The sequence below is a fragment of the Limosilactobacillus albertensis genome (genome assembly GCF_014145555.1).
GTDB lineage: Bacteria > Bacillota > Bacilli > Lactobacillales > Lactobacillaceae > Limosilactobacillus > Limosilactobacillus albertensis.
This window is the reverse complement of the sequence record NZ_JACIVD010000053.1, coordinates 1-57,671: the sequence shown is the minus strand read 5'-3', so window position 1 is coordinate 57,671 and position 57,671 is coordinate 1. Positions and strand designations below refer to the sequence as shown.

59 protein-coding genes, 4 tRNA genes and 1 other annotated feature (1 of these 64 running past the window's edge) are annotated in these 57,671 nt (G+C 39.4%); of the genes, 51 read left to right on the top strand and 12 right to left on the bottom strand.

Annotated features, from left to right (window positions below; translation table 11 throughout):
• From tpx to H5S41_RS02935, 21 genes are all read left to right on the top strand, one after another.
• Nucleotides 1–157 carry the 3' end of a thiol peroxidase gene (tpx, locus tag H5S41_RS03035; protein WP_182602285.1) on the top strand. It extends 344 nt beyond the left edge of the window, so 157 of the gene's 501 nt are visible here — the last part of the coding sequence; the start codon falls outside the window, past its left edge; its stop codon occupies nt 155–157.
• Nucleotides 158–355: 198 nt separating this feature from the next.
• Nucleotides 356–428: transfer RNA gene (locus tag H5S41_RS03030), tRNA-Asn, on the top strand.
• A gap of 124 nt (nt 429–552) precedes the next feature.
• Nucleotides 553–981, top strand: coding sequence for a MarR family winged helix-turn-helix transcriptional regulator (locus H5S41_RS03025; RefSeq protein WP_182602284.1), 429 nt, complete (start codon nt 553–555; stop codon nt 979–981).
• Nucleotides 978–1,304: a DMT family transporter gene (locus H5S41_RS03020; RefSeq protein ID WP_182598902.1), complete on the top strand. Its 327-nt coding sequence runs from the start codon at nt 978–980 to the stop codon at nt 1,302–1,304. The genes H5S41_RS03025 and H5S41_RS03020 overlap by 4 nt, the downstream gene beginning before the upstream one ends.
• Nucleotides 1,305–1,456: 152 nt before the next feature.
• Nucleotides 1,457–2,155, top strand: coding sequence for a lipocalin/fatty acid-binding family protein (locus H5S41_RS03015; protein ID WP_182602283.1), 699 nt, complete (start codon nt 1,457–1,459; stop codon nt 2,153–2,155).
• 212 nt (nt 2,156–2,367) lie between these two features.
• Nucleotides 2,368–3,867 carry a peptide MFS transporter gene (locus H5S41_RS03010; RefSeq protein WP_182602282.1) on the top strand — a complete coding sequence of 500 codons (1,500 nt, stop codon included), beginning with the start codon at nt 2,368–2,370 and terminating at the stop codon, nt 3,865–3,867.
• A 64-nt stretch (nt 3,868–3,931) separates the two neighbouring features.
• On the top strand, nt 3,932–4,771 hold the full coding sequence (locus H5S41_RS03005; protein WP_182602281.1) for a metallophosphoesterase: 840 nt from the start codon (nt 3,932–3,934) through the stop codon (nt 4,769–4,771).
• A 91-nt stretch (nt 4,772–4,862) separates the two neighbouring features.
• Nucleotides 4,863–4,945, top strand: a tRNA-Tyr gene (locus H5S41_RS03000).
• Nucleotides 4,946–4,955: 10 nt separating this feature from the next.
• Nucleotides 4,956–5,027: transfer RNA gene (locus H5S41_RS02995), tRNA-Gln, on the top strand.
• A gap of 94 nt (nt 5,028–5,121) precedes the next feature.
• Nucleotides 5,122–5,766: a hypothetical protein gene (locus tag H5S41_RS02990; RefSeq protein ID WP_182602280.1), complete on the top strand. Its 645-nt coding sequence runs from the start codon at nt 5,122–5,124 to the stop codon at nt 5,764–5,766.
• Nucleotides 5,767–5,885: 119 nt separating this feature from the next.
• Complete coding sequence (locus H5S41_RS02985; protein WP_182602279.1) at nt 5,886–7,286, top strand: MFS transporter; 1,401 nt, start codon at nt 5,886–5,888, stop codon at nt 7,284–7,286.
• Nucleotides 7,287–7,375: 89 nt separating this feature from the next.
• On the top strand, nt 7,376–9,025 hold the full coding sequence (locus H5S41_RS02980) for an aspartate-alanine antiporter-like transporter (protein WP_182602278.1): 1,650 nt from the start codon (nt 7,376–7,378) through the stop codon (nt 9,023–9,025).
• 31 nt (nt 9,026–9,056) lie between these two features.
• Nucleotides 9,057–9,767: an aspartate/glutamate racemase family protein gene (locus tag H5S41_RS02975; RefSeq protein ID WP_182602277.1), complete on the top strand. Its 711-nt coding sequence runs from the start codon at nt 9,057–9,059 to the stop codon at nt 9,765–9,767.
• A 173-nt stretch (nt 9,768–9,940) separates the two neighbouring features.
• A complete protein-coding gene (locus tag H5S41_RS02970; protein WP_182598909.1) occupies nt 9,941–10,642 on the top strand; it encodes a GntR family transcriptional regulator in 702 nt (233 codons plus the stop codon).
• 71 nt (nt 10,643–10,713) lie between these two features.
• Nucleotides 10,714–12,180, top strand: a complete 1,467-nt coding sequence (locus H5S41_RS02965; RefSeq protein ID WP_182598910.1) for a nicotinate phosphoribosyltransferase — start codon at nt 10,714–10,716, stop codon at nt 12,178–12,180.
• 12 nt (nt 12,181–12,192) lie between these two features.
• Entirely contained in the window at nt 12,193–13,020 is an 828-nt protein-coding gene (nadE, locus tag H5S41_RS02960; RefSeq protein ID WP_182602276.1) for an NAD(+) synthase, read from the top strand.
• A 66-nt stretch (nt 13,021–13,086) separates the two neighbouring features.
• Nucleotides 13,087–15,264, top strand: a complete 2,178-nt coding sequence (locus H5S41_RS02955) for a Tex family protein (protein WP_153710759.1) — start codon at nt 13,087–13,089, stop codon at nt 15,262–15,264.
• Nucleotides 15,257–15,709, top strand: a complete 453-nt coding sequence (locus H5S41_RS02950) for a SprT family protein (RefSeq protein ID WP_182602275.1) — start codon at nt 15,257–15,259, stop codon at nt 15,707–15,709. The genes H5S41_RS02955 and H5S41_RS02950 overlap by 8 nt, the downstream gene beginning before the upstream one ends.
• A gap of 57 nt (nt 15,710–15,766) precedes the next feature.
• Nucleotides 15,767–15,852, top strand: a tRNA-Leu gene (locus tag H5S41_RS02945).
• Between the two features lie 154 nt (nt 15,853–16,006).
• Entirely contained in the window at nt 16,007–17,893 is a 1,887-nt protein-coding gene (locus H5S41_RS02940) for a glycoside hydrolase family 2 TIM barrel-domain containing protein (protein ID WP_182602274.1), read from the top strand.
• Complete coding sequence (locus tag H5S41_RS02935; protein WP_182602273.1) at nt 17,877–18,836, top strand: beta-galactosidase small subunit; 960 nt, start codon at nt 17,877–17,879, stop codon at nt 18,834–18,836. The genes H5S41_RS02940 and H5S41_RS02935 overlap by 17 nt, the downstream gene beginning before the upstream one ends.
• 50 nt (nt 18,837–18,886) lie before the next feature.
• Here H5S41_RS02935 and H5S41_RS02930 read toward each other — a convergent pair whose 3' ends face one another.
• Nucleotides 18,887–20,656 carry a putative glycosyltransferase family protein gene (locus tag H5S41_RS02930; protein ID WP_182602289.1) on the bottom strand — a complete coding sequence of 590 codons (1,770 nt, stop codon included), beginning with the start codon at nt 20,654–20,656 and terminating at the stop codon, nt 18,887–18,889.
• Between the two features lie 151 nt (nt 20,657–20,807).
• Here H5S41_RS02930 and H5S41_RS02925 point away from each other — a divergent pair, with 151 nt between their 5' ends.
• The 6 genes from H5S41_RS02925 to H5S41_RS02900 all read left to right on the top strand — a co-directional run bounded on the left by H5S41_RS02925 (nt 20,808) and on the right by H5S41_RS02900 (nt 26,087).
• Nucleotides 20,808–21,557, top strand: a complete 750-nt coding sequence (locus H5S41_RS02925) for a 2,3-bisphosphoglycerate-dependent phosphoglycerate mutase (RefSeq protein ID WP_182602272.1) — start codon at nt 20,808–20,810, stop codon at nt 21,555–21,557.
• Entirely contained in the window at nt 21,532–22,398 is an 867-nt protein-coding gene (locus H5S41_RS02920) for an alpha/beta hydrolase (protein ID WP_182602271.1), read from the top strand. Before H5S41_RS02925 ends, H5S41_RS02920 begins: the two co-directional genes overlap by 26 nt.
• Before the next feature lie 256 nt (nt 22,399–22,654).
• Nucleotides 22,655–23,797, top strand: a complete 1,143-nt coding sequence (locus tag H5S41_RS02915) for a trans-sulfuration enzyme family protein (RefSeq protein ID WP_182602270.1) — start codon at nt 22,655–22,657, stop codon at nt 23,795–23,797.
• Nucleotides 23,798–23,823: 26 nt separating this feature from the next.
• Complete coding sequence (locus H5S41_RS02910; protein ID WP_182602269.1) at nt 23,824–24,525, top strand: amino acid ABC transporter permease; 702 nt, start codon at nt 23,824–23,826, stop codon at nt 24,523–24,525.
• A 5-nt stretch (nt 24,526–24,530) separates the two neighbouring features.
• Complete coding sequence (locus H5S41_RS02905; RefSeq protein WP_182602268.1) at nt 24,531–25,280, top strand: amino acid ABC transporter ATP-binding protein; 750 nt, start codon at nt 24,531–24,533, stop codon at nt 25,278–25,280.
• 15 nt (nt 25,281–25,295) lie between these two features.
• Nucleotides 25,296–26,087 (top strand): amino acid ABC transporter substrate-binding protein, encoded by a 792-nt coding sequence (locus tag H5S41_RS02900; protein ID WP_182602288.1) that lies wholly within the window; start codon nt 25,296–25,298, stop codon nt 26,085–26,087.
• 96 nt (nt 26,088–26,183) lie between these two features.
• Here H5S41_RS02900 and H5S41_RS02895 read toward each other — a convergent pair whose 3' ends face one another.
• The 4 genes from H5S41_RS02895 to H5S41_RS02880 all read right to left on the bottom strand — a co-directional run bounded on the left by H5S41_RS02895 (nt 26,184) and on the right by H5S41_RS02880 (nt 29,243).
• Nucleotides 26,184–26,729, bottom strand: coding sequence for a hydrophobic protein (locus H5S41_RS02895; protein WP_220483210.1), 546 nt, complete (start codon nt 26,727–26,729; stop codon nt 26,184–26,186).
• A 137-nt stretch (nt 26,730–26,866) separates the two neighbouring features.
• Nucleotides 26,867–28,207: a C1 family peptidase gene (locus H5S41_RS02890; protein WP_182602267.1), complete on the bottom strand. Its 1,341-nt coding sequence runs from the start codon at nt 28,205–28,207 to the stop codon at nt 26,867–26,869.
• 44 nt (nt 28,208–28,251) lie between these two features.
• On the bottom strand, nt 28,252–28,935 hold the full coding sequence (gene rpiA / locus H5S41_RS02885) for a ribose-5-phosphate isomerase RpiA (RefSeq protein WP_153710748.1): 684 nt from the start codon (nt 28,933–28,935) through the stop codon (nt 28,252–28,254).
• Nucleotides 28,936–28,946: 11 nt separating this feature from the next.
• Nucleotides 28,947–29,243: a GNAT family N-acetyltransferase gene (locus H5S41_RS02880; protein ID WP_182602266.1), complete on the bottom strand. Its 297-nt coding sequence runs from the start codon at nt 29,241–29,243 to the stop codon at nt 28,947–28,949.
• A gap of 140 nt (nt 29,244–29,383) precedes the next feature.
• On the opposite strand from H5S41_RS02880, the gene H5S41_RS02875 reads away from it, so the two are divergent.
• The 18 genes from H5S41_RS02875 (at nt 29,384) to rplL (ending at nt 45,479) form a co-directional block, all read left to right on the top strand.
• A complete protein-coding gene (locus H5S41_RS02875) occupies nt 29,384–29,920 on the top strand; it encodes a dCTP deaminase/dUTPase family protein (protein ID WP_182602265.1) in 537 nt (178 codons plus the stop codon).
• Nucleotides 29,921–29,943: 23 nt separating this feature from the next.
• Complete coding sequence (radA, locus tag H5S41_RS02870; RefSeq protein ID WP_153710745.1) at nt 29,944–31,320, top strand: DNA repair protein RadA; 1,377 nt, start codon at nt 29,944–29,946, stop codon at nt 31,318–31,320.
• Nucleotides 31,321–31,337: 17 nt separating this feature from the next.
• Complete coding sequence (locus tag H5S41_RS02865) at nt 31,338–32,504, top strand: PIN/TRAM domain-containing protein (RefSeq protein WP_182599025.1); 1,167 nt, start codon at nt 31,338–31,340, stop codon at nt 32,502–32,504.
• 479 nt (nt 32,505–32,983) lie between these two features.
• Nucleotides 32,984–34,396, top strand: a complete 1,413-nt coding sequence (cysS, locus tag H5S41_RS02860; RefSeq protein WP_182602264.1) for a cysteine--tRNA ligase — start codon at nt 32,984–32,986, stop codon at nt 34,394–34,396.
• A gap of 12 nt (nt 34,397–34,408) precedes the next feature.
• The gene (locus H5S41_RS02855; protein ID WP_182602263.1) at nt 34,409–34,822 is read left to right on the top strand and encodes a Mini-ribonuclease 3; all 414 of its coding nucleotides are present in this window, start codon (nt 34,409–34,411) and stop codon (nt 34,820–34,822) included.
• Nucleotides 34,812–35,561, top strand: a complete 750-nt coding sequence (gene rlmB, locus H5S41_RS02850) for a 23S rRNA (guanosine(2251)-2'-O)-methyltransferase RlmB (protein ID WP_182602262.1) — start codon at nt 34,812–34,814, stop codon at nt 35,559–35,561. The genes H5S41_RS02855 and rlmB overlap by 11 nt, the downstream gene beginning before the upstream one ends.
• Before the next feature lie 64 nt (nt 35,562–35,625).
• Entirely contained in the window at nt 35,626–35,775 is a 150-nt protein-coding gene (rpmG, locus tag H5S41_RS02845; RefSeq protein WP_153710741.1) for a 50S ribosomal protein L33, read from the top strand.
• Between the two features lie 11 nt (nt 35,776–35,786).
• Nucleotides 35,787–35,963: a preprotein translocase subunit SecE gene (secE, locus tag H5S41_RS02840; protein ID WP_003666294.1), complete on the top strand. Its 177-nt coding sequence runs from the start codon at nt 35,787–35,789 to the stop codon at nt 35,961–35,963.
• Between the two features lie 119 nt (nt 35,964–36,082).
• Nucleotides 36,083–36,625: a transcription termination/antitermination protein NusG gene (nusG, locus tag H5S41_RS02835; protein WP_163705319.1), complete on the top strand. Its 543-nt coding sequence runs from the start codon at nt 36,083–36,085 to the stop codon at nt 36,623–36,625.
• Between the two features lie 135 nt (nt 36,626–36,760).
• Nucleotides 36,761–37,186, top strand: coding sequence for a 50S ribosomal protein L11 (rplK, locus tag H5S41_RS02830; RefSeq protein ID WP_163705318.1), 426 nt, complete (start codon nt 36,761–36,763; stop codon nt 37,184–37,186).
• A gap of 91 nt (nt 37,187–37,277) precedes the next feature.
• Nucleotides 37,278–37,970 (top strand): 50S ribosomal protein L1, encoded by a 693-nt coding sequence (gene rplA / locus H5S41_RS02825; RefSeq protein ID WP_029507891.1) that lies wholly within the window; start codon nt 37,278–37,280, stop codon nt 37,968–37,970.
• 73 nt (nt 37,971–38,043) lie between these two features.
• Complete coding sequence (locus H5S41_RS02820; RefSeq protein WP_182602261.1) at nt 38,044–40,152, top strand: DUF2207 domain-containing protein; 2,109 nt, start codon at nt 38,044–38,046, stop codon at nt 40,150–40,152.
• A gap of 160 nt (nt 40,153–40,312) precedes the next feature.
• Complete coding sequence (locus tag H5S41_RS02815) at nt 40,313–41,506, top strand: aminotransferase-like domain-containing protein (protein WP_153710738.1); 1,194 nt, start codon at nt 40,313–40,315, stop codon at nt 41,504–41,506.
• A 257-nt stretch (nt 41,507–41,763) separates the two neighbouring features.
• Entirely contained in the window at nt 41,764–41,898 is a 135-nt protein-coding gene (locus tag H5S41_RS11910) for a hypothetical protein (RefSeq protein WP_259395043.1), read from the top strand.
• A 6-nt stretch (nt 41,899–41,904) separates the two neighbouring features.
• The gene (locus H5S41_RS02810) at nt 41,905–43,206 is read left to right on the top strand and encodes a glycosyltransferase (RefSeq protein ID WP_182602260.1); all 1,302 of its coding nucleotides are present in this window, start codon (nt 41,905–41,907) and stop codon (nt 43,204–43,206) included.
• Nucleotides 43,207–43,241: 35 nt separating this feature from the next.
• Nucleotides 43,242–44,354, top strand: coding sequence for a non-hydrolyzing UDP-N-acetylglucosamine 2-epimerase (gene wecB / locus H5S41_RS02805; protein ID WP_231793421.1), 1,113 nt, complete (start codon nt 43,242–43,244; stop codon nt 44,352–44,354).
• A 45-nt stretch (nt 44,355–44,399) separates the two neighbouring features.
• Nucleotides 44,400–44,518 (top strand) — a sequence feature (ribosomal protein L10 leader region).
• A 32-nt stretch (nt 44,519–44,550) separates the two neighbouring features.
• Nucleotides 44,551–45,051: a 50S ribosomal protein L10 gene (gene rplJ, locus H5S41_RS02800; protein WP_153710736.1), complete on the top strand. Its 501-nt coding sequence runs from the start codon at nt 44,551–44,553 to the stop codon at nt 45,049–45,051.
• Between the two features lie 62 nt (nt 45,052–45,113).
• Nucleotides 45,114–45,479, top strand: a complete 366-nt coding sequence (gene rplL, locus H5S41_RS02795) for a 50S ribosomal protein L7/L12 (protein ID WP_153710735.1) — start codon at nt 45,114–45,116, stop codon at nt 45,477–45,479.
• 217 nt (nt 45,480–45,696) lie between these two features.
• Here the strand turns inward: rplL and H5S41_RS02790 are convergent, their stop codons facing one another.
• The 3 genes from H5S41_RS02790 to mscL form a co-directional block, all read right to left on the bottom strand.
• Entirely contained in the window at nt 45,697–45,990 is a 294-nt protein-coding gene (locus H5S41_RS02790) for a hypothetical protein (RefSeq protein ID WP_182598944.1), read from the bottom strand.
• 140 nt (nt 45,991–46,130) lie between these two features.
• Nucleotides 46,131–46,352, bottom strand: coding sequence for a hypothetical protein (locus tag H5S41_RS02785; protein ID WP_182598945.1), 222 nt, complete (start codon nt 46,350–46,352; stop codon nt 46,131–46,133).
• A gap of 147 nt (nt 46,353–46,499) precedes the next feature.
• The gene (gene mscL, locus H5S41_RS02780) at nt 46,500–46,871 is read right to left on the bottom strand and encodes a large-conductance mechanosensitive channel protein MscL (RefSeq protein ID WP_182602259.1); all 372 of its coding nucleotides are present in this window, start codon (nt 46,869–46,871) and stop codon (nt 46,500–46,502) included.
• 192 nt (nt 46,872–47,063) lie between these two features.
• Between mscL and H5S41_RS02775 the strand changes: the two genes are divergently transcribed.
• Genes H5S41_RS02775 through H5S41_RS02765 form a run of 3 tightly spaced genes read left to right on the top strand, consistent with a single transcriptional unit; the run spans nt 47,064 to nt 48,756 of the window.
• Complete coding sequence (locus H5S41_RS02775) at nt 47,064–47,396, top strand: PadR family transcriptional regulator (protein WP_153710731.1); 333 nt, start codon at nt 47,064–47,066, stop codon at nt 47,394–47,396.
• Nucleotides 47,389–48,000, top strand: a complete 612-nt coding sequence (locus tag H5S41_RS02770) for a DUF1700 domain-containing protein (RefSeq protein WP_182602258.1) — start codon at nt 47,389–47,391, stop codon at nt 47,998–48,000. Before H5S41_RS02775 ends, H5S41_RS02770 begins: the two co-directional genes overlap by 8 nt.
• Nucleotides 48,001–48,756 carry a DUF4097 family beta strand repeat-containing protein gene (locus tag H5S41_RS02765; RefSeq protein WP_182602254.1) on the top strand — a complete coding sequence of 252 codons (756 nt, stop codon included), beginning with the start codon at nt 48,001–48,003 and terminating at the stop codon, nt 48,754–48,756.
• Nucleotides 48,757–48,869: 113 nt separating this feature from the next.
• Here the strand turns inward: H5S41_RS02765 and adhE are convergent, their stop codons facing one another.
• Nucleotides 48,870–51,506 carry a bifunctional acetaldehyde-CoA/alcohol dehydrogenase gene (gene adhE, locus H5S41_RS02760; RefSeq protein ID WP_153710728.1) on the bottom strand — a complete coding sequence of 879 codons (2,637 nt, stop codon included), beginning with the start codon at nt 51,504–51,506 and terminating at the stop codon, nt 48,870–48,872.
• Nucleotides 51,507–51,957: 451 nt separating this feature from the next.
• Here adhE and H5S41_RS02755 point away from each other — a divergent pair, with 451 nt between their 5' ends.
• Both H5S41_RS02755 and H5S41_RS02750 read left to right on the top strand, forming a co-directional pair.
• Nucleotides 51,958–52,173 carry a helix-turn-helix transcriptional regulator gene (locus H5S41_RS02755; RefSeq protein WP_182602252.1) on the top strand — a complete coding sequence of 72 codons (216 nt, stop codon included), beginning with the start codon at nt 51,958–51,960 and terminating at the stop codon, nt 52,171–52,173.
• Nucleotides 52,148–52,669, top strand: coding sequence for a DUF3278 domain-containing protein (locus H5S41_RS02750; RefSeq protein WP_182602250.1), 522 nt, complete (start codon nt 52,148–52,150; stop codon nt 52,667–52,669). The genes H5S41_RS02755 and H5S41_RS02750 overlap by 26 nt, the downstream gene beginning before the upstream one ends.
• Before the next feature lie 133 nt (nt 52,670–52,802).
• Here the strand turns inward: H5S41_RS02750 and nrdF are convergent, their stop codons facing one another.
• From nrdF to nrdH, 3 genes are all read right to left on the bottom strand, one after another.
• Entirely contained in the window at nt 52,803–53,822 is a 1,020-nt protein-coding gene (nrdF, locus tag H5S41_RS02745; RefSeq protein WP_153710727.1) for a class 1b ribonucleoside-diphosphate reductase subunit beta, read from the bottom strand.
• A 119-nt stretch (nt 53,823–53,941) separates the two neighbouring features.
• Nucleotides 53,942–56,113, bottom strand: a complete 2,172-nt coding sequence (nrdE, locus tag H5S41_RS02740) for a class 1b ribonucleoside-diphosphate reductase subunit alpha (protein ID WP_182602248.1) — start codon at nt 56,111–56,113, stop codon at nt 53,942–53,944.
• Between the two features lie 100 nt (nt 56,114–56,213).
• Nucleotides 56,214–56,435, bottom strand: a complete 222-nt coding sequence (gene nrdH / locus H5S41_RS02735) for a glutaredoxin-like protein NrdH (protein ID WP_153710775.1) — start codon at nt 56,433–56,435, stop codon at nt 56,214–56,216.
• 248 nt (nt 56,436–56,683) lie between these two features.
• Here nrdH and H5S41_RS02730 point away from each other — a divergent pair, with 248 nt between their 5' ends.
• On the top strand, nt 56,684–57,652 hold the full coding sequence (locus H5S41_RS02730) for an IS30 family transposase (RefSeq protein WP_085720378.1): 969 nt from the start codon (nt 56,684–56,686) through the stop codon (nt 57,650–57,652).
• The last annotated feature ends 19 nt before the right edge of the window (nt 57,653–57,671 follow it).

Below are 57,671 nucleotides of genomic sequence, written 5' to 3'. Positions count from 1 at the left end.
AAAATTACTGATTCCAGATGAAGGAATTTTAGCGCGGTCTGTTTGGATTCTTGATAAAGAAGGTAAAGTTGTTTATCGAGAAATTGTTGATGAATTAGTTAATGAGCCGAAATATGACCAGGCAATTGCAGCATTAAAAGGGCTATTAAAAAAGTAAAAGATTAAAAAACTGGACTTCATTACATTAAAGTGTAGCGGGACAGGTTACAAGACAATTATCCGCTTTATTTAGAAGAAAATGGTAATGAGCCTTTTATCTGTTTCCGGGTAATTAATAATTTTGGTAAATAAAATTTAAAATAATTGTTTGCAATGACTTGTCGACATGATATAATATTTTATGTTGATGAGTTATTCCGGCATAGCTCAGTTGGTAGAGCACCTGACTGTTAATCAGGTTGTCGTCAGTTCGAGTCTGACTGCCGGAGTTTATAAAGATGTTAGTTGCTGACTAGCATCTTTTTTATTTTTAAAATAAATTGTCTGAAATAGGACTATATGCTATATTGAAATAGACGACAAATAAAATCATAGAGTACGAGGTGAAATTAAATGGAGAACGCTATTAGGCAGTATGAACGTGACTGGCAGTCATTTAATCGGATTTACCAACAGATGGCAGTGGCTAATGACATAACGTTTGGTGAGTTATCGATGTTGTTAGCATTAGAGAGTCACAAGTTTTATGCGACTAATCGACAACTGGTACTGGATACTGGGCTGTCTAAACAAACAATAAGTTCAATGGTACAAAAATTAACGCAGCAGGAAATGATGGTCTTAAAGACTAATCCCGTTGATAAACGTAGCCGGGTAATTACGTTGACACCTGCAGGACAAAAATGGGCGGGAAAGATTTTACAAGCGGTCCATATGATTGAAGAACGGGCATTAGAACAAGTCGGCATAGAAAAATTTAAACAATTAAATAAGATTAATGCAGAATTGATTGAAAAAATGGAAGAACAGGTGAAAAAATGAGTTACCTTTATTTAGCAATAGCAATTATTGGTGAAGTAGTCGGAACAACCCTCCTAAAAGTATCAGATGGCTTTAGCAGACTAGGGATTGGCGTTTTAAGCCTATTATTTTATGGAGTTTGTTTTATAGCTCTTTCCTTCGCCCTTAAGCAAGGAATGGGCCTTAATGTTGCCTATGCAGTTTGGTCAGGAGCAGGAATTGTCTTAACGTCGCTTATCGGAGTCCTAATTTGGCATGAAGCGATGCAGCCGGTTCATATGCTTGGCTTGGTTTTAATTATTGCTGGTGTAATTGTTGTCAACCTTTTTGGAAGTACCCATTAAAATGCGAGAATCTGTGTGAGAAAATTTCTTATTCTGGTTCTTGTTTTCTCTTATCACCCTCTTGTTATCAAAAAAATTGTATAAAATATGTAATAATAATATACTGAATTATAGTTAGACTGGTATATATTTTGGAGAACGGAGGGTTAATAATGCAATTCAAAAAGGCAATATTATTAGCGACAAGCATATTTACGCTTGGCATTTGTGTTAGTGGTTGTGGTAATGAGTCTAATGCAAACAGCAAGAGTAGCAGTTCCCAAATTTCGTCAGTAAAGAAACAAGAAGCACAGATCGTTGGCTCCTATCGTGACGATGCAGATGGCGCAGCAATTACGCTTAATTCGGATGGTACGGGAACATACGTAATGGCAAATCCTACCAAGGCAGATATTCATGACCAATTAACCTGGAAAAAAGAAAAAAACAATTACATCATTAACTTAAATGATAGTGATTATGATACGCCAATTGATGCGCAATTAAATGAAGATAACTTAAGCCTAGTGGGCAATAATGAATGGCCTAACCAGTCGTTTAAGCGAGTTCATGGTGACTTTGACATTGATAATTTCTTAAAGGAACAGCACACTAAAAATAATGGGTCAGTGACAACTAAGAGTGTCCAGCCTAAGGAGTCGTCAACCCATGCCCGGGCAGTCTTGAAAAAGTGGGCCAGTGACCATCATAAAGATACGAGCAAGATTGACGGCTTGAAAGCAACTACTGACCTGTCCGAGCCGGATGAGGGATGGGCATTTGTTGATGATAATGGAACTGAATATGCGATTGTTCGAAATGGGAAGGTTTATCCGCGTCCCGTAATTGATAATGACACTTCGTCAAATTAATTTTCTTAATTTTAAACTTAAGTAAATAAAGGATAAATCCTCATATATCCGCTTTCCTTCTCATCAAAAACTTATTATTTAATTGACGAGTTTTTGAAACACGTTTATAATAATACTATTCTGAATTTTATTGTTAGATTTTTTTAATGTTTAGAATATGTATTCAATTAACGTTTTGCTAGTTGAAAAGTGTAATTATTTGGAGGAATTTTATGAGTAAACAAAGGAATTTGGATACCTCCTTCTTCGGACAACCACGTGGATTGTCAACATTGTTCTTCACTGAAATGTGGGAACGGTTTAGTTACTACGGAATGCGGGCTATCCTTTTATTCTATATGTACTATGCTGTTACTAAGGGTGGTTTGGGAATGGACCAAGCTACCGCAGCATCAATTATGTCAATTTATGGTTCATTAGTTTACCTAGCCAGTGTTGTTGGGGGATGGCTATCCGATCGAGTATGGGGATCGCGGCGAACGGTTTTCATTGGTGGTGTTCTTATTATGTTTGGACACATTGCCTTGTCATTACCGTTTGGCGTATCAGCACTTTACGTATCAATTGCTTTGATTGTTATTGGTACCGGGTTATTAAAACCAAACGTTTCAGAAATGGTTGGGGGCTTATACAGTCCTGAAGATCGTCGACGTGACTCCGGTTTTAGTATGTTTGTTTTCGGTATTAACTTAGGGGCTGCGGTTGCTCCGTGGGCTGTGCCGTGGGCTGCTAACGGTTTTGGCTTAAACCTCTTCCATGGTGAAATGAACTTCCATGCTGGTTTCTCACTAGCTGCTATCGGTATGTTCTTTGGTTTAGTTCAATACGTTGTCGACGGCCGTAAGTATCTTTCAAAAGATAGTTTATATGCCGAGGACCCAATTGATAAAGAAAGCTTACGGCCAGTAATTATCTGGTCAGTAGTAGGAGTAGTTGCTTTGGTAATTATTCTTGGATTACTTGCTGCAATGGGTCAGTTAAATATCAATAACATTATTACATTGATTACGATTATTGCTATTGCATTGCCAATCTACTACTTTGTAATGATGTTGAATTCTAAGAAAGTTACAAAAGAAGAAAGATCACGGGTTGTTGCTTACATTCCGCTTTTCATCGCTGCTGCAATCTTCTGGGCAATTGAAGAATCTGGGTCTGTTGTTTTAGCTCTTTTCGCGGAACAACGTACGGTCTTACACATTGGCGGCTGGCACTTTGCTGCTGCTAACTTCCAGACTTTAAACCCATTATTCATCATGATCTTAACACCATTCTTCGTTGCACTTTGGGATCACTGGAAAAAGCAACCAAGTGCTCCTGGTAAGTTTGCTGCCGGGTTAGTCATTGCGGGGCTTTCCTATGTTTGGATGGCTCTTCCAGCAATGATTCACGGGACAACTGCTGGCCGGGTTAGCCCATTCTGGTTAGTTGGTTCATGGTTTATCGTTGAAATTGCCGAAATGCTGATTTCACCAATTGGTCTTTCCGTAACCACTAAGCTTGCACCAAACGCGTTTAAGTCGCAAATGATGAGTATGTGGTTCTTAGCAGATGCTGCTGGACAAGCGGTTAATGCACAGATTGTTAAGTACTACTCATCTGCTACCGAAGTTCCATACTTCTTAATCATCGGGGCAGTAAGTATCGTCTTCGGATTGATTCTTTGCTTGTTTGTTAAGAAGATCCATTCTTTAATGGACGGAGTAGAATAAATTTTATATATTTAAGAGGTTGAGAGTGAATCTTAATCTCTTTTTTTAGTAAATGAGGTAAATTATGAAAATTGCAGTGAGCAGCGACCTTCATTTAGATTTGAACCATGCGAATATTGACCGGTTTATTACCCAACAGGCGAGTTATTTAACTGAACAGAAAATTGATTATTACTTTTTTGTCGGGGATGCATTTAATGATTTTAATCAAACGAGGGCATATTTTACAGAGCTACAGTCACGATTGCCATATACTAAGAGCTACTATCTTGCCGGTAATCATGATATGTTAAAAAACATTTCATATGAGCAGTTAGAAAGCTTTCAAGATGATTTGTATTTCCATAATCGTTATGTGGATATTCCGAGAACGAATTGGCGGATTATCGGTAATAACGGTTGGTATGATTATTCATTTTCAACATATGAGGGCCGAGCGGATGAAGTAGCCCGTTGGAAACACGCGTATTGGGTTGATCGAACAATTACACAACCAATGAGTGACCAGCGCCGAATGGAAGGTGTTTTACAGGAAGTCAAAGGGGCATTGACGGAGGCACGGATAGCGCAAAAACGTGTTATCTTTATGACCCATTTTGTACCAATTAAGGCGGCTTTACCGCAGCCGATTATCGAGTCCCCGCATCGGCAGCGTATGTGGGAAATGACAATGGCAATGATGGGAAGTAAACATCTTGGCGACTTGATAGCCGAGTTTCCAGAGGTAAAGGAAGTTTTTTATGGCCATCTTCATTATGCTCAACCCCTGATTACGGTGGGAAATGTCAATTATCGCAACCAAGCAGTGGGTGTTTGGCGAAAAAGTAATGGCCAATGGAAGCGAAAAAGCCTGTTAAATCAATGGATCGAGCGATTATATATTAAGGACTTAGAACTTTTTTGAAAAAATCATAAAAAATGCTTGCAAAAGGATTGGAAATTAGTTATTATAATAAACGTTGATTGATACGAATTATTTAATCAAGCAACTTCTTGGAGGAGTAGCGAAGTCTGGTTAAACGCGACGGTCTGTAAAACCGTTCCTTCGGGTTCGGCGGTTCGAATCCACCCTCCTCCATCTTTATTATTGGGCTATAGCCAAGCGGTAAGGCAACGGTTTTTGGTACCGTCATGCGCTGGTTCGAATCCAGCTAGCCCAACTGTTATTGAAAGGCTAAGAAAAACGTTTGTTTTTCTTAGCCTTTTCTAGTCCAAAGTTTTATTAAGATATGTGGGAAAAGGGAATGATAGTCAATGCCTAAACAGGGTCACTTTGCAAAAAGTACGCAAACCAAACAACTAAATAATTTTAAGATAAAACGTGGGGTAACTGGTGGAACGATTGATGATGGACAATTAACTGATTTCCTTGTTGTTCGTTTTGCTTTAACTGCTAAGAAACGAGTTCAGCCTTCATCACGCGAGACAATTCAACGGTTTTTGATTGAAATTTGTGATGCTTTGCAAGTTAATGACGGTGACCTTAATGAAATTATTCCTAACCTATTAATAAGCCTTAATGCACGGGTCCCCTGGCAATTTTATCCCGTAATTTTAGAAGAATGGGATTTGCTTCAAAGTTTCCTAAAAAAGGAACTACCTGCTGTCCCGTTAAAGAAGCGGTTGCGAATTAGGCGGGAGATTTCAGTTCAGAAGTTAAAAGATTTAATTGCAGAATTGTTAGCAAAAAAGATTACGGCAATTACATTCATTAATCAGCCTGAAATAGCCCAAAATAAAAAGGAACAGGTAATGGCGATGATGCTGACAACGATTTACCATGATCAAACAATCGAATGGGCAAAGGTCCGTCTTTTATTGGCCCCTTTTGATTTTGAAATCGCACCTGAATTAGATAAAGAGACAAAGGAATGGCTAAGGTCATTGAAAGCAAAATAAGAACGTTGACTTTTTTTCTATTTCCTTGGTAGAATTAAATCGTTATTGCGGAGCTGCGGTGGAGTGTTTATCACCATAGCTCTTTTTTTATTTTAATTTGAAGGAGGACGAGGAAAGCAATGGCACAAAAAAATTATTCGCGTATCTACCTAGCAATTGGATCGCTTGCATTGCTGACGTTTATCGGAATTTTGAATGAAACGTCGATGAATGTTACTTATCCAGAATTATCGTCACAGTTTGACGTATCGCTTGATGTTATTCAGTGGATTACGACTGGTTATTTACTAATGGTTACAATTACAATGGGGACGACGGCCTACCTATTGCGTCAGTACCAAGCACGCTGGTTGCACTTATTTGCAGTTTCTTTTTTTATCATTGGTGATTTGATGTGTGCTTTAACTGGCAATTTTCCTATTTTATTAGCAGGAAGATTAATTCAAGCAATTGCGACTGGCTTAGCAACCCCAATCATGTTTCATTTAATTTTTACGGAAATTCCGCGCGAACGAATTGGGATGATGACCGGGATGGCAGCAATGGTGATTTCATTTGCCCCGGCTCTTGGTCCAACATATGGCGGTGTCGTTTCTGAGATGTTATCGTGGCGGATGATTTTTTGGATTTTACTCCCAATTGTCTTGATTAGTCTTATATGCGGTCAGCTGTTTATCCGCAATAAGCCCCTTGGTAATGATAAAACGTTTAGTTATGGGAGTCTAATTACCCTGGCAATTGCCCTTATTGGCATAATTAGTGCGGTGTCGTCAATTGGGAAGCAAGGGTTTGGATACCAGTTTTGGCTCTTATTATTGGTTGCAATCCTTTTCTTTGGCGCTTTTATTTATATTAATAATCATGGTAAATCGGAGTTATTTGACTTAAAGGTGTTTAAGGTTGTTCCATTAAGGCTATCGACTATCACTTATTTTAATTTGCAATTTATTAATATTGGGATTTCGTTAGTTATTCCTATCTATGTTCAATATGTTTTACATTCATCTGCGATTGTCGCGGGACTTATCTTACTTCCCGGTTCATTAATTGGTGCTTTTATTTCACCGGTAGCAGGAAGTTTAGCCGATCGCCTTGGATTTGCGACACCAGTGACTATCGGTGGAATCTTGCTAGTTATTGGGACAGGGTGCTTTAGTATTTTTCAGCGCCATTTAACACCATTGCTAATAACGCTTTTCTTTGTTGTTTTACGAATAGGTTTTAATTTTGCCTTTTCTAATACGATTTCAAATGCATCAATGCTTGTTCAGCCGCAAAATGCACCGGATGTAAATTCGATTTTCAACATGGTTCAGCAATTTGCAGGATCACTCGGTACCAGTCTTTTGGCCTCAACAATTGCCTTGTTCCAAAAGGGTAATGACGGGTCATTGCTGGGACGTACTTATGCAGGGGGACGGTTTGATTTCATCCTATTAGGTGTTTTAGCAATCATTACCTTATTAACAGTGGTTACTAATTATCGTTTGCAACAAAATAAGCAAAGTGTTTCTAAATAGGTGGTTGAATTAACCTAGTAACAATGCAATAATGTGGCATGATTAATGCTAGTTGGATAAGTTTTTAAAGAAAGCGACTATAAGATAAAATGATACATTCTATCGTTCACTTTATGGTGAGCAACCAAGTTTTCACGTTATTTATTTGTTTAGCCATTGGTTTTCTAATCGGCAACTACAAAATTGCGGGGAAATTTAATATTGGAGCAACAGTTGGAACACTAATCGTTACTTTGATTGTGGGGCAGATTGGTGCATTTCCGCGTAATGAAATGCTTGGCACAATTTTCTTCGGGGCTTTTATGTTTTCAGTGGGCTATCGGATTGGACCACAATTGTTAGTAAGTTTAAAGTTATTTGGGGTCCGGATTTTAGTTGCTAGTATCTTTTGGATGTTGGTAGCCTTTTTTGCTGGCTGGAGTTTATTTACCGCCTTTAAGATTGGTCCTGGAATTGCGGCGGGGATTATTTCGGGTTCGCTGACGCAATCAGCTACAGTTGCAAGCTCATTACAGACAATTGGATCACTGCCGGTAAGCCAAAGCGTTAAGGCAACCTATGAAGCCCAGTTACCTGTTGCGTATGCCCTAACGTATGTTTTTGGTACTTTAGGGGTAATTATTTTCTTAAGGGATCTAGCTCCTAAGATTTTAGGGATTTCAATTGCCGAGCAAGGGCCGCGAATGGCTGAACGCTACCACTTTCATGCCAAGAATCCTAACCCTACATGGCGGCGGACCTATCAAATCGCTGTTGAATCACCACTTGTCGGTAAGAGACTGGAAGAATTTAATAAGCGTTCAAACTACCGGATTATTGGGTTGGCAGCCTTCCATAATGGTAAAATGACTGACCATTTGGAATACCGGCTTCAGGCAGGAGACTTATTAACGGTTATTGGCTATGCAGTTCACTTTGACCGTCTCATGCGGGTTCCAGGATTAACAGAAGTATTAACGCCGACCAATGCTCCCCGTGAGCGTGAATTTGTATTGGGAAAATCATTTAAGCCCAGTGAGTTGGCTATTTTACGGCAACACGGGGTCTTTATCAATATCCAGGATCCGATTAGCGGGAATCAGCAGTTGATTAATCAGCTCCGTCCAGGGGATGTTATTTCCTTAACCGGTAATACTTCTCGTACCAAGTCAATTTTGAAAATGATGGGCCGGTGGAAGGCTGCTGATACAACAATGAATTATTCCTTATTTTCTTTAGGAATTGGTTGTGCTTCCCTTTTAGGGATTATCGGGATAAAATTAAACAGTATTCCTTTACAACTAGGCAATGGGACGGCCGCTTTAATCATGGGCTTAATTCTAAGTTCATGGATCGAACGCCATCGCGACCGCAAATCTATTCCAGAAACAGTAACGAGTTTTTTACAGAGTTTTGGGTTAACTCTTTTTGTTGGGACTGTTGGCCTCCAATCAGCACAAGCCTTTACGAGTGCAATTAAGTCGCTGGGCGTTGGGGTGTTGGTTATTGGTGCCATCATATCAATTATGCCGCATCTCTTAACGCTATTTTTTGGCCGATACGTGTTAAAGATGGAACCGTTGGCCTTGATTGGCGCATTGACGGGCTCGGGGACGATTGCAGCGGCGATGAATGAAATTTCGCAAAAAGCAGGACCGGAAGGAGGAGCATATTATGCTGCGGCCTTTACTCCAGCTTTTGTAGTTGGTAATATTGGAATTACGTTATTAGGGCCGATCTTTGTGGCGCTATTATCATAGGCTATCGCTAAGAAAGGGCGTGCAGATTAAAATGCAACAATTTTTTACAATTTTAGGCGGAATGGGTACGTTAGCAACGGAGAGTTATGTACGTCTGTTAGATAAGAGAACGCCGATTCACCGTGATCAGGATTATTTGAATTATTTAGTTGTTAACCATGCAACGGTTCCCGATCGAACCACCTGGATTCTCGACCATAGTCAGCCGGATCCTAATGAGGCCCTGATTGAGGATATTAAACAGCAGAGCCTTTTGAATCCTGCATTCTTCGTATTAATTTGTAATACGGCTCACTACTCCTTTGATAAGTTACAGGCAGCAACGGAAATTCCAATCTTAAATATGCTGCAAGCAACTGTTGATGAGATAAAAAAGATTAAACCAGATGCAAAAAAGGTTGGTCTCTTAGCAACGGAAGGGACATTAGCCGCTAATTTATATGACCCATATATCAAAGCTGCCGGTTATGAAGAGATTAAACCGACACCTGAAATTGCAGAGATGACGGAAGACTTAATTTACCATGATATTAAAGAAGCGGGTCATTCTGACGGTAAAAAATATCATGAGTTGGTCCGTAAAATGATTGAAGAACAAGGAGCAGATGTGGTAATTCTGGGTTGTACCGAATTGTCCTTTGCAGAAGAGATGGATCCAGAAACCGAGTATCCGGTTGCCGATTCACAGTCAATCATTGTCGATCGCTCACTTGAACGGGCATTAAAATTACGCCAAAAGTAACATTAAATATTAACGATTAAAATTAGGAACCAGAGAAAATGACTTCTCAATGGTTCCTAATTTTTGTTAATCCAATGAAAGTATTTCAGTAAATTGGTCTAGGCTGTTAGAATGATGTAAAATATATAGCATACGCAATGTTTAACAAACAATGGCGTAAGGAGGAAAGAGAAATGAGTTCACCTGTCTATATTCAAATTCATAATCAATTAAGAAAAAATATTGAAGATGGCAAGTGGAAAGTTGGTGAGAAAATTCCGGCTGAACGTGAGCTTGCTAATGACTTTAGCGTCAGTCGGATGACCTTGCGGCAAGCAATTCAGGCATTAGTTGACGAGGGGATTCTTGAACGCCGTGTTGGTTCAGGAACATTTGTTGCTAACCGGAAAGTTCAGGAAAAAATGTCAGGGGTGACAAGTTTTACTGAATTGATGGATGCCATGGGCAAAAAAGCAGCTAGCAAGACGATTTCCTATCACTTAACCATTCCATCACAAACAGAAGTGGAGAAGCTGAAATTAGGGCCTGACGAGCAGGTTCTGCGAATGGAACGAGTACGCTATGGTAATGAGGTACCGATTTGTTATGAAATTGCAACCGTACCAGCCAGCCTTGTCCAACAGTTTAGCAAAGAAGAAATTACCACATCTTTTTATCGGACCTTAGAAGAAAAAGCGAACCTTTATCCGGGACATGCTATTCAGCATATTTCAGCAACAAAGGCAACTGAAAAAATTGCTAGTTACTTACAGATCAAACGAGGAGATGCCCTTTTGCGGATGACTCAATTGTCATATCTCCAAGACGGACGACCATTTGAGTATGTTCACACTCAATATGTTGGCTCGCGGTTTGAGTTTGTTTTTGAAAAGTAAATTTTAAGGTTTATTAATAATCCGTGTTACAATACTGATTAACAATACTACTTTTGAGAGGAACTATACTAATGAAATTTGATTATCCGGACGATAGCCTTACCCTCCATACCGATGCATATGAATTAAGTATGATGCAGACTTACTGGAAAAAGGGGATGGGGAACCGTCGTGCTGTTTTTGAAGCCTTTTTTCGTAAAATGCCATTTAATAATGGGTATGCTGTTTTTGCCGGCTTAGATCACATTATTCGTTATGTAAAGCAATTGCGTTTTACTGATAGCGATATTGAATACTTGAAATCCACCAATCAATTTGATGATGACTTCTTAGAATATTTACGTGATTTTAAATTTACTGGTTCAATCAATAGCTTTGAAGAAGGAGACCTTGTATTTAATCATGAGCCTATTATTCAAGTTGATGCACCAATCATCGAAGGACAGTTAATAGAAACTGCTATTTTAAATATTCTTAATTATCAAATTATGGTGGCAACAAAGGCTTCACGGATTAAGTCCATCGTTGGCAACCAAATCGTAATGGAGTTTGGTTCACGTCGAGCACAAGAGCTGGATGCAGCTTTATGGGGAACGCGGGCAGCCTACATTGGCGGCTTTGATGCAACTAGCAATGTTCGTGCGGGTAAGTTGTTTGGCATTCCTATTTCGGGAACGCATGCCCATGCCCTAGTGCAGGTATATATGAATGACTATGATGCTTTTAAAGCATATGCGGAGACGCACCATAACTGTGTCTTCCTTGTTGACACTTTTGACACTTTGAAGAGCGGGGTTCCTAATGCCATTAAGGTTGCAAAGGAATTTGGTGATAAGATTAACTTTATTGGTGTCCGCATTGATAGTGGCGATATGGCCTACTTGTCCAAGAAGGTCCGTAAAATGCTTGATGATGCCGGATTCCCTGATGCTAAGATTATTGCATCCAATGGTTTAGACGAAAAAACAATCCAGAATCTCCAAATGCAAGGAGCTAAGATTGATACTTGGGGAATTGGTACTAAGTTAATTACTGCTTATGATCAACCCACTTTAGGGGCAGTATATAAACTGGTTGCTATTGAAGATGAAAATGGTAACCTTGTTGACACTATTAAGCTCTCTAATAATGTTGGAAAAATGTCAACTCCTGGTAAAAAGCAGGTATGGCGGATTAATGACCGTGCTGACCGAAAGAGCGAAGGGGATTACATTACTTTAGTAGATGAAGATCCGCGTAAGGAAAAATCACTTAATATGTTTAATCCGAACTTCCCTCTTCAGCAAAAAGATGTTGAAGACTTTACCGCGCGTCCAATGTTAAAACCTATTTGGCAAGACGGTAAGTTTGTTTATGATGAACCAACACTAGAAGAAAGCCGCCAACACCGCTTTGAGAGTTTGAATGCGTTGTGGGATGAATACAAGCGGGACTTAAATCCGGAAGTATATCCAGTGGACTTATCGCAGAAATGTTATGACAATAAATTAAAACTAATCCATCAAGTTCACGAATATGTTAAATCATTGAATAAATAGAGGTAAGAAACAGTGCGAAAGTGTCAAGAAGAAATAATTAACGCATTGGGAGTTAATGCGCAAATTGATCCTGAAGCTGAGATTGACAAGCGGGTTCAATTCTTATGTGATTTTCTCCAAACTACTAACATGAAGACGTTGGTATTGGGAATTTCTGGGGGACAGGATTCAACATTAGCTGGACGCCTTTCTCAATTGGCAGTGGAAAAATTACGTAAAGAGACCGGAAATGCTGACTACCAATTTATTGCAGTCCGTCTTCCTTACGGTGAACAGGCTGATGAGTCAGATGCGATGTCCGCAATTAATGATTTTATTAAGCCCGATAAAATGATGCGTGTTAATATTAAAGCCGCCACTGATGCAATGGTTAACTCATTAACTGCGGCTGGCGCGGTAATTAGTGATTTTAATAAGGGCAATATCAAGGCTCGTGAACGGATGATTGTCCAATACGCAATCGCTGGTCAAAATGGCGGCGCAGTTGTGGGAACCGATCATGCAGCAGAAGCGGTAACTGGTTTCTATACTAAATTTGGTGATGGCGGTGCGGATATAACGCCGCTTGCCGGACTGGATAAGCGTCAAGGGAAGGCTCTTTTAAAATCCTTAAATGCACCGGCTAAGCTTTATGACAAGACACCGACAGCAGATCTTGAGGAAGATAAGCCAATGCGGCCAGATGAAGAAGCACTTGGTGTCCGCTATGAAGAAATTGATGACTTTTTAGAAGGACGTGCGGTTTCAACAGAAGCAGCAGAAAAGATTGAAAGCTGGTATCGTCGAACACAGCATAAACGTCATTTACCAATTGCTCCTTATGATACATGGTGGAAATAATAAGAATTAATTAACATGAGGAGGCTGGGACGCAACTCAGTCTCCTCAATTTTTAGGAGGATGAAAATGGAAGAGGAAACACTTCAACTTGTTAGCAAACAATTACCTGATATTCGCCCGCAACAAATTAAAGCAGCCCTCGGATTAATGGACGAAGGAAATACTATTCCTTTTATTGCCCGCTACCGTAAAGAAATGACGGGAACGCTTGATGAAGTTCAACTACAGGCTATTCGGGATGAATATCACCGTGTAACTACATTACGCGAACGTCAAGCAACGGTCATCAATAAAATTAAAGAGCTTGGCAAACTAACTCCTGCTCTGGAAAAACAAATTAATAATGCAACTGAATTACAAGAAGTAGAGGACCTTTATTTGCCATATAAGCAAAAGCGGCAAACGAAGGCTCAGCAAGCACGACAACATGGACTTGCACCGTTAGCAAATTGGTTGTTATCGTATCCAGACGATGATTTAACAACTAAGGCCCAAGAATTTATCAATGAGGATGTACCAGATGCTGAGAGTGCATTAGCGGGGGCGCATGAGATCCTTGCAGAAGCGATTAGCGAAATGGCAACAGTTCGGGGATGGTTACGAAATTATACAGCCCAGCATGGTCAATTAGAAACCAGCGTAAAGCGCGACGGGGAAGAAAAGGATGAACTAGGAACCTATAAGCAATACTATGAATTTTCAAGTTCAGTGCAAAAGTTAAATTCATACCAGATTCTTGCTTTTAATCGTGGTGAAAAAGAGGGAATCCTCAATGTAAAAATAACAGTTGATGAGGCACCAATAATGAATTACCTTCATTTCCGCCTTATAAGGACGCAAAAGCAAAATGATGCTACTGAATTTATTGAAGAAGCCTACCAGGATGCCTATAAGCGGTTCTTAGGCCCAGCAATCGAACGTGAATTACGGCGGCAATTAACAGAAGGTGCAGATGAACAAGCAATAAAGGTCTTTGGTGAAAACCTTTACCATTTATTGATGCAAGCGCCAATTAAGGGGAAAGTTGTGTTAGGATTTGACCCTGCCTACCGTACTGGTTGTAAGTTAGCCGTCCTTGATGAAAATGGCAAGTTTTTAACTAAAGCCGTTATTTACCCGCACAAACCAGCTCCAGAAAAACAACGGGCAGCTGCAGAGGGTGAATTTATTGACTTACTAGAAAAGTACCATGTTGAAATGATCGCCATTGGTAACGGAACGGCCAGTCGTGAGTCAGAACAATTTGTAGCTGAAGCGCTAAAAAAGATTGAGCGTCCAATCTATTACGTAATTGTGAATGAAGCAGGGGCCTCTGTCTATTCGGCAAGTAAGGAAGCACGGGATGAATTTCCGGACCTTCATGTTGAACAGCGGAGTGCAATTAGCATCGGCCGACGACTACAGGATCCGTTAGCAGAATTGGTAAAAATTGACCCACAAGCGGTAGGGGTTGGCCAGTATCAACATGATTTACCGAAGAAAGAATTAAGCGGCGAATTAGAGACAATTGTTGAACGAGCTGTAAACCGTGTCGGAGTTAACCTCAATACTGCTAGTTACCAACTATTAACGCGAATCTCGGGACTAAATAAGACAATTGCCAAAAATATCGTTACTTACCGGGACGAAAATGGCCGCTATACTAACCGTACGCAATTAAAGCAGGTTCCTCGTTTAGGACCTAAAGCTTACCAGCAATCGGTTGGCTTCTTACGGATTATCGACGGTGAAAACCCATTAGATAATACCGATGTCCATCCGGAAAGTTACCAAGTTGCGCAGAAAATCATGGAGGCAGCAGGAATTGATATCAATGATCTGGGAACACCCGCTGCTGAAAAGAAGTTAAAAGCACTTGATATTAATCAATTTACTGATGACCAAGTAGGGACAGAAACGGTTAATGATATTATTTCATCTTTGCAAAAGCCGGGGCGTGACCTCCGTGACTCGATGCCGGCACCATTATTGCGTCATGATGTAATGACAATTGAAGACCTTCAACCAGGAATGAAACTTCAAGGAACGGTCCGTAATGTTGTCGATTTTGGTGCCTTTGTTGATATTGGTGTTAAGCATGATGGATTAGTTCATGTTTCAAAGATGAGTAAGCAATTTATTCGTGATCCACGGGCAATTGTCGCAGTTGGTGATATTGTGGACGTGTGGATTGATGATGTAGATTTGAAACGCCAGCGAATTCAATTAACCATGATTGAACCGGAGACGGTCGCAAATGACTAATGCGGAATTACAACGCTTGACCGAACAATGGTCGCAAAAATACTTTGGGCGCGATTTTGTGCACAAGGTATTTTTTAATAAGCGCTTGAAAACAACAGGTGGGCGTTATCATTTAAGTGACCACCATATTGATATTAATCCGTTAATGTACACTGAATTTGACCTCAATAATCTTCGGCAAGTCGTCCTTCATGAATTATGTCATTACCATTTACATTTGCTCGGAATGGATTATCATCATCGAAGCCAGGCGTTTAAGACGCTGTTAGCGCAAGTCGGCGGATCACGATATGCACCGCCTACCAGCAAAGCAAAACGTAATGTTAAGCGAAAATGGCATTATATTTGTACAGGTTGCGGCGTTGAAATAGCGCGACAACGGCGTTTTAACACCCACCGTTATGTTTGCCGACGGTGTGGACACCATTTTATTTTAAAAAATTAAAAAAAGTTGTTGCCAACGAATAGGTATCTTGCTATAATAATATTCGTTGGTTGATATGCGGCCGTGGCGGAACTGGCAGACGCGTAAGATTAAGGATCTTATGGTCGATTATGACCGTGGAGGTTCAAGTCCTCTCGGCCGCACTATAAAAAAGCTCTGAGTATGTATACTCGGAGCTTTTTTATTTTAAATTTTTATTAATAAACTTTACTTAAATTTTACTTCTTAGCTTGCTATCTCGTTAATGAAAGCGCTATACTTTAGATGTTGTAGTTAGTAACGAGGAGGGACTTATCGATGGATGCAAATATCAAATGGCTTGATGATCCGGAAACGTTTCGGGTTAATCAACTAGCAGCACATAGTGACCACTATTACTATGGTGATTATGATGAATGGCGTCGTGATGATAGCAGGTTTGTGCAGAGTTTAGATGGAAAATGGCAATTTAAGTTCGCTAAAAATCCTCGTGAGCGGGTAAGTGAATTTTATGCCAAGGATTATGACAGTAGCAGCTTTGATACGATTGAAGTACCAAGCGAAATTGAATTAAATAACTATGCCCAGAACAACTATATTAATACCTTAATCCCATGGGAAGGGAAAATCTATCGGCGACCTGCATATGCTCTTAGTCCCGATGATTCTCAAGAAGGATCTTTTAGCGATGGTGATGATAATACCGTCGGCGCGTACTTGAAACGGTTTGATCTTGACCCTGCCTTGCGTGGTAAACAAATCCGGATTCGTTTTGATGGTGTAGAGCGGGCAATTTACTTATGGCTTAATGGGCACTTTATTGGCTACGCTGAGGATAGCTTTACCCCGTCCGAATTTGATTTGACCCCTTATATTCAGGATGAAGCTAATGTTTTAGCAGTAGAAGTTTTCAAGCATAGTACTGCCTCGTGGATTGAGGACCAAGATATGTTCCGCTTTTCGGGGATCTTCCGAAGTGTGAACTTATTAGCTCAGCCCCTTGTTCATGTTGAAGATCTTAATATTCGGCCAACTGTTACTGATAATTATCAGGATGGTATTTTTAACGTTGACCTCCAGCTCCAAGGTGAGAAAACGGGCAATGTTAATATTCGGGTAGTTGATAGTGATGGAAATATCCTCGTTAATGAAACCCATCCTGTTGCCCCAACGGTAAAGGTTCAGGACCAGTTTTTGGAGAATATCCACTTGTGGGATAACCATGATCCGTACCTTTATCAACTATTAGTAGAAATTCGCGATGATGAAGGAAAGTTACTTGAACTTGTTCCGTATCGTTTTGGTTTTCGACGGATTGAAGTTAATCAAGATCATGTCGTGCTATTAAACGGAAAGCGGCTAATTATTAATGGTGTAAACCGCCATGAGTGGAACGCTAAACGTGGTCGGGCGATTACGATGGATGATATGACGAGCGATATTAAGACATTTAAGGAAAATAATATTAACGCCGTGCGAACATGTCACTATCCTGATCAGATTCCTTGGTATTACCTTTGTGATGATAATGGAATTTACATGATGGCTGAAAACAACTTGGAATCTCATGCTACTTGGCAAAAGATGGGTGCAATTGAGCCATCATACAATGTTCCTGGTTCAGTTCCGCAATGGCGTGAAGTAGTAGTTGATCGGGCACGGACTAACTATGAAACATTCAAGAATCACCCATCGATTTTATTCTGGTCACTGGGTAATGAATCATACGCTGGCGATAATGTTGTCAAAATGAACGAATTCTATAAGGAACATGATGATAGCCGCCTTGTCCACTATGAAGGTGTTTGTCATACTCCTGAATATCGTGAGCGGATTTCGGATGTTGAAAGTTGGATGTACTTGCCGCCTAAAGAGGTTGAAGAATACCTGAAGAATAATCCTGATAAGCCATTTATGGAATGTGAATATATGCATGACATGGGCAATTCTGATGGTGGAATGGGTTCATATATTGCATTGCTTGACAAATATCCACAATACTTTGGCGGCTTTATTTGGGACTTCATTGACCAGGCACTCCTTGTTAAGGATCCCGTAAGTGGTCAAGAAGTAATGCGTTATGGTGGTGATTTTGATGATCGTCACTCAGATTACGAGTTCTCAGGAGATGGCTTAATGTTTGCTGATCGGACACCAAAGCCAGCAATGCAGGAGGTAAGATATTACTATGGCTTACACAAATAAATTACGCGTGATATATGGTGATGGCACATTAGGACTTAGCAGTGAAGATTTTCATTACATTTTCAGTTATGAACGTGGCGGACTTGAATCGCTTAAGCTAAATGGTAAAGAGTGGCTATATCGTGAACCAATGCCGACATTTTGGCGCGCAACAACTGATAATGACCGCGGAAACGGCTTTAACATTCGGTCTGCGCAATGGCTTGCTGCTGATGCATTTCATAAGTGTGTTGGAATTAAGCTGACTGTTGACGGCCAGGAATTTGATGAATTACCGATTGCCCCGATAACCAATGAATTTAGCGATTCGGTATTTGCTACGAATGTTAAGATTGAGTATACGTTTGAAACATTGACTGTTCCATCAACGACGACAAGTGTGGCCTATGAAGTGATGGCAAACGGTGAAATCAAGGTAACCATGCATTATCAAGGGCATAAAGACTTACCGGGGTTACCCGTAGTAGGAATGCGTTTTGTTATGCCAACGGTGGCGACTGGTTTTGATTATCAAGGACTGTCTGGCGAAACTTACCCTGACCGAATGGCTGGAGCAAAAAAAGGAGTCTTCCATGTCGATGGGCTACCGGTAACTAAATATTTAGTACCGCAGGAAAATGGAATGCATATGGAAACGAATAATTTAACAATTACGCGGAATACGACGCAAAATAACGCGGATCATTCAAATGAACCGTTTAGCTTAAAGATTAAGCAAACTGATCGTCCATTTGCTTTCAGTTGTCTTCCATATACAGCTGAGGAATTGGAAAATGCTACTCATATTGAGGAACTACCGCTTGCACGACGGACAGTCTTGGTTATCGCCGGTGCTGTTCGTGGTGTCGGGGGAATTGATAGCTGGGGTGCTGATGTTGAGGAACAATACCATATTCCAGCAGATCAGGATATTGAATTTTCATTTGTGTTGAATGCAAAGTAAAGATATAAAAAAGTGTAACTGAAAGGATTCTTTCTCTCAGCTACACTTTTTTAATTAAACTCTCTTGTCATAATCCGGCCAAAATATTTCTTGAAGTGCGTACAGAAATAATAGAAACCATAGATAGTAAGAATGCTAAGCCCAAGCAGTGAAATTGCCAATAAAGCAGTAAACCAGCCTGGTTGCTTAAAGTAGAGGGTCGCGGTATTTTTCCCTTTCCGTTGATGGATATAGGGTGCACCAACTGATGAGCGTTGATAGTGTTTTAAACGTTGACCATTAACCGTTAAAAAGGATTCCTTGTAGGTAATAATTGGCAAACGAACCTTACCAGTCTTGTCAGCATTCCAGGTTAATTGAAGCCCGCCATGCGGTAAAACTGTATGGTTGTATTTATGCGCCTCATTAATAATTTGTCCCTCGTAAGCATAGGAACGCACATATTTCTGATTCATATATTTCTTTGGAATGGGGAGATAATCCGGACTTCGCTTTTCAACCATCGTCAGTAGTTGTCCAGGATAAAGGTCGTGAACCGAATGACGGAGGGCGGCCTTATCTTCACTTACCCGGGTGATTGCGCTGAAACTATTGAGAACAATTTCCGAATCGTAACGGGCTGCGCGTTTATAAACATCGATTGTTGTCGGTGTGAAGACTAGAAAAACCATTAATAATAGGATTCCAGTAGTTAGTTGATTGCTAAGGCCAATTTTGTGCGCCTTTTTTCCAAGGGTCGTTGCACTGATTCCGACACCAGCAAGCAACAGCGGGTATGCAATAATGGTCAAACGATTAGGGAATTGCAAAGTGTGACCTAATGCAGGGACTATATTTTGAAGGGCATTCCAAGGGATGAGGGATGAACTTAAAATAAGAATAAGACTACCTAGAATGGTTAGGACAGTGTTAGTAAGTGACTTTTTGAATGTGGCTAAAACATAAATCAGTTGTAGGCTGAATAAGATCCACATTGCGTAAATTAGGTAATCACGAGTACTACTGAACATCGATGGGCGTAGGACGTTATCTGCTAAGCTAAAGTCTGCCGGATGTGCGATATTATTATGCAGGTTAAGCATTAGTAACGCGCCCCAAACGTTAGCCGTTAGTATAATGGTTCCTCCGACGGCTTTTAAGGTTTCCCGCCACATCTTTTTTCGGTCAATAGTTAGGATTAACCCGATAATAAAAAATGGTATTAGGGTAATAACAAAGAATAACGAACTGAGCATATGAATTTGAATGATGACCGTCATCAGCGTCGTTAATTGGAGCCAATTAACGGGGCGTTGATGGTCTTGAATCATCCGTATTCCGCAAATTACCATATACGGTGCAAGGGCAGCTCCCCATGCATTCATATTTTGCGCCAGTTCCCACCGTGGCAGCCAGCCGATATTCATATAAATCAAGGCGCAAAGAACGGCAATGGTATGATTACTACGAACACGAATCCCAAGTTGGTACATTCCGATTCCGCCAAGGATATATACGATAAAGGTTGTGACAATTTGATATTGGTACCAGGTTCCGACAATCCCGAGAATAGCTCCGTTTAAGTAGGCAAAAAGGGGACCATAAACAGCATTGATAATCCGCCCGCTTTGTTGAAAACAGTAATTACTTTGGAAATAACTGAAATTGAATTGCTGAATTTGTTTTGCTGCATCATAAAAGCGATTGAAATGAAAAATGGAATCGGTTCCTAAAATGACACCATGAGATACAAACTGAGGAAACATAATCAAGTATGCCATTGCAACGATAGCACAATATGGCAGCCCCCAATTGATTAGATTAACAATTTTAGATTTCATGTATTGAGTATTAAAGCTTATCCGCCTAAGCTTTATAATTCCTTTCATCTGATACTTACTTTAATAATTATACGGCAGAAAACAGAAAGGGGAAACAATCGTCTTACTAGGGAAAGTATTTCGCTCTGTTTAATTGTTAAGCACCATTAAAATGCGCTATTATAAGATAGTGGCAAAGGGGAGTGAAAAAATGGCAGAATTAGTAATTGTGCGTCATGGGCAAAGTCAAGCCAACCGTGATAATATTTTTACCGGCTGGACTGATGTTCCGTTGACCCCTAAAGGAATTGAACAAGGTGAATTAGTAGGTAAGGAATTACAAAAACTAAATATTCAATTTAGTGATGCCCATACTTCATATATGCAACGGGCGATTATGACAACTAATATTATCTTAGAAGAAATTAATCAATTGTACATTCCAATCCATAAAACCTGGCGATTGAATGAACGACATTACGGCGCTTTAAGTGGACGAAACAAGGCTGAAGTGAAAAAAGAAATTGGTGCCGAACAGCTTCATAAATGGCGCCGCGGATTTAAAGATTTGCCGCCTCAATTAAAAGAACGGCAGCATGATCGACGGTATGACCGTTTAGGAGTAAAAATTCCGCTTAGTGAGAGCCTAGAAATGACCTTGCAACGGCTTTTACCATACTGGGAAGATAGTATTGCACCGCGATTGATTGATGGTCATAATCAATTGATTGTTGCTCACGGAAGTTCTTTGCGGGCATTGATTAAATACTTAGATGGCATTTCAGATGATAATATTGACAAAGTGGAAGTTCCGAATGGTAAGCCGATTTTATATCGTTTTGATGACCGCCTTAATGTCGTTAAAAAGACTTTTATAACAATGGATGGTGAAATTAATGACAGTACACGAATTAGCAAATAATCCAACTTTAAGCGGACAAGTACGTTTGATCGAAAATGTGGTTTACGGTGCGATGGATGGTGAAGCATTGCATTTGTCAATTTTGACACCATGGACGCAGCGTTTTCCCAAGCAATATCAGACGGAACCACGCCCATTAATTGTATTTGTTCAGGGAAGCTCTTGGCGAACACCAACGTTGGGAGAAGAAATTCCTCAGCTAGTCCAGTTCGTTAAAGCAGGATATATTGTAGCAACTGTTCAGCACCGTAGTTCAATTGAAGGACATCCATTCCCTGCATTTTTACAAGATGTTAAAACTGCGATCCGGTTCTTACGGACAAATGCAAAGAAATATGCTATTGATCCGCAAAAAGTTGCAATCTGGGGGACATCATCTGGTGCTAATGCAGCAATGTTAGTTGGCTTAAGTGGTGATGATCCTCGCTACAAGGTGGACCTTTATCAAGACCAGTCTGATGCGGTCGATGCAGTCGTTAGCTGTTTTGCACCAATGGATGTTGAAAAGACGTTTGAATATGATTCAAATGTTCCCGGAAATAAATTATTACAGTATTGCCTATTGGGTTCAGATGTATCAAAATGGTCAGAAATTGAGAAACAAATGAGCCCGCTTTACCAGGTAAAGGATGGTCAAAATTATCCGCCATTCCTCTTGTTCCATGGAGATGCAGACAAGGTTGTCCCCTATGAACAAATGGAAGAAATGTATATGCGTTTGCAGGATAATGGAAATTCGGTTGAGGCTTATCGGGTTAAGGGTGCTAACCATGAACGCGACTTCTGGAGTCCAACCATTTATAATACCGTTCAAAAATTTCTTGATGATCAATTTAAATAATTCTATTGACAACTTATTTTTTATAAGTTATGATCTTGATATACTAAGTTAGGAGGAACACGTCATGTTTAACAATCAATACGTTAACGCTACTGTTTGTTGTTGTGGATAGCGTCTTATGCGACCCACTGTTTGGCGTGCTTACTTTTAGTTGAGTAACTGCTAACATAATCGGGAATAAAATGCATAAGGCGCAAATTCAAGTAAGTATTTCTTGAGTTTGTGCCTTTTTTGTATTCAAAAGGAGATAGATATTATGAAATTCAATACACAGTTAATTCATGGTGGTAATAGCGAAGATCCAACAACTGGTGCTGTTTCAACCCCAATTTATCGCTCATCGACGTTTCATCAGCATGTATTAGGCGGCGAACCTAAATGGGAATATTCTCGTACTGGTAACCCAACGCGGGCATCACTTGAAAAGTTAATCGCTGAATTAGAACATGGAACAGCCGGTTTTGCATTTGCATCTGGCTCAGCCGCTATTCACGCTACTTTCTCTTTGTTTTCACAAGGCGACCACTTTGTAGTTGGCAGTGATGTTTACGGGGGAACCTTCCGATTGATCAATAAGGTATTAAAACGGTTTGGCCTTGAATTCACAGTCGTTGACATGCAAGACCTTGAAGCGGTAGAAAATGCAATTCAGGATAATACTGTTGCCATTTACTTTGAGACACCGACTAACCCGCTCTTACAAATTGCTGATATTAAAGAAATTGCTAATATCGCAAAGAAGCATGGTGTAAAGACAATTGTTGATAATACGTTTGCGACACCTTATAATCAACAGCCTTTAAGCTTAGGGGCAGATATTGTTGTTCACTCTGCTACCAAGTATTTGGGCGGACATAGCGATGTTGTTGCCGGTTTAGCAGTTACTAATGATAATGAGATTGCAGAACAGTTAGCATTCCTGCAAAATTCGATTGGGAGCACGCTCGGTCCTGATGATAGCTGGCTGTTACAACGGGGAATGAAAACTCTTGGTGCGCGGATGCGGGTTCATCAAGAAAATGCGACGGCGGTTATTGATTTCCTTCAAAATGACGAGCATATCGGTAAAATTTATTACCCAGGACTAAAGAATTTCCCAGGTCATGATGTTGCAGTTAAGCAGATGCGGAACTTTGGGGCGATGATCTCCTTTGAACTAAAGGACGGATTAGATGCTAAGAAATTTGTTGAAAGCTTGCAATTAATTGACCTTGCGGAAAGTTTAGGCGGAATTGAAAGTTTGATTGAAGTGCCGGCAGTAATGACCCATGGATCTATTCCCCGGGAAATAAGATTACAAAATGGCATTAAAGATGAACTGATTCGTCTTTCGGTTGGGATTGAAGATTCAGAAGACATTATCGCTGACTTACAGCAAGCACTTAAGAAATTAGACTAATTACAAAAGAAGGGGAATAGTGACTTATGTGGGAAATTATCAAGACATCCTTACCACAACTATTAGCGGCGGGATTTAAATATACGATTCCGTTGGCGATAATTTCATTTTTCTTTGGCATAATCATTGCACTAGTAACAGCATTGACTCGTCTTTCGCGCCAGCGGGGGCCATTCATGATTCTTAAGTGGATTGCGAGCTTTTATGTATGGCTCTTTCGGTCCACGCCACTGTTAGTTCAACTGTTTATTGTCTTTTTCGGGCTTCCTTATTTAAGAATAAAAGGCATCTTACCGCATGGGATTAAACTAGAGCCGTTTACAGCCGGCATTATTACATTTTCTCTTAATACCGGGGCCTATGCTTCAGAGACAATTCGCGCGGCAATCAGTTCAGTACCAAGAGGGCAGTGGGAAGCAGGAGCAGCAATTGGAATGACTCGGTTGCAGATTCTATGGCGAATTATCCTTCCCCAAGCTTTAAGAGTAGCTTTACCGCCATTATCGAATAGTTTCATTAGTTTGGTAAAGGATACGTCGCTAGCTGCTTCGATTACAATTATGGAGATGTTTGCGGTCAGCCAGCAGATTGCGGCGGAAAATTATCAGCCGTTGCTTATGTACACCTTAGTAGCGATGGTTTATGCTGTTTTTACAACGGTCCTATCTTATCTTCAAGGCTACCTGGAAAGAGTTGTTGACCGTCAAGTAAACGCAAATAATAGGTGAGAAAAATGAAATTAACAAATATTAATAAGCGCTTTGGTAATAAAAATGTCTTGAAAAATACCACATTAGAATTCCCAGCTGGTAAGACAACGGTAATGGTTGGACCATCTGGATCCGGGAAGTCAACTATTCTCCGTTCCCTGAACTTGTTAGTAATGCCAGAAAGCGGGCAATACGATTTTGATGAACACCATCTTGATTTTAGTCAAAAGATAAGCAATAAAGACAAGTTAGCAATTCGGCAAGAAACGGGAATGGTCTTTCAAGACTATAATCTCTTTCCGAATAAGACGGTTCTTGGCAATATCATTGAAGGGCCAACGCAAGTTTTGAAACAATCAAAAAAAGAAGCAATTGCGAATGCACATAATCTACTTACTAAAGTGGGCTTAGCAGATTATGGCGATGCCTATCCCAACGAATTATCCGGTGGTCAGGCGCAACGAGTGGCGATTGCACGTGCCTTAGCGATGTCACCAAAATATATCTTGCTTGATGAGCCAACATCTGCCCTTGATCCAGAACTGGAACTCAGCGTTTTGCGTGTTCTCCTGCAGTTAGCAGCAGAAAAGCAGTCGATGGTAATTGTGACACATAACATGGTTTTCGCTAAACATGTTGCTGATAAGATTATTTTTGTAGAAAACGGCGAAATATTATATGACGGTACCCCAGACGAGTTTTTCGCTCCAGATAATCCTAATGAACGGATTAAAAACTTTATCGCTTCGATGACAATGGAAAATTTAAAATAAAGGAAGTTTAGAATGATGAAATTTTGGAAGAAAGCACTATTAACAGTTGCAGCATTAACACTAGGAACATCAGCTGGGATTAGCAGTATTCATGCGGCATCTTCGGCAGTAAATTCAGAGTTAAAGAATAAGGGTGAATTGACAATCGGTCTTGAGGGAACATATTCACCATATTCATACCGTAAAAATAATAAGTTAACTGGTTTTGAGGTTGACCTAGGGAAGGCAGTTGCTAAAAAAATGGGGTTAAAAGCAAAGTTCGTTCCAACTAAATGGGATTCGTTAGTTGCGGGGTTAGGATCTGGAAAATATGATGTGGTCATGAACAACATTACCCAAACCCCAGAACGTGCTAAACAATACAATTTCTCAACTCCGTATATTAAGTCTCGTTTTGCCTTGATCGTTCCAGCTGATAGTAAGATTAAGAGTTTGAAAGACATTAAGGGCAAGAAGGTAGTTGCGGGAACCGGTACAAATAATGCCGACATTGCTAAGAAGTTTGGTGCAAAAATTGTCCCTAATGGTGATTTTGCCAGCGCCGTGGGAATGATAAAGCAAGGCCGGGCAGATGCGGAAATTAACTCCCGTGAAGCATGGTATGCTTACAGCAAGAAGAATAGTACTAAGGGCCTTAAGATGATTGATGTTTCTAGTGAACAAAAGCCAGCCAAGATTTCAGCATTATTCAATAAGAAAGACACTGCTATCCAGTCCTCATACAATAAGGCACTTAAAGAACTTCAACAAGATGGGACTGTTAAGAAGTTATCCGAAAAGTACTTTGGTGCAGATATTACAGAATAAAAATAGTTTTGCAGTTCATTCGTTAGAGTTAGGCAAAATTTTTAAAAGCGTCCAAGCATTCAGTAATTTTGAATGTTTGGACGCTTTGTTCCATTGTTAATGATGGCGGCGAATTGCCTGACGAATGAGCGGATGATGGATTGCTAAGAAAATATCATATGTGAAACTTGTTGCTACGTTTAATACCCACACAAACCATTCATTTTTAATGTTAAGGTAAGCAATTGCGAATAAATCACGGATTATTTCGGTAAATAGTTCATCGATAATATCATGATGGTTAAGGGTTGGGTGATAGTGTGCGCTAAAAAGAATAATGAGGATAAAGACAATTATCCAACCGATCAGGTAAGACCAGTTTCGTTTAACAAGCACTATTGGCCGTTGATATTTGTCAACCTGTCCTGTTGTTTTAATCCGGATTCCACTAAGCTGAAAGAGACCGATTAAGACACCGAGGATTAATAACATTATTGATGCCATAATTTTGCCCAGTGAGCTGTCTTCTTTTAAAGTGATAACCATCATTAGTAATGAATAAGCTGGAATAAGAACCATTTCAAAACGGGTAACTTTTTCGTACTCAAATGTTCCGTGAATAAATTTATAAAGTAACAAAAGTAAAAGAATGGCAATCCCCATTACCCAAACTTCCTTTCTATTTGTTGACCGATAGGAGTACTTTTGATTTTGCAAAGGGGTAAATAATATTGAGATAAAAAGAAGCTGGAGAAAATAAAGATTTCCCCAGCTTCCGCATCTGTTTGTCAAATGTTAGATTATGCTAATGTTCCCATTGGATCCCATGGCTTTAGAACCACCGGACTCTTAGCGTAGTCCCGCTTTAGATCATCGCTAAGGTATTTTTTATTAATAACGATTTGGTAGCAGTATTTGTCCATCCAGGCATCGCTCATTACAAAGTAGCCTTTATGACCGACTTTGTTACCCCAGGAGTTTTCGACCTTCCATTTGGTTGGTTTGCCGTCCACAAGGTCAACGCCAGTGATAACCATTGCATGATCCATCATGCTTTCACCATAGTCAAGCGCCTCTGCCTTTGTCATTTCAAGGTCAACATCAAAAAGCTTATCATAGTCATAAGTATTTAGCGCCATGATACCAAGCTTGGTTTCAGAGTATTTGATAACATCAGAGCCGAACCAAACACTCTCACCATTCTTCAATTGCTCAATTGCTAATTGCTTGAATTCATCCATTGGGAGGTTTAAGTGTTTAATTTCTCGTCCGCCAACAACATTACCTAACATATCAATTGTGTATGTTTGATGGTATTTTTTGTCGGCAGTGGGAGCCTGAATAATTGAAATATAATCATCAAGGTTCCAGCCAACATACTTTTCAAAGAATTTTTGAGGTGTTAGGTTTGCATCACGATGGAACTTGTTATCTTTTTTTGTCCGATATTCAAAGTCAAAATGACTAGCTGGTTCACCGAATGTGTATGCTAAAATTCGATAATTTTCATTTAGCATCTTCCGGCGTTGGTTATCAATTGCTTCTTCATTAGCGTGATCTTCGTTGATCATTTTGCGTAAGACAACAGCATCATGCCGGAGCTTATTATTTAAGACTTCATCGATACCGCGGGAGTTTGATGAATTAAATGATTCTGGCATGGCTGACTTTGGCATTACCCCATACTTGCTGATAAGGGCGCAAAGCATATCCCATTGTCCGCCGTCATTTTGGGGTTCATTCATCAACCAAGCAACTTTTCGGCTATCGGTTGCTTTTTTGGCAGTCTTAATAACGTTTTGGTAGAAGTAATTAGATTTTTCAAACTTATCCCAGAAAAACTGGTAGGCTTGAGAAAGTTCAAAGTTATCCGGTAAATTGAACTTTTGCTGCATATCATGACGCATTGTATTAAGAGCGGCAAACATCCAGCAACGGCCTGATTGTTTTTGATCAGAAACGTCACCCGTCTTCAAATCAATTGAGAAGTGGGGAGCATTGTCCGCAATTGAATGCCAGTTAAAGCTAGCATTGCGGACCCCGTTTTTAGTGACTGTGTTTTCTAAAACACTGCTGTTAGGGTGATTACGATAGTCTTTGTGGAAGTTAGCAATATCTTCTTTATTAATGGAAAAGCTCATTTAGAAAATCTCCTTTGTGTTTAAGTTGGTAAGTCGATTAGAAATTAACGAGCATGTAATACCTTAGGACCGTTTTGTGTACCAACGATGACATCATTAACCCGGTTTAAGAATAGACCGGTCTCAACAATACCTACCATGTGAATCAATTCGTCAGCTAAAGACTTTGGATCATCAATTTCACCAAGGTGGAGGTCAATGATGTAGTTATTTTCATCGGTTCGGTACTTTTGATCGCCATCCATCCGCCAAGTTGGTTTGTAGCCCTTCTTTTCTAGGCGGTTAAAGACGTGTTGGGCACCAAATGGAATTACTTCAACTGGTAGCGGGAAAGCACCGAGCTTGTGGACAAGTTTGCTTTCGTCAACAATCCACATTACTTTGTTAGAAGCATTAGCAACAATCTTTTCCCAGAGGAGGGCACCACCGCCCCCTTTAATCCCTTGAAAGTCATCACTGATCTCATCAGCACCATCAATGGTTAAGTCAATGTGATCAACATCATCAATATCCTTAATTGTAATCCCGAGGTCAGTGGCTTGCTTTGCAGTTCGACTTGAGGTTGTCACACCGATAATGTCTTTAATCTTGCCTTCTTGTACCTGTTTACCAAGTTCGTCAACCATGTACTTAACAGTTGAGCCGGTGCCAAGTCCGACAATCATACCGGATTTAATGTATTTAACTGATTCTTTACCGGTTTGTTCTTTTAATGCATTTTGATCCATTGATATTCCTCCTAATTAAAACGATCAGCGACGGGTAGAAGCTGCTGATATTCTGGATGTAGTTTAAATTGCGCTACCGCATATGGACACATTAATTTGACAGTGTAATGTTCTTTATTTGCGTAGTCGACGAACTGGCGAACTAATTCAGCGGCAATTCCTTGACCACGATAAGCTGGCTGAACAAAAACACGTTCGACAACAACCCGCTTATCCGTGTCGGGAATTTTAGGAAAACTAATCTCGCCAATTAAGGGTTCGTGGTCATCAAACGCAATGATACGCTGGCCATCAACTCGATATTGCATTATAAGCACATCCTTTCATAGATAATTTTCGATAAACTGCTTTTAAAAGTCAAGTTATCAAAGCAATACCATTAACTTATTATCTAGCATATAATAGTATACTGGAATTATTAAGAATAAAACACTATGAGGTGAACGTAATGAAACGTGGATTTAAAATTGTTTCGAGTAAAAAGGACCAAAAAATACATTTGCCCCAGCGTCAAACAACCCGGGCAGCAGGATATGACTTTGAAGCATCAGAAGATTTTGTCCTCCCATCAATCTGGAAAGGTAATTTCTTAAGGGCTCTCTGGCAAGTTCATCAACAAAAAAAGCTAACTGATGAAGATTTTAAGTCTGCTGATTCCTGTTTGAAGCCTTACTTAGTACCAACAGGAATTAAGGCATATATGCAGCCTGATGAATTTCTTTTATTGGCTAATCGGTCAAGCGGCCCATTTAAACGGCGCTTGATTTTACCAAATGGGATTGGGATCGTGGACGCGGATTATTATGATAACGACAGTAATGAAGGAGAAATTTTCTTTCAACTCATTAACTATGGATTACGGGATTATCATATAAAAAAGGGTGAACGAATCGGTCAAGGAATTTTTATGCCTTATTTAATTGCAGATGGCGAAGAACAGCCAACAGCTAAACGAACTGGAGGCTTTGGTTCAACAAAAGAATAATAACTTAGAGAGGGATTGAAGCGATGGCAAAAGTACGCACACAATATGTTTGTCAAAATTGTGGTTATAACTCGCCACGATACTTAGGGCGGTGTCCAAACTGTGGCGAATGGAATACTTTGGTGGAGGAACAGGTTGAAAACAATACTTCATCAACAGTGAAAAAAGCAACGACAACATTAACCGGACTAGTTGCTAAGCCGCAAAAGATTAATGAAATCGATAGTAAGGAGACTCCCCGGGTTAAGACTAAACTAAATGAATTAAATCGTGTTTTAGGTGGCGGGATTGTCCCTGGATCGTTGATTTTAATCGGTGGTGACCCTGGAATTGGAAAATCGACGCTTCTTTTACAAGTTTCAGGTCAATTAAGCGATGAACATCATCGGGTCCTTTATGTCTCTGGTGAGGAAAGCGGGTCGCAGATTAAAATGCGTGCTGAACGCTTAAAAGTAGCTGGGGATGACTTTTATGTATATCCTGAGACTAATATGGATAGTATTCGCGATACAATTCGGGAACTAAAGCCGGAATATGTTGTAATTGATTCTGTTCAAACGATGCAAGCAACCGATGTCAGTTCCGCAATTGGTAGTGTTTCACAGATACGGGAAGTGACTGCCCAGTTGATGCAGATTGCAAAGAGTAATAATATTACGATTTTTGTTGTTGGTCATGTAACAAAGGGTGGCGCGTTAGCAGGACCTAAGATTTTAGAGCACATGGTTGATACGGTATTGTACTTTGAAGGGGACCTCCATCACACTTACCGTATTTTGCGATCAGTAAAAAATCGTTTTGGTTCAACTAATGAACTGGGAATTTTTGAGATGCATACGAATGGATTGACAGAAGTGAAAAATCCATCGGAAATCTTTTTGGAAGAGCGATTACACGATGCTACCGGTTCGGCTGTAGTTGTTTCACTAGAAGGAACCCGGCCGATTTTGGTTGAAATTCAAGCATTGGTGACCCCGACTGTTTATGGAAACGCACAGCGAACCGCTACCGGTCTAAGCCGAAATCGAGTATCATTAATAATGGCGGTATTAGAGAAACGAGCTAACCTAATGCTTCAAAACCAGGATGCATATTTAAAAGCAGCTGGTGGCGTTAAGTTAGATGAGCCGGCGATTGATTTAGCACTCGCTGTAAGTATTGCTTCAAGCTATCGGGATAAAGGGACGCAGCCAACTGATGCTTTTGTTGGTGAAGTCGGCTTAACTGGTGAAATTAGACGGGTAAACCGTATTGAACAACGGGTCGCCGAAGCAGAGAAACTAGGCTTTAAGCGAATCTTTATTCCCAAAAATAATTTAAAAGGCTGGAAACCAATGACTGATATTCAAGTAATCGGTGTTTCAACCCTTAAAGAAGCCTTATACTTAGCGTTAGGTTAAAATAATTGAATGAAAGGATGGAACAAATGCGGCGTAGGATAATTACTCTCATTTACATTCTAGTTGGCGCGGCAGTGGGATTTTATTATTTACCATTATTATGGGGGATTTTGAATATTAATCTTAATCTGGCATTATTGGTATTTATCGATATTATTATTGGTGCACTTATTTTTTGGCTTTTATCAATCCCCTTAGTCAGTGTCACGGAAAAAATGATTCAACGAATTGAAAAGGAGCTGACAAAGCGTAGTCCAGTTTACCTTTTCTTTGGGACTTTATTGACGATTGTTGGTTTAATACTAGCCGTTCTTATTTCGATTCCATTGTGGCGAACGAGGATTCCGGTAATTAATAATATTTTACCGATCCTTTTGATGATTACTTTTAGTTACTTTGGGTTTCGAATTGGCACGACTCGTTTAGATGATTGGCGAAAGGCATTTACCCATGCTAAAAATAGTAAGAATGACGGTAATAGCGTAATCAAACGACAAGATGCCAATTACCACCACTATAAGATTTTAGATACAAATATCCTAATTGATGGGCGTATTTATGATTTAGTTAAAACCGGTTTTTTAGAAGGGACATTGCTTGTTCCTAACTTTGTATTGTATGAGTTACAATACATAGCGGATTCGGGTGAAAGTATTAAACGGGTTCGTGGACGTCGCGGCCTTGATATTTTGAATAAGCTGCGAAATGAGAATATTGTTCCGATTGAGATGTACGATGGCGACTTTGAAGATATCCCTGAAGTTGATAGTAAATTAATTGCCTTGGCAAAAAAAGTTGATGGGGTCATAGTAACAAATGATTATAATCTTAATAAAGTAATTCAATTTCAAAATGTTCAAGTATTAAATATTAATAACTTGGCAAAATCACTACGGCCACGGGTAATTCCGGGAGAGACGATGACGGTAGTTGTTGTTAAGAAAGGGACAGAACGGCAACAAGGAGTCGCTTACCTTGATGATGGAACGATGGTGGTTGTTGAAGATGGCCGCTACTTTATGGATAAACAAATTGAAGTTGAGGTGACGAGTGCCCTTCAAACTGATGCTGGTCGAATGATTTTTGCGCGTCCGCTACACTCCCAACGTGGAATTGATGAACACACGGACACGGAACATCGAGATAACCATAGTAAAAAAGACAATAAAGATAAGAATAAATAGTTGAGAGAGGGTAGAACTAGCTGGTCTAGCTTGTCGCCTTTCCTTCATTGATTAGCTTTAAAATGAAATGAGGCTGGGGTGGTTCCCAGCCTTTTAGTATTTTACAGACTATTTCGTCAAAGGACCCATTCCTTACTCCCAGCTACTTTTTAAACAAAAAAAGAAGCAGCCGGGAAAAGCTGCTTCTTAGGGAGTATTACGATAATCTTGGGGGAGATTTCGTAAAAAAAGAAAATATTTTTTTCGGTTACTATTGGGAGGAGTAATTGAAAAATAATAGGTTTCATTGATGTAGTAAAGTTCATCTTTACTACGATATATATACTACCAATAGAATGTGAAGAAAGTATGACCAAAAGTTAAAATAATTCTTGGAAACAAATAAATATTATCCCAAATGCTATTCTAATACGGAATGTGGTAATATTAACTGTACAATTTAATTTTAAATAACTACTGATTTTAAGGAGCGGATAGACATGCTAACAATTTATAATACGTTAACAAGAAAAAAAGAAGAATTCAAGCCACTGCATCCAGGCGTTGTTAACATGTATGTCTGTGGTCCGACAGTTTATAATTATATTCACATTGGAAATGCGCGCAGTGCGATTGCATTTGATACCGTTCGTCGGTACCTTGATTTTAAGGGCTACAAGGTAAATTACGTTTCAAACTTTACCGATGTTGATGATAAGATGATCAAAGCAGCGGCAGCGCAAGGAATTACGGTTCCCCAGTTAGCGGAAAAATATATAAACGCTTTTATGGAAGACACTGAAGCAATTAATATTGAACCTGCTACCCTTCATCCGCGAGCAACAGAAAATATAAACGAGATTATTAAGTTTGTCCGCGGCTTAGTAGATAAGGGGTATGCTTATGCTAAGGATGGGGATGTTTATTATCGTGCTCGTAAATTTAAGGACTATGGTCAGCTCTCGGGACAATCGCTTGATGACCTTGAAGTAGGGGCAAGTGAACATGTTAGTGCAGATGAGGTGAACAAAAAGGAAGATCCATTAGATTTTGCATTATGGAAGGCCGCTAAGCCAGGTGAAATTAGTTGGGACTCACCATGGGGAAAGGGACGGCCGGGTTGGCATATTGAATGTTCTGTAATGTCAACGAAATATCTCGGCAAGACAATTGATATTCACGCTGGCGGACAAGACTTAGAGTTCCCCCATCATGAAAATGAGATAGCACAAAGCGAGGCGGAAAATGGTCAGAAGTTTGTTCGCTATTGGATGCATAATGGCTTTGTAACGATTGGTAAAGACAATGAAAAGATGAGTAAGTCTCTTCATAACTTTATTACCGTTCACGATATCATTAAGGAAGTTGATCCGCAGGTATTGCGTTTCTTTATGGCAACAACACAGTATCGTCGTCCTATCCAATATAGTCAGGCAAATTTAACTGATGCCCAAAATAATCTTGATCATATTCAAACAGCTTTTGATAATTTAACTTATCGTGAGCAGGATGCAGGTAATGATGAAGATCAAAGCGTTGAGGACCAGCTTAAGACATTCAGGACGCAGTTTATTACGGCTATGGATGATGATATCAATGTGCAAAACGGGATCGCCACAGTTTATGAATTAGTCAAGTATGCGAATGTTTACGCCCAGCAAAAACAGGTTAGTTTAGTCGCGATTAAGGCAATTAAAGATGAACTCGCTGAATTAATGAGCATTTTTGGCGTTAAATTGGTGGCAAGCGACAATAAGATTGATGATGAAAAGATAAAACAGCTCATTGAAGAACGGAATCTAGCACGAAAAAACAAAGACTTTGCGCGCAGTGATCAAATTCGTGATGATCTTAAAAAACAAGGAATTATTCTTGAGGATACTCCACAAGGCACGCGCTACAAAAAAGAATAGAAAGGAACTTTTATGGTACAAGCAGACTATCGGCAATTGAATGGAATTGCTCTTGCTTATTTAGGAGATGCTGCTTATGAGGTTTACATTCGCCAGCACTTGCTAACTAAGGGAATTAGCAAACCAACTAAGCTGCAGCATATTGCTACTCATTATGTTTCAGCTAAGGCGCAGGCAGCCCTTATTGATTTGATGAAAGAAGAGGACTTGCTGACAGATGATGAATGGACGTATTTCAAGCGTGGCCGTAATGCCAACAGTCATACGCACGCTAAAAATACTTCTGTGATGACTTATCGTATTTCTACAGGCTTTGAGGCAGTAATGGGCTACCTTCAATTAGCAGGAAAACAAGAACGGTTAGCCGAATTGGCACAATGGTGTATTGAACAAGTAGAGGCAGGACGAACAGCACATGAAAAATGAAAATACAGATTTTATCATCGGCCGGCACCCGGCTGTAATGGCATTAAAATCTGACCAAGAAATTAATAAAGTTTTTATTCAATCAGGATTAAAAGCTGATGCTATCTCACAAATTATTAAATTAGCTAAAGAACGGCGGTTAGTAGTATCAAACGTTCCCAAAAACAAGCTGGATTTGATGACTGACCATCAAAATCATCAGGGGGTCGTACTAGCGGTAGCTGCCTATCAATATGCAACAATTGACGACCTGTTTGACAATGCAGCAAAGCATAGCGAAGATCCATTTTTCTTAATTCTTGATGAGCTGGAAGATCCGCATAATCTTGGCTCAATAATGCGGACAGCTGATGCGGCTGGTGTCCATGGGATTATTATTCCGCGGCGTCGGGCAGTTGGGTTAACCTCAGTTGTTGCTAAAACTTCAACCGGGGCAATTGAACATGTTCCGGTTGCACGGGTAACTAACTTGGTGCAAACAGCTAAGGAACTGCAAGAACGCGGTGTTTGGCTATTTGGAACAGACATGAAAGGAAAAGACTACCGTACTTGGGATGCGCATGGTGCGGTTGCCTTGGTAATTGGGAATGAAGGGAAGGGGATTTCTTCCTTATTAAAGAAAACTTGTGATGAGATGTTAACCATTCCAATGATTGGTCACGTTCAAAGTCTAAATGCAAGTGTTGCCGCAAGTTTATTGATTTACCAAGGCTTTAATTCACGTCATCCATTAAAATAGTTTGTATTTTATTGCTTTTAAATGGCGGTTCGTGCTAATCTAGGTATTGTGCGGAGGTGATAGTATGTCCCAGAAAAAAGTTGCATTGGAATGTACAAAGTGCGGTGCGCGTAATTATACGATAACCGCTAATCCTCAACGACAAGAACGATTAGAATTACGCAAATTTTGTAAACATTGCGGTGAGTACACTATTCATCGCGAAAGCAAATAGTGGAGGAAAATATGCACTTAATTCGATTTATTAAGAGTGTTAACCACGAAATGAAGCTAGTTGTATGGCCAACAGCAAAAGAAAATCGTCGCGACACGACCATTGTTGTATCATTGACACTGTTCTTCGTACTATTCTTTGCTCTGTTTGATTGGTTAATTCAGTTAATGATGAAACTCTTTGTTTAACATTAGTAGTCAAATAGAAATTAGTTTGTTATACTAAGTCATAAGGAACTTCGTAGCTATTACGGGGTTTTTTATTTTACTGAAATAATTGATTTTACATTACGATAGGAGGATTCATCGTGGAATCACATGAAAAACGTTGGTATGTGCTTCATACCTACTCTGGTTACGAAAACCGGGTGAAGAGTAACTTGGAATCGCGTGCTCAATCAATGGGAATGCAGGATTACATTTTTCGAGTAGTTGTTCCTGAAGAAGAGGTTCGTCAAGTTAAGGACGGCCAAGCAAAAGAAACAGTTGAAAAGACGTTTCCCGGCTATGTTTTAGTTGAAATGGTAATGACTGACCAAGCTTGGTATATTGCTCGTAATACACCTGGGGTAACTGGTTTCTTAGGATCTCACGGTGGTGGATCGAAGCCGACTCCATTGCTTCCTGAAGAAGTTGACCGGATCATGCAACGGATGGGAACTGAAACAACTGTTAGTGATATTGACGTTAAGGAAGGCGATACGGTTAAAGTTATTGCTGGTTCTTTTGCTAATATGACCGCAAAGGTTGTCGAAGTTGATCATGAAAAGCAAAAGATTAAGGCAACTGTTGAGATGTTTGGCCGGGAAACTGCGGCTGAACTTGGCTTTGACCAAATCGATACATTTTAGTTGATTTTTAATAAAATTATTGAAAAGCGTAAAAAAATGTGGTATGTTTCTCTAGTATGCTATTAACATACTGTGGGAGAGGTAAAACTTACTGCCTCATCATGACCACAACACGGACTAAGGAGGTTTTGTCTCGTGGCAAAGAAAGTAGCTAACGTTGTCAAGTTGCAAATTCCTGCCGGTGCAGCTACACCAGCTCCACCAGTAGGTCCTGCACTTGGACAAGCAGGTATTAACATTATGGGCTTCACTAAGGAATTCAACGCACGGACTGCAGACCAAAAGGGTATGTTGATCCCAGTTGTAATTACTGTATATGAGGACCGTTCATTCGACTTCATTACTAAGACGCCACCTGCTGCTGTCTTACTAAAGAAGGCCGCTGGTGTTGAACATGGTTCCGGTGAACCTAACACAAACAAGGTTGCTTCAGTAACGAAGGACCAAGTTAAGGAAATCGCTGAAACTAAGATGCAAGATCTAAACGCAGCTGACGTAGAAGCAGCTATGCGCATGATTGAAGGTACTGCTCGTAGTATGGGCTTCACTGTTGAAGGCTAATTACTAGCAGTCGGGATGCCTCATGAAAATGATGCACCCACGTGGGAGGTATAACTCCGCTAGACCACATTTGCAAGGAGGAAAACACAAGATGGCTAAAAAACGTGGTAAGAAGTACCAAGACGCGCTCAAGAAAGTTGACAGCAAGAAAGAATACGCTGTTAAAGACGCTGTCCAATTAGTAAAAGATATTGCCTATGCTAACTTTGACTCTACTATCGAAGTAGCATTTAACTTAAACGTTGACACAAAGCAAGCTGATCAACAATTACGTGGTGCCGTTGTTTTACCAAACGGTACTGGTAAGGATCAAACAGTTATTGTATTCGCTAATGGTGAAAATGCTAAGGCTGCACAAGAAGCTGGTGCTGACTTTGTTGGTGACGATGACTTAGTAGAAAAGATTCAAGACGGTTGGCTTGATTTTGATGTTGCAATTGCAACACCAGATATGATGCCTAAAGTAGGTCGTTTGGGACGTGTCCTTGGACCTAAGGGCTTAATGCCAAACCCTAAGACTGGTACTGTTACAATGGATGTTGCTAAGGCTGTTAATGATGCCAAGGCTGGTCAAGTAACTTACCGGACTGACCGTGATGGTAACGTTGCTGTACCATTCGGTAAGGTTTCATTTGATACTGACAAGTTAGTTGAAAACTTGGCTACTTTAGAAGATATCGTGGCTAAGGCTCGTCCAGCTTCAGTACGTGGAACTTACATCAAGCACGCTTCCATTTCTTCAACATTTGGACCAAGTGTTACGCTTGATTTAACTACATTTTAATTTGAAATAATTAAATTAAAAAAGACTTCGGGGAATATTTTCTCGAAGTCTTTTTTTTGCGAGGAGAAATATAATGCAGCTAACGAAAAACAGACCCTCAATGATTTTAATAATAATATTGACAGTTTTATTTGGAATTAGTTCATTAGAAAATGCGGCAGCAAGTGATAAGCGCGATTACCAAATTAAACAGAATGATATTTATGTAAAAATCAACCGTGATGGTAGTGCTGATGTTACTCAACAAGTTCGCTATCAATTTACTGGGAATTATCACGGGGTTTTTATTGTCCAAGATACAAAAGGATTGGGTAAAATTAGCCAAATTCAAGTAGCTAAGGATAACTTTCCGATAGCTCACCTACTTAAAAGGCCCAAATTATATTTTACCCAAGCAGAAAATGTGGGGCAAAGTGATCAAATATTATCGTTAAATGATTATTTAAAGTATAACGATGTTTTCTTCCAACCGAATACTGACGCTGATGGTGAAAAGGCACAGGGAGATTATCGGATAGTCAGGTCCGTCTCTGATAAGGCGAAAACACAAGTTATTACTTATCATTATCATTTAAGTACAGTTGCTAAGCGGTACCTTGATACAGGTGAGGTTAATTGGAAAATTATTGGGCGTAGCTGGGAACGTAAATTACAGCAAGTTAGGATTACAATTGAAATGCCAGCAGCAAAGGGAAAACAATCCTTGTGGGTTCACGGTGCTAAATATGAACATAGAGTATGGGATAAGCACACCGCCACTATAAGATTGACAGCAGCAGATGTTGACCAATACCTTGAGATTCACTTGCTTTTTCCTAAAAAGGCGATTGATAAGGCACCTTTACATGCTAGCAAACAGCTTGCAATTGCCCAAAAGCAGGAACAAAAAATTGCGGGTGTTGAACAGTTCTTTATCGAACGGCACCCAGTAAATTATTTAATAGTAGCGATTATTTTAATGCTTCCGTTTGGCATTTATGGACTTTATTGGTTAATTCGTAATCGCCAGAATTTAATTAAACGCGACCATATTAGTGAACGCCTTCATCGGTTTGAACTTCCTTCATTACCGCCAGTACAGGCTGCTTCAATTTACCAGTCAAGCTTAAGAGAGAATACCGGCATGATTCCCCTAGCAACTGAATTAGCTGCTCTTCAATTGGCAGGAAATATTAAAGTTGAGGGAGAGCTAATAAAATGGGAAAAAGGAACTGCTGATGATTCAAAATTTGTCTACTTTTTAACGCATAATTATGGTGATGAGAATAATCAAGTATCATTAAAGCAAGTTAAAAATGATGAGAATAACACCCTTTATAATCATTGGCTCAGTGCTAAGGATGAATGGAGTAGCTTAGGCGAAAAAGATAACCCAGCTAAAGCCAGTTTTGATAAGTTCTCGTGTATTTACTTTTTAGGAGTAGCATTTATTGCTTTCTTGTGTTCGGGATTAGTTGCTAATGGTTTTAGTATTGGCCTTCTTATCCGTGCTTTAACGCGGGGAAGCGAAATAATGATAATTGGGTTCATGCTAAGTGTTTGGCAACCGTTTGAAAAGATTGAGAAGCTGCTTTTTAAAAAATACGATTTTAAAATAAGTTGTTGCTTATATAGCTATGTCCTAGGAATAATTGTTTGTCTTCTTCTTTTTGCTGTGGATAGTTTTAGCCATAGTGGTATTAGCATTTTTGGCCTCAGTTTTAAGACGATTTCTCAACCTGTAATTGTTGGTATTTTAATATGCGGGCTGGGCTTACAGGCATTGAATATGTTTGTTGATTATCGCTATGTTTCTTATAGTGAAAAGCAGTATCAAGATTTGATCGAAGTACTGCAATTTAAGCAAATGATCCATGATATCGGCCGGTTTAATAAAAAGCAGCTGCCGGATCAAACATTATGGGGAGAATATTACGTCTATGCAACAGCAGTCGGTGAGACGAGTGAATTTATAAAGGGATTAGAAAAACAATTTGGTATAAAGTTAGTTGAGGAAAATCTCAATCATCAATTGCAAGGCATTTCTACAAATGAATGGGGAATGCAGCACTTCGCTAACAGCATAATTAGTAACAGTGAGGCGAAGGTAGTTAATAATAGTGAAAGTTCGTTTGATAGTTCGTCAGGCGGCTGGAGCTCTTCTGGCGGTGCAGGTGGCGATTCTGGTGGTGGCGCCTTTTAATCAACGGACCGCTGAAGAATTCATCGAGTTTTTGCTTAATTTTAAATTAGCCACTTCACAATCATGTATTGTTATGCTATATTATTAACCGATGATAATTTGATTAAAGAAAAATTAGAAAATATCATCAAAAGTTAAATATTATTAAGGAGTGACGACAATGACACAATTCAAATTTTCAAAACGTGTTCCAGCAGATGGTACGGATGCGGTTGGCGCAATTTTAAAAGCAGCGGCGGATCCAAAGATTATTTCCTTTGCTGGTGGATTGCCGGCACCCGAATTATTTCCTGTTAAAGAGATGAAAGCTGCTGTTGACAAGGTCTTTGATGAACATGGACAAGAGGCAATGCAGTATGGTGCCGCTAAAGGGGTTACTGCATTACGTCAGGCAATTCAACAGCATGTTAAAGAAAAAGAAAATGTTGATTCGGAATTGGACAATGTCTTAGTTACAACTGGCTCTGAACAAGCATTAGATTTAGTAGGGAAGGCATTTGTCAATCCGGGTGATACGGTCTTAGTTGAACAACCAACATATTTATGTGCGCTAGATGTTTTCAGGTCTTATGGTGCTGAATTTGCTAGTGTTGAAATGGATGAAGATGGGATGAAGATGGATGCGTTAGAAGAAGCATTAAAGACTCATCCAAATACTAAATTAGTTTACACGGTTCCAAACTTCCAAAACCCGACTGGAAGGACAATGGTTGAAGAACGACGTAAGAAGCTTGCTGAATTAGCGGAAAAGTATGATGTTTATGTCTTAGAGGATAATCCATATGGTGAAATTCGTTTTGCTGGTCAGCATGTTCCTGCCGTTAAGTCATTCGATAAATCCGGCCATGTATTCTATATGAGTACTTTCTCGAAGACCTTAGCACCAGGTTTCCGTTTAGGTTGGGTAGTTGCTGATAAGGATGTCGTTAATAAGTTGACGGTCCTTAAGCAGTCAGCAGACCTCCATACTGATAATTTGGGTCAGTACGCGGTAGCTCAATTCTTAGCTGACAATGACCTTGATGCTCACGTTAAAGAAATTAGCGATTTATATGGTAAACGTAAGGACTTAATGTTAGCCGGTATCAAGAAATACTTCCCTGAAGGTGTAACATACACTGATCCAGAAGGTGGAATGTTCTTATGGGTTGAAGTTCCAGGAGTTGACGATACCGTTGAATTATTTAAGGAATGCCTAGAACACAATGTTGCATTTGTTCCTGGCGATCCATTCTTTGCCGGTGCGCCACAGCCTGGTGCTTTCCGCTTGAACTACTCCAATATGAAAGAAGATCAAATTGAAGTTGGTTTGAAGCGCCTTGGTGAAGCATTAACAGCTGCCGTTAATAAATAGGATTATTCAGCCATTAATAAATATAAATCCTAAAAATAAGTGAAAGGTTGTGGAATATTTTCCGCAATCTTTTTTGTTATAGAAAATAAAATGAAATAATTGCCATTAAAACGGTGAAGGACCTGTACTTTAAGTTATTTTTGCTTATAATTGTATTAATTGCTGAAAAGTTTTAAATATTCGGGTTTCAAGCTATCTGATGTAGATAGTAATAAGCATTATCAAAAAATTTTTTAAGGGAAAAGGAGTTTTTGATAATGTCATTGATTGATTTTACGAATGCTGGGATGGCAACAGCGGTTATTTTTATTTTAATGTTTATGTTTACGGTGTCCTTCTTGGTTAGTTTTCTGTTTTGGTTAATATATCATCAGAACATGAAAAAGGGATAAGTAACGATGCTGGCATTAATCTTCACATTAATTTGGGGTACCGCCCTTTTTATTTTTTTGTTTTATTCATTGATTAGTCTTTTATTTCGGATGATTTCATATCCGCATGACTTTCATCAGTTTGCGGGAAATCAAATACCGAATAAGATTGACCATGATTTGCGTTATTTTGTAATTGTCCCTTGTTTTAATGAGGCGGCAGTTATTCAACGAACCTTAAAACATTTGCTGAAGTTTAAGCAGTTTGAAATTGTGGTTGTAGACGATGCTAGTAGCGATGAGTCAGTCGCACAGATTAAGCGGGTTGCTGATTCGCGAGTGCATCTTTTACAGCGGTATGCGCCCAATGCCCATACTGGTAAGGGGGACGTATTAAACTTTGCCCTCGATTACATTTGCCAAACCACGATTCGTCAACATCTTTCTTTTGAAAAGGTTATTATTGGGGTTATAGATGCCGATGCTCAACTCGCTGATAACGCATTACAGCGGCTGAATGCATATTTTTCTTCGCCACAGACTAATGTTACCCAAATGCGTGTTAAAATGTATCCCCGTTTTAAGAATCAATTACAGGTTTTACAAGATATTGAGTTTTTTAGTATTAATCACATGGCTCAAATTATGCGAATGTATACCAGGACAGTTGGGTTAAGCGGGAATGGTCAATTCTTTCGCCTCCAACCGATTATTACGGAGATCGGATCGCATCCATGGGGGAATGCACTCTTAGATGATTATGAACTGACAATAAAAATGATGTTAAAGCGCATATATGTGGATTATATGACGGATACATATGTTTACCAGGAAGCTCTAACGTCGACTAAACGCTTTATTCGTCAACGAAGCAGGTGGGTTCAGGGTGATCTGAACTGCCTTAAATACCTGCCTAAGATCGTTAGCAGCCGGATCTTAAGCCGAACGCAGAAACTTGGAATCTATTATTTTTTACTTCAGCCGTGGCTCAATTTTCTAGCCGATATAGCGATTATTGTTTTAACGACAATTGCGGTGACACATTGGCATGTTCTTTATGGAAAACTACCACCGATAACGTTTGTGATTGTAATGGTTGGATTAGCCGGATTTTCATTATTTTGGGGGATTATCTTCGGTTTATTTTATCGTCATGACCTATTTCATTATAATGAACCGCGCATAAAGCAGCGACGGTTAGTTCTCCTGCCATTTGGAATTTCATATATGTATGTTATTTTATTTTTTAGCATTATCATAGCTTTTTGGCGGTGGTGTTTTCATCAGAATTCATGGATTAAAACAGAGCATGGGAAAAATGTTTCTTAAATTTATCAAATTCAAGGATTGTGTGGGAGAAAATAGTGGAAAAGATAAAAGTAATGACTGTATTTGGGACTCGTCCAGAAGGTATTAAGATGGGACCGGTAGTGAAGGCGTTAGAGCATGATGATCGTTTTGCATCAGTAGTAGTTTCAACGGGTCAACATGCTGAAATGCTTCAACAGGTTTTAGATGTTTTTCAAATTACCCCTGACTATGATTTGAAAATAATGCGACCGCGGCAAACGCTAACGGGAATCACGATAGAAACGATGACGAAGCTAGAACCGATTATCAAAAAGGAGTTGCCGGATATTATATTGGTGCATGGTGATACAAGTTCAGCCTATGCCGCTGCCTTGGTAGCCTTTTATAATCGGATCGCCATTGGTCATGTTGAAGCTGGTTTACGGACATGGGATAAATATTCGCCATATCCAGAAGAAATGAACCGCCAGATGATTGATGACCTTGCTGATCTATATTTTGCCCCTACCCAGACAAGTGCAAAAAACTTAACAATGGGAAACCATCATCACGGGATCACCGTCACAGGAAATACGGCAATTGACGCATTGAAATATACGATTAATCGTTCTTACCATCATCAGGTCTTAGATGAAATTAAACCAGGAAACAAGGTAATTCTACTTACAATGCATCGGCGGGAAAATTGGGGACAACCGATGGAAGAAACCTTTAAAGCTATTAAAGCAGTTGTAGATCAAAGGGATGATATTGACGTAATTTATCCAGTTCATCTTAATCCTAAAGTACAAACGGTTGCGCAAAAGATTTTAGGAAATGATAGTCACTTTCACTTGATTTCACCATTAGATGTTGTTGATTTTCATAATATTATGAGTAAAGCGTTGTTGGTGATGAGTGATTCCGGTGGAGTTCAAGAGGAAGCCCCGGCGCTCCACAAACCGGTATTGGTTTTACGTAATACAACTGAACGCCCAGAAGGAGTAGAGGCAGGGACGCTTAAATTGATCGGCAACCAGTATAATAATGTTGTTAAGGAATTGTCATTATTATTGGATGACCAGGTCGAATATCAAAAAATGAGCGCCGCAAAAAATCCTTATGGGGATGGTAATGCTAGTGAACGAATCTTAAATGCAATTGCTGAATGGGCAAATAAAATATAAAAATCCCTTTACAGGACTTTTATAAATATGTTAAACTATGAAAGTTGATTAAATATGACTCTGCCTAAGACTCAGGTGGCGAAAGCCTTAATCGTATGCCTGCCGAGGAAGAAATGAAAGTTCCTTCTCTATGTCTGCGGTCATAGGGATTTTTTATTAAATCCGATCAAAAATACATTGCAGGAGGTGAAAATTCATGAGTGAAGCAGCTATTGCTAAAAAGGCTGAAATCGTTAAGCAAACTTCTGATATGCTTAACGCAGCCCAAAGTGCTATCGTTGTAGATTACCGTGGTTTAACTGTTGCTGAAGTTACTGACTTACGTAAGCAACTTCGTGACGCTGGTATCAAGATGTCAGTTATCAAGAACAAGATTCTTGATCGTGCTGTTGAAGGTACTGATTACGAAGAACTCCGTTCAACTTTTGTTGGTCCAACTGCTGTTGCCTTCTCTGACGAAGACCCAATTGCTCCAGCTAAGATCTTGAAGAAGTTCGCTGATGACCACGACGCTCTTGAAATCAAGGGTGGTTTCATCGAAAAGAGTGTTAAGACTCTTGACGAAATCAACGAATACGCAAATATGCCAGGACGCGAAGAACTGTTGTCAATGCTTGCATCTGCATTGCAAGATCCAATGCGGAAGATTGCCCGTGCAGTCAAGGCCGTTGCCGACAAGGAAGACGAAGCCGCATAATTGCCGTATATCAATACAATACAAAATTAAAATTAATTACCTAAATATTGGAGGAAATAAACATGGCTTTTGATAAGGATGCTATCATTGCTTCATTAAAAGAAGCATCAATCTCTGACCTTAACGACTTAGTTAAGGCTATCGAAGAAGAATTCGACGTTTCTGCTGCTGCTCCAGTTGCAGTTGCAGGTGCTGCTGGTGGCGACGGTGCTGCTAAGGACAGCTTCACTGTTGAATTAACTGAACCAGGTTCAGCTAAGGTTAAGGTTATTAAGGCTGTTAAGGACATTACTGGTCTTGGTCTTAAGGACGCTAAGGACCTTGTTGATGGTGCTCCATCAGCTATTAAGGAAGACGTTAAGGAAGACGAAGCTAACGACATCAAGGAAAAGCTTGAAGCCGCTGGTGCTACTGTTACCCTTAAGTAGTCAAATTTTATTAAAAATAAAAATTAGGTTGGGTTTAACGACTCAGCCTATTTTTGTTTTAAAATAACACTTTTGCCCAGTTTGATTATTTTCTTGCAACAATTAGTTGTTAATAAGCCTGTTATCTGTTAAAGCAACAAAAGACTAGAAAGCAGGTTGAGAAAAAAGATTTTCTCAGCCTGCTTTTTAGAGATAATTAAAAATATTACCTAATCATTTAGTTTGACGGTGTGGAATGATGCGTACTTTCGCTGTCAATTGTCCGATAACCAAAGTAGAATTGAATAGCGGCGATTGCAATATTGACCCAATTCATGGCAATAAACCAGCCATTGATTGCGCTTGCGTCATGTGAAACACCGTAGTAAACCCAAAAACCAATAACAATTGCACAAACATTGATCCAAGCGAAAGTCTTTTGCAGTATTTGATTGCTAAGTTGGAACCACATCCAGATAACGTTAATAACAAACCAAATGGCTAAGATCCAAAAAATAACATTAAATAACATAAGACATCTCTCCCTTAAGAGTAACGATAAATTGATGAAATTAACATCAATCTAGATTGACAAGAAATATTTGCTTATCATACCTAATCAATGTGGTTAGCAGCTGCGGTTAATCAGAGTGCTTTTGGATAAAAAGGAAGCTAATTCTTGGAAAGTTGTTGCTTAGCATCTTCATACCCATCAACATAGTCTTGAAGCGCATGCATTTTGCCCCTAACAAACTTATTGAATGAATTAATTACTTTTTGCGGATACTTACGAAATGGTTCTAATGCTTTATAATCTTTAACGGCACGATTGTATCCCTTTTGATAGGCATTAGTAGGGACACTATCTGTCGGACGTTCTCTCTTTTTCAACATTATTATCACCTCTTTTGTTGCCCTACCATGATAGTAACAAGGTTAAGAATCCGTTTCCAATAATATGGTATAAAAATATAAATATTAGACATTAAAAGAAAAGCTGGTTAAAAACTGTTGGTATAGTTTTTAACCAGCTTTTATCGATTACTTTTCTTTGTTTTTTAGCAGTTCAGCAATTTCTTTGAGGTATTTAACTTCTTCACTCGGTTCTTCAGCTTTTTTCTCTTCTTTTTTGCGGAAAGTGTTGATTGCTTTAACCATTAAAAAGACAACAAAGGAGATAATCAAGAAATTAATAACGGCATTTAGGAAACTTCCGTATTTAAATTGGGCATCTCCAACGGTCCAGACAAGGTTTGATAGGTCAATTTTTCCAACAAATAAACCAATAAGCGGATTGATCAGGTTGTTAACTAATGATTTTACAATAGAGGTAAAGGCAGCCCCCACAATAATACCAACTGCCATATCGATTACATTACCCCGCGCGATAAACGCTTTAAATTCTTTTAACATAAAATATCCTCCTTCTAGTAATGTGAGGGAGAGACAACTACAACTATATTTTAGCAAAACCAATTAATGAATTGGGAAGATACGGGCGGGTAAATATTACTTTTAAATTTTTTTAAGTAAAGTGTTGCATATTATATCATGTTTATATATTATATTACGTATAATATAGTGTAAGAAAAAGGAGGGGCGAGAATGAAGATTCAAATAACGGCAGATTTGCTTGACGGCATGGTTTTAGCAATTCTTGAACACCAAGACTATTATGGTTATGCATTAACCCAACGGATGCAGTCAGCCATTACTATTTCTGAGTCGACGATGTATCCGGTTTTGCGGCGATTAAAAAAAGATGGTTATCTAACAACCTATGATCAGCCTTATCAAGGACGCAACCGTCGCTATTATCAAATAACATCAGCTGGCAAGGAGCATTTACAACGGGTTCGCAAACTTTGGACCGATTATAAAAATAGCTTAGATAGAATCTTTTATGCAACAGGTGAGGGGGAAAATAAAGATGAATGAACGTCAGAAATATATTAATGATTTGGCCGTAAACCTAAGTCAGTTGACTGATGAAGAACGAAATGATGCTTTAGAATTTTATGATGAATATATTGCAGATGCTGGTCTTGACACACGAACAGCAATTGAAGAAAAATTAGGAACGCCGCGGCAGTTAAGTCATAAGATCTTAGCTGATTATTCGATCAAGGCTAATAATGAGGCGGTAAAGGATGGTCACCCTGCTTCACCCCATTCTAGCTGGCGCGTATTCTGGTGGGTATTGGTAGCAATCATTACTTCGCCAATAACTTTTGGCCTAGGGATAGCGTTGTTAGGGTTATTATTGGCAGTAGGCGGAGTTGCCATCGGTTTAATTGTTGGGGTTGCTGGGGTTGCTTTAGGAATTGCTGCCGCAGCTGTTGCTTCTCTCTATATTGGGATTGGCTTAATTACTACTGTTCCGTTTAGCGGGCTGTTCTATATTGGGGTAGGATTGACACTTGTCGGTTTATTCCTAGTTTGTTTGCCACTGTGTTACTGGTTTATCCGGATCGTTATTCAAGGTATTGCAAACTTTGCTAAGTTTATTTATGCAAAGGTTCAGGCAAGGAGGGAGAAGTAAATGAAAAAAGTATTTAAAATTGGCTGGATTGTATTAATTTTAGGGGTAATTATGCTTGGTATTGGCTATTTTAATAATGGTGATAAGGCGGTTTATTTTGAGAATAATCGACCAGCAATCCTTCATTCATCCACCAAAAAAATAAGTACTAATAAGCATTTTGAACGAATTGATATTACAGCTTCAACAGCCAATGTGGTAATTCGTGAAGGGAAAAAATATCAAATTACTTATTCTGGGATAAGCAATCATGCGCCTGCAGTCTCTGTTCATAATAATGTCGCGTCAATCCGACAAACCGGTGAGTTCCCATTTATGGTTAATATTAACCACTATGGTCTTCATCAAGATTTAATTACTGTGACGGTTCCGCATGATCAAGCATTAGCCGGTCGCATTCACTTAGAAAGCGGCGACTTGTCAGTGTCCAATGCTAAGTTAGATAATGTTGACGTTGATGTTGATTCAGGAAATGTTGAGTACCATCAAGTTACATTACGAGGTGGCAATACTAAGATCGAATCCGGTAACTTTACCGGGCGTAATCTAACGGTTCAAGGACAATATACCGTTAATAATCAGTCTGGTGATAATACAGTTACGAATACAACTGTTGATGGCTACTTCCTCAAGACTGATGCTGGTGATAATGAGCTTAATGGTGAAGACAAAGGTGAAGAGACATTACATCAAAATGATAATGCAGAAAATGTCCTTCGATTATTAACTCAATCTGGTGACAATGAAGTGAATTAGTAAAAACGTCATTTTTAATAGAAAATAATAAATCCCCCGACATCTGGAAAATTAGATGTCGGGGGATTTTAGTAGGAGAAAAGTCTTATTTTAATTATGCTCTATGCTTTATATTAGTTTTCTTCAACGCCAGTACCATCGTAGCAACGTTCAAGTAATTCCTTAAGTTGACTAACAAGTGGTTCAACTGGGTTAGTAGTAGTACATTGATCTTCGTAGGCTAAGCGAGCAAGATCGTCAACAGCCTTATCGAAGTCTTCACGTTTAACACCATTGTCCTTAAGGCTTAACTTAACACCACATTGGTGAGCAAGTTCGATAACTTTCTTAGCATATGCTTCAGCTAATTCTTCATCAGTGTTACCTTTTAGACCAATGAAACGTGCGATGTCAGCGTAATCCTTAGTTGCGTGGTAAGTCTCGTAGTGAGGCCAGAGAGCAAGCTTTTGTGGACGCTTGGCATTAAAGCGGATAACTTGTGGCATTGCAATAGCGATAAGCAAACCGTGAGGAAGACCGAATGCTCCACCCATCTTGTGGGCAAGGGAGTGGTTAATACCTAAGAATGCTTGGCCAAATGCCATTCCGGCCATTGTTGAGAAGTCGTGCATCTTACGACGAGCTAACTTATCACCTTGAACTGACTTAGGAAGGTTTTCCATAACACCCTTGATTGTTTGGAGAGACCAACCACGAGTGTAATCAGTTGCCATTACTGATACATATGATTCAGTTGCGTGACATAAAACGTCAAGTCCAGTCCAAGCAGTAGTAGTTGCAGGAACAGTTTCAACGAATTGAGAGTCAACGATCGCAATGTTTGGTGTTAATGCGTAGTCAGCAAGTGGGTACTTAACATGAGTTTCTGAGTCAGTGATAACCGCAAATGGAGTAACTTCTGAACCAGTACCTGAAGTAGTAGGAATACCGATAAGTTGTGACTTAGTAGGCTTCTTGATTTGGTAAGCACGCTTACGAATATCAAGATACTTTTGCATAACGCCGTACCATGAAGTTTCTGGGTGCTCGTAGAACATCCACATAGCCTTTGCAGCATCCATTGGTGAACCACCACCAAGGGCAATAATTGTGTCAGGCTTGAAGTCATTCATCATGGCAACACCTTTTTCAACAGTGTGAGTTGATGGATCTTCTTCAACATCATCAAATACTAAGAAGGCAGTGTTGTTTTGACGTTGACGTAATTGGTCGATAACCCGTTGAACGTAACCACGCTTGCTCATTCCAGGACCGGTAACGATGAATGCCCGATCAATGTTTGGAATATCTTGCAATTCTTTTAGTGAGTTGCGTTGAAAGTATACTTTTGGGGGGATCTTAACCCATTGACGATTTTCACGCCGCTTTGCAATTGTTTTGATGTTTAAGAGGTCCCAATCAGTAACGTTGTGAGAAATTGAGTTGCTTCCGTATGAACCAGTACCTAAAGTAAGGGATGGAGTCATGTTGTTGTAAATGTTACCGATACCACCAATACCAGATGGTGAGTTAACAATAATCCGTGAAGCACGCATTTCAAGACCGTACTTAGTAGCTAAGTCATCATCAAGGGTGTGGATAGCAGCAGTGTGTCCTTCACCACCGTAGTGTAATAATTGAGCACAGATGTCAAAGGCATTTTCGTGGGAAGTAGCCTTGTACATTGTCAATACTGGTGAAAGCTTTTCAGCTGAAAGTGGGTACTTGTCACCAACACCTTCATATTCAGCAATAATAACCTTAGTGTTGTCAGGAACCTTGATTCCACACATGTCGGCAATAGCGTTTGCTGAACGACCAGCGATTGGACCACGAACTTGATGACGATCTGGGTCAATGAAGCCATCAGTAAACTTGTCAATTTCATTTGGCTTCAAGAAGTAACAGTTCCACTTTTGGAATTCTTCCTTAACCTTGTCGTAAATTTCTTCATCAACAACTACAGAGTTTTCAGTAGCACAAATCATACCATTATCGAATGTCTTGGAAAGAACAATATCGTAAACAGAACGTTCGATGTTAGCAGTCTTTTCGATGTAAGCTGGACCATTACCAGGACCAACACCAAGGGCAGGGTTACCAGAACTGTAAGCTGCCTTAACAAGAGAAGGACCACCAGTTGCTAAAATAGTAGCAGTATTAGGGTGTTGAAGTAATGCAGTAGTGTTTTCACGACTACTTTCAGGAAGCCATTGAATCATGTTCTTTGGGGCACCAGCCTTTTCAGCGGCTTCTTGAAGAATCTTAGCAGTCTTGATAGATGACTTCATTGCTTGACGGTGGAATGAGAAGATGATGGTATTCCGCGTCTTAGCACTGATGATTGACTTAAAGATAGTAGTAGAAGTTGGGTTAGTAACAGGAACGATTCCGGCAATGATACCAAGAGGATCGGCAATCGTGATAGTTTGATCTTCATCGTTGTCTTCGATAATACCAACAGTCTTATCGTGACGGATGTTGTTCCAAATATATTCACTTGCGTAGATGTTCTTGATAGCTTTATCTTCGGCAATACCACGACCAGTTTCATTAGCAGCGTCAACAGCTAAATCCATGTGGTGTTCTTCAGCAGCGAGGGCCATTGCTTGACAAATTTTGTCAACTTGCTCTTGTGAGTAGTAACGTAATTGTTCGAAAGCAGCTTGGCTCTTAGCCATTAAATCATCAACTAGCTTTTGAGCATTTTGCTTTTTCTCTTCAGCAGTTAATTCTTTCTTTTCAACTTGTTTCTTGTTGTTAGCAGGCATAATTGAAATCTCCTTTTTCAATTCTTTTTCTTTGTTAACTTTTGAACATGTATAATATTACTACATTTTTTTGGTTTGTAAATACCTTTGTGAACATTTAAACAATGGTTATTTTTGTTGAATTCGCTTACATTGTTGTAGGAATAAAGCTGATATGACAGTAAAAAATATTGGTATTATTTTTAAATGACCTGATAAGTAAATTATCCAAAATCAGATTAATTGATTTAGATTTCACAATAGCGAATTAATAATAATATTTTAGGAAAAAGGATTCCTTGTTTGAATAATCTTTAATTAAAAAAGTTGAAAATGGGATCTAAATGAAATTATGTAGTTGGTGGGCATGAAATTTTATGTCATATATAGTTGACACAAATTATAACTCTGTTAAAATATAATCATTAAATGTCATTTATATATGACAAAAGGTAAGGAGGAGAAGTGATTATTGAACCGAGTTCGTCGATTTAGGAAACAGCAACAATTATCACAATTTGAGTTGGCAAAAGAAATCGGAGTTGCACGGCAAACGATTAGCTTAATTGAAAGTGATAAGTATAACCCATCACTAGAACTATGCCGACGATTAGCGGTCGCGTTAAAGACAGATTTAAATTCACTTTTTTGGGAGGATTCAAATGATAAAAGAAAAACTGCGGACTAAACTTCTTAAACTATCATATGGAATTAGTGGCTCGATTGATGAGTATCAAGAACGAGAACTTGATCGCCTTGGTAATTCTGGCTATTTATTACTTACATTACTAGCACCCTTTATCCTATTTGTCTCGGTTATAGTGGTGTTTATTGCTGGGTACAAGGCTGCTTTTTGGTTTGCTGTTTGTAGTCTATTTACCTTATTTATTGTCGTCACTTGGTATTTTTATATTGTAGCTATTCGCCAAAAAGTATTAATGAATGAAGTTGGTTCGGGTGAAGTTAATCAAAAACGGAAAATTGCTATTAAACGTGGAATAATTACTGGAATATTTTTTACATTAATTGAGTTTATTGCTCAAGTAATTATTTATCAAAGCTATGCTATCAAATGGAATTTTACAGCAGGGCTCATTGTAATTTTTGGCTCTGTACTTTTGGGAATATTTGCTGGGTTGCTATCTGCCGGAATAACGTGGAAGAATATTAAAAAAATTAACTGATACTTAAGAAAAAGCGTGATCAAAATATTCGTAATTACATCTTAGTATATAAAAATGGGGACTCCAGAGTTCAACATAGTCGAACTCTGGAGTCCCCATTTAGTATTTAAGCAATTAAAGCTTATATTTTAATTTAATCGCGAGCATTAATATCTTTCCCTGCATTTGGATCTTTAACGTCATAATCGCTATCATTCATTGCTTCAACGGCTCCCATGCGATATCCATTACCGACTTGGCTAAAAAAATCATGGTTAGAAGTTGAAGTTGAAATACCGTTCATAACAACTGGGTTAACGTCAGAAGCAGTATCAGGGAAGAGCGGATCTTGACCAAGATTCATTAAGGCCTTATTAGCGTTATAACGAATAAAGGTTAATACATCGTCTGTCCAGCCAACTTGATCATAAAGAAGGTGGGTATACTTTTCTTCATTATCATAAAGTTCATAAAGGAAGTTATACATCCAGTCTTTCATATCTTGTTGTTGCTTTTCAGTCCGATCCCGCATTCCTACTTGGAACTTGTATCCAATGTAAGTTCCGTGAACAGATTCATCACGAAGGATTAATTTGATGATTTCAGCAACGTTGTTTAACTTGTTGTGTCCAAGATAATATAGAGGAGTATAGAAACCAGAATAGAATAAGAACGTTTCAAGGAAAACATTAGCTACTTTTTTCTTGAGTGGATCTTGGCTTGGATCAAGATACATATTAGCAATCTTCACAGCCTTGTTTTGCAAATATTCTTCCGTATCAGACCATTCAAAGATTTCTTTGATCTGTTCAGGGGTATTAAGAGTAGAGAAGATTGTGGAATAACTCTTAGCATGAACTGATTCCATGAATTGAATGTTATTAAGAACGGCTGTTTCATGAGGAGTCTTAACATCCTCTTTAAGGGCAGTTAAACCAGCTTCTGACTGAACAGTGTCAAGAAGAGTTAATCCACCGAAAACGTGGCCAACAGTCCATTGATGATCATCATCTAATTCACGCCAGTCATCCATATCATTAGCAACAGGAATCCGGGTATCAAGCCAGAATTGTTCTGTTAACTTTTCCCATGTGGCTTTATCGATCATGTCCGAAACTTCATTCCAGTTGATCGCATTATATTGAGTTACAGGTTTAAATTCTTCCAGTTTCATTGATTGAGCTCCTCCAAATACATTGCTCTTGGTAAGTGGTATTTTTTACCAAAAAGCCATTTGTATACATAATATCAAGTTTACCAGTGCCCAACATTTAAATCAAATTTCAATTGGGCTTAGATTACACAGCTTTCACATTGGTTAGCACCAATCTCATCGCTATCATCAGTAAACGTCCGAATATAATAAATTGATTTAATACCACGCTTATAAGCATAGTGTCGTAAGATGTTTAGGTCACGGGTAGTCATTTTATCTGTACGACCATCTTTCCATTCATAAAGCCCAGCAGGAATCGTTGAACGCATAAAGAGCGTCATTGAAAGTGATTGGTCAACGTGTTGCTGAGCAGCGGCATATGTATCGATTACTTTCCGCATATCCATATCGTAAGCTGACCGGTAATAAGGCATAGTGTCATTAGAAAGGTATGGGGCTGGATAATAGATTTTACCAATCATTTTTTCTTGCCGTTCTTCAACACGGTTAATGATCGGGTGCAAGCTGGCAGTGGAATCATTAATGTAAGAAGTTGAACCATTTGGCGCAACAGCAAGACGATATTGATTATAGAGACCATCTCGCATAACATTTTCCTTTAGCTTTTGCCAATCTTCAGTGCTTGGAATAAAAATCCCGTCAAAAAGATCCTTAACTACATCAGATTGCGGTCCCCAATCCTTAGTGACGTACTTATCAAAGTATGTTCCATTCGCATACTTGCTGTTTTCAAAATCATGGAAAGTTTCATGTCGTTCTTTAGCAATCTCATTTGAAGCGACAAGTGACCAGTAGTTTAAAAGCATGAAGTAAACACCGGTAAATTCAATAGCAACCGGACTGCCGTATTGAATATGGTGCTTAGCAAGGTAGCTGTGCAGTCCCATTGCCCCTAAACCAACAGAGTGCGCAAGACGGTTTCCGTTTTGAATAGTCGGCACAACGTCTAAGTCTTCTACATCACTGATTCGTGTTAAACCGCGCATTATTGCCTTAATAGATTTACCAAAATCAGGACTTTCCATCATATTTGCAATATTAGTTGAGCCAAGGTTACAACTAATATCAATTCCCATTTCTGAGTATGATTGATCGTCGTTTACCCGTGCAGGTACTTGTACTTGAGCAATTTCTGAACAAAGGTTGCTCATGACAATTTTACCATTGATTGGATTATCACGATTTTCTGTATCGATATTAATAATGTATGGGTAGCCAGATTCTTGCTGGAGTTTACTAATCTCATCTTCAAGATCACGGGCATTAACCTTTTTCTTCCGAATCTGATCATTTGCTACGAGATTGTCGTACTCCTTAGTAATATCAACGTAAGAGAATGGTACTCCGTAAACTTTTTCGACATCGTAGGGACTAAATAAGTACATTTCAGCATTCTTTTCAACTAACTCATAGAACTTATCAGGAACAGTAATTCCGAGTGAAAGAGTCTTAAGGCGGATTTTTTCATCAGCATTCTCTTTCTTTGCTCCCAAGAATTCAATGATGTCTGGATGGAAAACGCTAAGGTAAACTACTCCGGCACCTTGCCGTTGACCCAGCTGATTAGAATAGGAGAAACTATCTTCCAATAATTTCATGACCGGCACTACGCCGCTAGCCGCACCCTTAATCTTTTTAATCGGTGCACCAGCTTCACGGAGGTTGCTTAGGTTGATTCCGACACCGCCACCGATCTTTGAGAGCTGGAGAGCAGAATTAATAGTTCGACCAATCGTGTTCATATCATCGGTTGTTTGAATAGCAAAGCAAGAAACAAATTCTCCACGCCGCTTCCGTCCAACGTTAAGAAATGTCGGCGTTGCAGGCTGGTAGCGCTGGTGAATAATTTCATCGGCAAGCTGCATTGCTAATTCTTCATTTCCATTTGCCAAATAAAGAGCATTCATGGCAACACGGTCAATGTAGTTTTCAAGGTAGTATTCCTTATCATTCGTCCGCAAAGCATATTGTGCGTAGAACTTATATGCGGCCATAAATGAATGAAAGTGAAAGTCTTGTGCTTTTAAGTAGTCATAAAGTTTTTCAACAAATGCCTCGCTATATTTGCTCATAAAGCCGTCTTCAATATAGTCGTTCTCCTCTAACCATTGAAAACGTTCCTTTAATGAAGAAAACTTTTTAGTGTTCGGGACAACGTTATTTTTGATAAAGTCTTCCAAGGCTAACTTATCTTTATCTAGCTGAATTTGTCCGTTCTTAGGGATGTTTACTTCGTTGTTGTAATCGTAATATTTTACTTTGGTCATATCGATATCAGATAACGCCATTTTAATAACTCACTTTCTGGATTAATTTGATTATGTCAATAAAGAAGCCAGCACACCAATAGCGAATTGATGCCTGGCAAGAGTGCTGGATTAATTAAAATTAAGCAAGCTGGTTTAATTGATCAGGACGAAAACCAGAAAATGCTTGACCGTTGGGAAGTTTTACAACAGGGGTTGCCATAAAACCTTCAGATTTAAGTTGGGATATGTATTCTGGCTGTTCATCTATATTATGTTCAATAAACGAAATTTTGTGTTGTTCGAGGAAATGTTTTGTCATTTTGCATTGAATACAATTATTTTTTGAAAATACAGTTACCATTTTCATGAGGCCTCCTAATCGGTTAGTCGATGTTTTCTAGTATAACGGGGAATTGAAAAAAATCAATTAAAAAAGCACTATATTTCGTGTTGAATAAATAGTGAAACACAATATATAGTGCTTAAGCTAGTGATTAACACCTGTGAAACTTTTTTTGACGCCGTTTGTAAAATTAAGTTAGAAAAATAAAAAAGCCATTTGTGATAGACTTTTGAATAACCACAAACAAAAGTAAAGGAACATCACAAATGACTTATAAACATCTTACCACACGTGAACTAACCCTCATAGCTAATTTTTGGCACCAAGGTACGAAGGCTTATCAAGCTGCTAAACTGCTTAAACGAAGCCAAGAAACTATTTACCGAGTCTATCGATTTCTTGATAGCGGTAAGACCATTGCACAGTATCTTAAGGCTTACCAACGGAATAAGCAGCGTTGTGGTCGTAAGCAGGCTCAGCTAGCCAAGGATGAGATCAGCTACATCAATGAGCAGGTTAAAGCGGGCTGGACACCTGATACGATCATTGGTCGAGCAGAACGGACAATTAGCTGTAGTATGCGGACACTTTATCGGATGTTTGCTCGTGGACAGTACAATTTTGCCGTCCAGCAATTACCGATGAAAGGCAAGCGACACCCCAATGGCTATGTCGAACGACGTGGTAAGGCGGGGCATCTCGGTCGGAGTATTTACCAGCGATACCATGATTTTCCTCACTACCAACACGAGTTTGGTCACTTTGAAGCTGATACTGTTCAAGGAAAAGCTCATCGTGGTGCGGTCATGACCTTGGTGGAACGTCAATCTAAGGTGATGATTGTGCTTAACGTTCATCGTAAAACTGATGAAGCAGTTAACTATCACTTGGATAAATGGCTTTCTAAAATACCTCGTCATTTCGTTAAGTCGATTACCTTTGATAATGGTAAGGAATTCGCGGGCTGGCGTGAGATTGCCAATAAACATGATCTTCATACTTATTTTGCGGAGGTTGGAGCGCCCAATCAACGCGGCCTGAATGAAAACAATAATGGTATCTTACGTCGTGACGGTCTCAGTAAACGATTAGACTTCCGTAATTTACCAGATGAACTAATCACCCAGCTGATGCACAAACGAAATACTATTCCACGGAAGTCACTTCACTACCGCACACCACTTGAAGTATTCCTAAGTCACGTCACAGATGAACAGCTTTCAACATTTTTCTAATTTAAATTGACATTTCGGG

What these genes read in the sequence shown, in the direction of transcription:
- adhE (WP_153710728.1), bottom strand. Translation starts at nt 51,506, where the DNA reads ATGCCTGCTAACAACAAGAAACAAGTTGAAAAGAAAGAATTAACTGCT.
- H5S41_RS11910 (WP_259395043.1), top strand. Translation starts at nt 41,764, where the DNA reads ATGTCATTGATTGATTTTACGAATGCTGGGATGGCAACAGCGGTTATT.
- H5S41_RS02980 (WP_182602278.1), top strand. Translation starts at nt 7,376, where the DNA reads ATGATACATTCTATCGTTCACTTTATGGTGAGCAACCAAGTTTTCACG.
- H5S41_RS02815 (WP_153710738.1), top strand. Translation starts at nt 40,313, where the DNA reads ATGACACAATTCAAATTTTCAAAACGTGTTCCAGCAGATGGTACGGAT.
- nrdH (WP_153710775.1), bottom strand. Translation starts at nt 56,435, where the DNA reads ATGGTAACTGTATTTTCAAAAAATAATTGTATTCAATGCAAAATGACA.
- nrdF (WP_153710727.1), bottom strand. Translation starts at nt 53,822, where the DNA reads ATGAAACTGGAAGAATTTAAACCTGTAACTCAATATAATGCGATCAAC.
- H5S41_RS02865 (WP_182599025.1), top strand. Translation starts at nt 31,338, where the DNA reads ATGGAACAAATGCGGCGTAGGATAATTACTCTCATTTACATTCTAGTT.
- secE (WP_003666294.1), top strand. Translation starts at nt 35,787, where the DNA reads ATGCACTTAATTCGATTTATTAAGAGTGTTAACCACGAAATGAAGCTA.
- H5S41_RS02855 (WP_182602263.1), top strand. Translation starts at nt 34,409, where the DNA reads ATGGTACAAGCAGACTATCGGCAATTGAATGGAATTGCTCTTGCTTAT.
- H5S41_RS02895 (WP_220483210.1), bottom strand. Translation starts at nt 26,729, where the DNA reads ATGGGGATTGCCATTCTTTTACTTTTGTTACTTTATAAATTTATTCAC.
- H5S41_RS02970 (WP_182598909.1), top strand. Translation starts at nt 9,941, where the DNA reads ATGAGTTCACCTGTCTATATTCAAATTCATAATCAATTAAGAAAAAAT.
- H5S41_RS02775 (WP_153710731.1), top strand. Translation starts at nt 47,064, where the DNA reads ATGAAGATTCAAATAACGGCAGATTTGCTTGACGGCATGGTTTTAGCA.
- rplL (WP_153710735.1), top strand. Translation starts at nt 45,114, where the DNA reads ATGGCTTTTGATAAGGATGCTATCATTGCTTCATTAAAAGAAGCATCA.
- H5S41_RS02935 (WP_182602273.1), top strand. Translation starts at nt 17,877, where the DNA reads ATGGCTTACACAAATAAATTACGCGTGATATATGGTGATGGCACATTA.
- H5S41_RS02950 (WP_182602275.1), top strand. Translation starts at nt 15,257, where the DNA reads ATGACTAATGCGGAATTACAACGCTTGACCGAACAATGGTCGCAAAAA.
- H5S41_RS02750 (WP_182602250.1), top strand. Translation starts at nt 52,148, where the DNA reads ATGATAAAAGAAAAACTGCGGACTAAACTTCTTAAACTATCATATGGA.
- rplJ (WP_153710736.1), top strand. Translation starts at nt 44,551, where the DNA reads ATGAGTGAAGCAGCTATTGCTAAAAAGGCTGAAATCGTTAAGCAAACT.
- H5S41_RS02900 (WP_182602288.1), top strand. Translation starts at nt 25,296, where the DNA reads ATGAAATTTTGGAAGAAAGCACTATTAACAGTTGCAGCATTAACACTA.
- H5S41_RS02890 (WP_182602267.1), bottom strand. Translation starts at nt 28,207, where the DNA reads ATGAGCTTTTCCATTAATAAAGAAGATATTGCTAACTTCCACAAAGAC.
- H5S41_RS02990 (WP_182602280.1), top strand. Translation starts at nt 5,122, where the DNA reads ATGCCTAAACAGGGTCACTTTGCAAAAAGTACGCAAACCAAACAACTA.
- H5S41_RS02940 (WP_182602274.1), top strand. Translation starts at nt 16,007, where the DNA reads ATGGATGCAAATATCAAATGGCTTGATGATCCGGAAACGTTTCGGGTT.
- cysS (WP_182602264.1), top strand. Translation starts at nt 32,984, where the DNA reads ATGCTAACAATTTATAATACGTTAACAAGAAAAAAAGAAGAATTCAAG.
- rpiA (WP_153710748.1), bottom strand. Translation starts at nt 28,935, where the DNA reads ATGGATCAAAATGCATTAAAAGAACAAACCGGTAAAGAATCAGTTAAA.
- H5S41_RS02730 (WP_085720378.1), top strand. Translation starts at nt 56,684, where the DNA reads ATGACTTATAAACATCTTACCACACGTGAACTAACCCTCATAGCTAAT.
- H5S41_RS03015 (WP_182602283.1), top strand. Translation starts at nt 1,457, where the DNA reads ATGCAATTCAAAAAGGCAATATTATTAGCGACAAGCATATTTACGCTT.
- H5S41_RS03025 (WP_182602284.1), top strand. Translation starts at nt 553, where the DNA reads ATGGAGAACGCTATTAGGCAGTATGAACGTGACTGGCAGTCATTTAAT.
- radA (WP_153710745.1), top strand. Translation starts at nt 29,944, where the DNA reads ATGGCAAAAGTACGCACACAATATGTTTGTCAAAATTGTGGTTATAAC.
- H5S41_RS02915 (WP_182602270.1), top strand. Translation starts at nt 22,655, where the DNA reads ATGAAATTCAATACACAGTTAATTCATGGTGGTAATAGCGAAGATCCA.
- H5S41_RS02910 (WP_182602269.1), top strand. Translation starts at nt 23,824, where the DNA reads ATGTGGGAAATTATCAAGACATCCTTACCACAACTATTAGCGGCGGGA.
- rplA (WP_029507891.1), top strand. Translation starts at nt 37,278, where the DNA reads ATGGCTAAAAAACGTGGTAAGAAGTACCAAGACGCGCTCAAGAAAGTT.
- H5S41_RS03020 (WP_182598902.1), top strand. Translation starts at nt 978, where the DNA reads ATGAGTTACCTTTATTTAGCAATAGCAATTATTGGTGAAGTAGTCGGA.
- H5S41_RS02930 (WP_182602289.1), bottom strand. Translation starts at nt 20,656, where the DNA reads ATGAAATCTAAAATTGTTAATCTAATCAATTGGGGGCTGCCATATTGT.
- H5S41_RS02985 (WP_182602279.1), top strand. Translation starts at nt 5,886, where the DNA reads ATGGCACAAAAAAATTATTCGCGTATCTACCTAGCAATTGGATCGCTT.
- H5S41_RS02820 (WP_182602261.1), top strand. Translation starts at nt 38,044, where the DNA reads ATGCAGCTAACGAAAAACAGACCCTCAATGATTTTAATAATAATATTG.
- H5S41_RS03010 (WP_182602282.1), top strand. Translation starts at nt 2,368, where the DNA reads ATGAGTAAACAAAGGAATTTGGATACCTCCTTCTTCGGACAACCACGT.
- H5S41_RS02770 (WP_182602258.1), top strand. Translation starts at nt 47,389, where the DNA reads ATGAATGAACGTCAGAAATATATTAATGATTTGGCCGTAAACCTAAGT.
- H5S41_RS02920 (WP_182602271.1), top strand. Translation starts at nt 21,532, where the DNA reads ATGACAGTACACGAATTAGCAAATAATCCAACTTTAAGCGGACAAGTA.
- H5S41_RS02965 (WP_182598910.1), top strand. Translation starts at nt 10,714, where the DNA reads ATGAAATTTGATTATCCGGACGATAGCCTTACCCTCCATACCGATGCA.
- H5S41_RS02955 (WP_153710759.1), top strand. Translation starts at nt 13,087, where the DNA reads ATGGAAGAGGAAACACTTCAACTTGTTAGCAAACAATTACCTGATATT.
- H5S41_RS02925 (WP_182602272.1), top strand. Translation starts at nt 20,808, where the DNA reads ATGCGCTATTATAAGATAGTGGCAAAGGGGAGTGAAAAAATGGCAGAA.
- H5S41_RS02785 (WP_182598945.1), bottom strand. Translation starts at nt 46,352, where the DNA reads ATGTTGAAAAAGAGAGAACGTCCGACAGATAGTGTCCCTACTAATGCC.
- H5S41_RS03005 (WP_182602281.1), top strand. Translation starts at nt 3,932, where the DNA reads ATGAAAATTGCAGTGAGCAGCGACCTTCATTTAGATTTGAACCATGCG.
- rlmB (WP_182602262.1), top strand. Translation starts at nt 34,812, where the DNA reads ATGAAAAATGAAAATACAGATTTTATCATCGGCCGGCACCCGGCTGTA.
- nrdE (WP_182602248.1), bottom strand. Translation starts at nt 56,113, where the DNA reads ATGGCGTTATCTGATATCGATATGACCAAAGTAAAATATTACGATTAC.
- H5S41_RS02765 (WP_182602254.1), top strand. Translation starts at nt 48,001, where the DNA reads ATGAAAAAAGTATTTAAAATTGGCTGGATTGTATTAATTTTAGGGGTA.
- rpmG (WP_153710741.1), top strand. Translation starts at nt 35,626, where the DNA reads ATGTCCCAGAAAAAAGTTGCATTGGAATGTACAAAGTGCGGTGCGCGT.
- H5S41_RS02880 (WP_182602266.1), bottom strand. Translation starts at nt 29,243, where the DNA reads ATGCAATATCGAGTTGATGGCCAGCGTATCATTGCGTTTGATGACCAC.
- mscL (WP_182602259.1), bottom strand. Translation starts at nt 46,871, where the DNA reads ATGTTAAAAGAATTTAAAGCGTTTATCGCGCGGGGTAATGTAATCGAT.
- H5S41_RS02790 (WP_182598944.1), bottom strand. Translation starts at nt 45,990, where the DNA reads ATGTTATTTAATGTTATTTTTTGGATCTTAGCCATTTGGTTTGTTATT.
- H5S41_RS02875 (WP_182602265.1), top strand. Translation starts at nt 29,384, where the DNA reads ATGAAACGTGGATTTAAAATTGTTTCGAGTAAAAAGGACCAAAAAATA.
- H5S41_RS02905 (WP_182602268.1), top strand. Translation starts at nt 24,531, where the DNA reads ATGAAATTAACAAATATTAATAAGCGCTTTGGTAATAAAAATGTCTTG.
- H5S41_RS02975 (WP_182602277.1), top strand. Translation starts at nt 9,057, where the DNA reads ATGCAACAATTTTTTACAATTTTAGGCGGAATGGGTACGTTAGCAACG.
- H5S41_RS02810 (WP_182602260.1), top strand. Translation starts at nt 41,905, where the DNA reads ATGCTGGCATTAATCTTCACATTAATTTGGGGTACCGCCCTTTTTATT.